Genomic DNA, 57,671 nt, shown 5'->3' on the forward strand with positions numbered 1-57,671 from the left:
CCGGTGGCGAAGTAGACCGCGCTGCCGTCGGGCGTCGCGAACGGCATCGAGTTCTCGGTGGCCGGCGCCGTGTTGGTGATGTCCACGACCGACGTGAAGATCGGGCCCGTGCTGGTGTATGACAGCGTGGCCTGCATGACGTCGCCGCTCTGCTTGAAGAACAGCGATTTGCCGTCGGCGCTGAACTTGGGGTCTTCGTTGCGGGTCTGGCCGGTGCTGTTGGTCATGTTGACCGGCAGGCTGCTCGAGCCGACCTGCCACAGGAACACGTTCCACGCGTTGTTGGTGATGCCCATGAAGGCGAGCCACTTGCCGTCCGGGCTGAACACGGCGTTCATCGGGTCCTGGATGCCCCAGGCGCTCTTCGATACCTGCGTCAGCGTGCGGGCGGCGAAGTCGTAGATGAAGAGCTGGCTGGTGCCGTCGCCGTAGCTCACGTAGCTGTGGTACGCGAGCTTGCCGGTAAGGCCGGCGGGAAACGATGCGTTGGACTGCGTCGGCGGATTCGCGACGCAGTTGGCGAAAGCGGAGGTGCCGAGCGCGGCGAGGGCGGCACCGGCGGCGAAACGGGTAATGGCAAAGGGCAGACGCATGACCTGAGTTCCTGTACGAGTGATCCATCGACCCGAGGTGGATCGATGCAGTACGCCCACGTCACAACGCCGGATTTCAGGCAAAGCTCCGCCATCCCGGCCGGGCCGGGTGATAGCGGGACCACAATCGTGGCAATGAGACGAGGCAGCGGAGACACGCCCCAGATGAAGACCCCCCCGGTCGCTTCGTATCGTCGTGCTTGTTGTTGCTGGGGCCGTCGCCGAATCAGGGAAGGCGATCTCGGGGCGAGACTGTACGGGGTTCTCGCTTCATCCGATAGCACGAGCAGCGGGCGGCTTTTCCGCTTCCATACGTATGCGTGTCGCGGTGTCCACCTGTGCTGATCAACATGGCGCACAAATGTCGGCGACGGTCCCTATCGACCTGCACGGGGCACCACTTTTTCATGCGGCGAAATGCCGCGCGGTATGGCATGAAAGATGCTGGGGCAATGCGCTCAGCGCGCGCGATGGCGCACGCGTTTCGGCCGCTGTGGCGGCATGATTTTTCATCGTCGGCAGCCGCATCCGTCGGATGCCTGATCCACCGTGAGGACGACCCGGCATGCGCGTGCGTGCGCTTCGGGCTGCCCGCGTTGGTGATCCCTTCTGCTGTTCGGGCGGCCTGGTCGCAAGCCGGGTCGAGGGGATGAACGATGCGATGCGCGGCCGCGCTCAGGTGGCGGGCGCGAGCGGCGGCGGCCAGGCGAACTAGGCGAAGTGGCCGGTGCGCGTCCCGGCGGGCGGCATGGTTTCGAAGTGGAAGCCGTGGTCGCTCTGCTTGGCGCGCCGCTTGGCGAGCGCGGCGGCGGCGCCGATGTCGTCGCTGCTGCTGGCGGCGCCGGGACGCACCTGTAGCGCGCCGACGGCCATCGCCACGCAGCGGAAGAAGGCCGGCAGGCCCTTGCGGTCTTCCGCGTGGATGCCGCCGGCGGCGCGGTCGGCCGGAGTGTACTTGGCGAGCGCGCTGCTGTTGAACGCGGCCATGGCGCGCTGGATGCGGGTGCGCCAGTCCGCGCTCTGGAACAGCACCAGGAAATCGTCGCCGCCCACGTGGCCGAGAAAATCCCGCGTCGGCTCGCAGGCGGCGGCCAGCACCGCGGCCGCCATCTTCAGCATCTCGTCGCCCTGCCAGTAGCCGTACTGATCATTGAAGGGCTTGAAGTGGTTCAGGTCCACGTAGCAGGCGACGAACTCGGCCCGGGCTTCCAGCAGCCGTTCGATATGCGGGTTGAGCGGGATGTTGCTCGGGCGTTGGCGATTGCGCCACGCGCATTTCCGAGCCGGCAGGTGCTGCCGACGGTTTCCGCACCTGATAACCGCGCGGCCGAGCGCGAAGGCACCTGCGAGGCGGTGCGCGGGAATGGCGTGACGGATCGGAAGGCGGCACGCGCTCTCGCCCAGTGTCCTGCGCCCCGCGCGCGATGGCTCCGGCGAGGCCCGGCGCGGCCTCGATTCGCGGCTGCCCACAATGACAAACGCCCGGCTGGGCCGGGCGTTTGCGCGATCAGTTCGATCGGTCCGATCGGAGCGAAGGGTCAGACCCCTTGCGGTACCCCGCCCGGCACCCGTTCGCCGGCAGGCGCGACGGCGTCTTCGTGCACGTACTCGACTTCATCCAGATAGCGCGTATGCCAGCCGCTGGCCACGCCCCAGTAGTAGAAAAACAGCGAGACCGCCGACACGATGACCATGTCCCAGCCGTAGGGGAGCAGGCCCAGGCCGCCGAACTCGGTGCTACCGAAGTACGACAGTGCGGCGATGGCGGGCAGGTAGCCGATCATCCACCAGGCGCCCTTGAGTTCGCGCTTGAAGTCGGGCCAACCGGCCTTGGCCTGGTAGTAGAAGTACACCGGCAGGGCGACCAGCATCAGCACGATGATTTCGCCCGTCAGCGGCCACTTGGCCCAGTACAGGATCAGCGAGGCGCAGACGAAGGCGAACGGTGCGATCAGCGACAGGCCCGGCAGGCGCAGCGGGCGATGCAGCCCCGGCGAGCTCTTGCGCAGCGACATCACGCTGGTCGGGCCGGTCAGGTACGAGATCACGGTGGCCACCGAGATGACCGCCGCCAGCGCACCCCAGCCGCGGAAGAAGAACAGGAAGATGAACGACACCGCCAGGTTGAACCACATGGCCGAACGCGACACGCCGAAGATCGGGTGCACGCGGCCGAACATGGCCGGCATGGTGTTGTTGCGCTCCATCGCGTAGATCATGCGCGTGGTGGTCGCCATGTAGGTGCTGCCGGTGCCCGACGGGCTCACGAAGGCGTCGAGGTACAGCACGATGGCCAGCCAGTTCAGGTTCAGCGCGATGGCCAGCTGGGCGAACGGCGAGTGGAAGTCGATGCCGTGCCAGCCCTTGACCAGCGATTCCGCGGGCACCGCGCCCAGGAAGGCGATCTGCAGCGCCACGTAGATGATGGCGGCCAGCACGATCGAGCCGATCACCGCCAGCGGCACGTTGCGGCCGGGGTTACGCGCCTCGCCGGCCAGGTTGATCGGGCTCTGGAAGCCGTTGAAGCTGAACACGATGCCGCAGGTGGCGATCGCGGTCAGCACCGACGACCAGCCGTACGGCGCGAAGCTCGCGGCGTCCGTGCCGCCGAAGTTCGACGGATGGAAGCCGGCGCCGATCAGCGCCACGGCGGTCAGCCCGGGAATGACGAACTTGAAGACGGTGATCGTGGTGTTGGCCTTGGCAAACACCTTGACGCCCCAGTAGTTGAGCAGGAAGTAGATGATCACCAGCACGGCGGAGAGCGCCAGCCCCAGCGGCGTCAGTTCGCCGTGCTGGAACAGGCCCTGCGCCCAGGGCCATGGCCACGAGCTCATGTACTGGATCGAGGCCTCGGCCTCGATGGGAATGACGGTGACGATGGCGATCCAGTTGGCCCAGGCGGCCACGAAGCCCACCAGCGAGCCGTGCGAATAGCGCGCGTAGCGCACCATGCCGCCCGATTCCGGGAACATGGCGCCCAGCTCCGCGTAGGTCAGCGCGATGGCCAGGATGACGACCGCGCCGATGACCCAGGTAAAGATGGCGGCAGGGCCTGCCACCTTTGCCGCGTGGCCGGCGCCGAACAGCCAGCCGGAACCGATGATCGAGCCCAGGCCCGTGAGCATCAGGGGCCAGGCGCCGAGGTTGCGTTGTACGTGTTTTTCCAAGGGGTGTCTCCTTCCCGGCCAGTCCGAAGCTGGACCAGGTATCGCGGCTTGACAGACCGCTTCCTTCGAACGGGGCGCCGCCGGTTCGGCTTCACCCCACCGTCCCGCTGGCGGTTGTCGCTTGCGGGACATGCGCGTGCGGTCTGTCGTAGGATCGACCACACTTGGCCCGATCGCGAATGAAACCAGGCACAAGGTCAGGTTCCGGGGGAGATTCGCGAGATAGTCAGCGGTACTGTGCTTTGTACTGCACTTCTACCGCGTATCGAGCGCTGCAATGGGCCGCAATGATAACCAAATCGGTGCAGGTTGCACTTTTTTTTCCACCTTGTTGAGTATTTTTATCTTCGATGGAGCACTCGTCCGCCATTCCGGTCGCACCCGGCCGGCCCATGCAGTGGCACCGGCGCGTGCTCGCGCTGGCGTTTCCGATCGTGCTGGCCAATCTGACCCAGCCGCTGCTGTCGGCGGTCGATACGGCGGTCGCGGGGCATTTGCCTGGGCCGGAATACCTGGGCGGCGTGGCGCTCGGGGGCGTGTTCTTCAATTTTGTGTTCTGGGGGTTCGGCTTCCTGCGCATGGGCACCACCGGCCTGGTGGCGCAGGCGCACGGCGCGGGCGATGCGCGGGGGCTGCGGGCCAACGTCGCGCGTGCGCTGCTGCTGGCGCTGGGCATCGGCCTGGCCCTGCTGGTGCTGCAGGGGCCGGCCATCCGCTTCACCCTGGCGCTGCTCGGGGCCAGCGATGCCGTGACGCGCATGGCCGGGATCTATTGCCATGCGCGCATCTGGTCGGCGCCGTTCGCGCTGGCCAACTATGTGGTGCTGGGCACGCTGCTGGGGCGCCAGCAGGTGCGGCTTGCCCTGCTGCTGCAGGTGTTCATCAATCTGGTCAACATGGTGGCGGTGCTCGGGCTCGTGCTGGGGGCCGGCATGGGCGTGGGCGGGATCGGCGCGGCGACGGCCGTCGCCGACATCCTGGGCTTCGCGCTCGGCATGGCGCTGCTGCGGCTGCTGAGCCGTGACGGCATGCGCGGCCTGCCGCCGATGACGCGCGCCGAACTGCTGGCGCGCGATGCCTGGCGCCGGCTGATGGGGCTGAACGCCGATATCTTCCTGCGCACGGCTTGCCTGCTGGCCGCCTTCGGCTGGTTTGCCCACGCGGGCGCGCAGCAGGGCGACGTCATCCTCGCGGCCAATGCGCTGCTGCTCAATTTCCTGACCTTCATGGCCTACGGGCTCGATGGCTTTGCCCATGCGGCCGAGGCGCTGGTGGGGGCGGCGCTGGGCGCGCGCGACGGCCGCGCGCTGCGCTCGGCGATCCGGGTGTCGACGCTGTGGTCGGTGCTGGGCGCGGCGCTGTTCTCGCTGGTGTATGCCGTAGCGGGCAGCGTCATCATCGGCTGGCTGACGGATCAGCCGGCCGTGCGGGAGGCCGCGCGCCACGCGCTGGTGTGGGCGGCCCTGCTGCCGGTGGTGTCGGTGTGGGGCTTCCAGTTCGACGGTGTGTTCATCGGCGCCACCCGCACGCGCGAACTGCTGCTGACGATGGCGTTTTCGGCCCTCGTGTTCGGGCTGCTGGCCGTCGCGCTGCTGCCGCGCTGGGGCAATCCGGGGCTGTGGTTCGCCATGCTGGCCTTCATGGCGCTGCGCGGCATGACGCTGGGCATGCTGCTGCCGCGTGTGCTGAACGCCGCGCCCGCGGCATCCCCGCAGGCCGCATGAAGGCCGCGGCGGGCCGCTGTGCACCGAATTGGCGGGGCCGCCGCGGACTGTTCGCGGTTTCGGCCGGATGCGTTGTGCCCAACAATGCGGCTTGTGCCTGACTCGCCCATTTCGCGCCATGCCCTGTCCGACGACGCCACCCGAGAGATCCACGCCGCCGGACACGCCGCCGCGCCACCGCGACGATCCGCCGCCGGCACGCCCGTGGTGGCTGCCCGTCGCGCGCATGTCGGCGGCGGCCGCATTCGTGGCGGCCATTCCCCATGCCGATGTTCCGCTGCCGTTCAAGGACGGCGCGTGGATGCTGCACATGGCGGCTGCGCTGATCTTCATGGTCGGCGCCATCGACAGCCTGTTTCTGTTCATTTCCGCGCGCCGCAAGCTGTGATCCGCACGGCACATCGAGGCGCGCCATGCCCGATGCCGGGCCGCGGGTGTGCCCTTCGGCGCCCGCCGGTACGCGGGGGGAACTGGATTCGGTAACTTTTCAAACTGGTTGTAATTCTTTTCAGTGCATTTCCGTCCATGCCATCGGCGTGGAGGATGCCGCGCGCGAACTCGTAACAGAAACGTGACAGAAGCGGGTGATCGCGTGGCATTGCAGCGAGCCGGCCTGCCGGCCGCGGAGCCACGGTTGCAACGGCTCTTGCCGGGGCCGGCGGCATGCCGCCTAGCGCGGCAAATGTAAGCGGATGTTGCACTGCACGCTCCTGGCCCGCCGCTTGCTCAATCTCGTGCGGTCAACCCGCTGACGCACGGCAATCCGTGCCGGATGCGGGACGCAGTCCTTCCACATAAGCGGCGCCCGCGATCGACGGGCCCGCACCACGCGCTCCCATCGTCCTGGATCGACGGCACGCGCACTCTCCCAGACGGACTCCGGGGTTGTTCGACGGTCGCATGCCGCGCGTGTGCGGGGCCTCCTTTTGCATGCGCGCTCGACCGGATCGCTTCATAAAAGAGACGAGGAAACCATGAAGGCTGTTCTGCTGGAGAATCATCCGCTGCTGCGCGCCGGGCTTGCGCAAGTGCTCGCGCATCCCACGCTGGGCCTGGAGGTCAGCGCGCCCGAGCAGCCCCATGCGCCGCTCGATCCCGCCGATCTGCTGGTGGTCGGCGTTCACGATGCGGACGTCCCGCTCGATGCCGCGCGGCTGCGTGATCTCATCGCGCAGAGCACGCCGCGCCACGTCGTGGTCCTGGCCGCGCAGGTGACGGCCGAGGAGGCGCATGCCGTCATGGCGTGCGGTGCCGACGCCTATGTCGCCAAGACGCAGCCGACCGGGGTGCTGCTGGCCACGCTGCAGCTCGTGCTGGCCGGCGGCCAGGCCTATCCCGCCTTGATGCCGCGCGCCGCGCAGGACGTCGCTGCCGGGCCGCCGGCCATGAATGCCGCCGAGGCCGCGCAGCGGCTCAATGTTTCGCAGCGCCAGTACGAGGTGCTGGTGTTGCTCTCGCGCGGGCACTCGGTCAAGGGCGTGGGCCGCCTGCTGGGCATTTCGGAAGCCACCGTCAAGACGCACGCCTGCACGCTCTACCGGCGCCTGAACGTGCGCAACAAGAGCGAGGCCGTGTACGCCGCCATGCGGCTGGGCATTCCGCTGGAGCTGCAAGGCAATCCGGCGATGGCCCCGGCCGGCGACCGCTTGCCCGAGGCGGTTGCGCGCGCAGACGTGCCGCCGCGCGTCGCTATCGAAGCGGTGGAAGCCGTGGAGGCGCCGGCGCGCGTGCCGTCCCGTCCCGCCGTCGGCGAGCATGCCGCCGAGACGCGCTGGGCGGCCATGACGCGCGCCTTCGGCTCGACGGCCGCGCCCAAGGGCGGGCGGATGCCGGTGCGTGTCGTCAATGGCGCGCATCGGCACGGCATGGGGTGACGGCCCGCTATCCGCGCTTCCCCCGCCGATTCCGCCGAGCACGATGCGGCGCCGCGCTGGCTGCTCCGGTTCGCTTGCCGACCGCTGTCCGGTGCCCGCACGCCACCCACCGCGCCGATCGCCCGCCAGACGCGATCGCCGCTGACTGGAGACGACAACAATGACTGTTCCCGTGCCTGTCCCCCCGCTCATGCGCACCGGCCGCCCTGATCCGGCCGGCCCGCGCGATTCCCGCCGATGCGCCGTCGCTGCCGCGACGGTGGTGCTGGTCGGCGCCGCGCCGCTGGCCGCGCATGCCGCGCGCCCGTCCGCCGGCAGCCAGGACGATGCCGCCAGTGCCGCCACGCGGCGCCTGATCGATGCCGAGCTCGCCGAGCTGAACGACGGCACCGCCGCCCCGGCCGCCGCCATCGCGCCGTCCGATGCCGGCGGCTTGCCCGCATCGCCCGCGCGGACCCTGCTGGTGGCCCAGCAGACGGTGCCGGCCGCCGCGCCGCCGCAGCCTGCCCAGGTGCCCACGCCGGCCCCGGCCACGGAGATGGCGCCCGCGAGTCCGCCGGAGGAAGCGAGTCCGCCGTCGCCCACGGTGATCCTGCCGCCGGGCCCGCCGCCGCCGGCACCTGCGGCGGTTGCGCCGGCAGGGCCGTCGTTGCAGGGCCCGGCGCCGGGGGCGCTGACGCCGCTGCCGACGGCGCCAGCGGTGCCCGGCGCCGAGGCTGCCGGCCCGCCGCAGCCCACGCCCACCGCCCCGATGCCGACCGCGCGCGACGCGTATCGCGCCGAGGTGCTGCGCGAATCCCGCGAAGGCGCGCCCACGCTGGCGCTGGATCATCTGCGCGAGCACCCCGACTGGTTTACCGACAGCGAGTCCTGGCAGGTCGAGCATGCCGCGGCGGCCCAGCGCATCCGCTGGGGCCGTCAGCAGCTCAAGTCGCTGAGCGGGCCGGAGCGCTTCGTCATCATCGACCAGGCCGTCGCGCAGACCGAGGCGCTGCTCAAGAAGGTGCCCGAGACGCCGGAGAACGCCGCCTTCCGCCAGGAGATCGTCGCCGACGAAGTGGTGGCGCTGGCCTCGCGCGGGCGCATGAAGGATGCCGTGCAGCGCTACGAGGCGATGTCGCAGGCGGGCAAGGTGCCGGCTTACACGCGCGTGTCGGCGGGCGACGCCTATTCGTATCTCGAGAAGCCCGACCGCGCGGCCGCTGCCTACGCGCAGGCCCTGAAGGACGCCGGCCCCGGCGAGATCGAGACCGGCGACGTGCAGGAGGGCCTGTTCTACGCCGATCTCGATACCGGCCGCTATGAAGAGGCGCGCGCGCTGCTCGACAAGATGAAGGCCGACAACCCCGAGTACGTGCGGCTGGCGCCCGAGGCCGGCACGCCCAATCCCGACTATTCGCGCGTCAAGCGGCTCGAAGCGCAATACCTGGTGCTGACCGGCCGCACGCACGAGGGCATCGCCGCGCTCGACAAATGGCGGCACGAAGCGCCGTTCGCGGCCTCGTTCGTGAGCGCGCGCGCCGACGGCGCCATGGTGCAGGCCGAGCCGTACACGGCGCGCGCCATGTACAAGGCCGCGCTGTCCGAGCACCCCGACGACCTGAGCGTGATGTCGGGCTACGGCCGCGCCTCGCTGGCGCTGGATGACCTGAAGACGGCCAAGGATGTGGCCGACGGGCTGGACGAGCGCTTCCCCGAGAACGGCTCGGTGCACGCGCTGCGCAAGGACCTCGACGTCTACCAGAGCCCGCAGCTCATCATCGAGGCCACCGGCGACAAGGGCAACGCGGTGTTCGCCGACCAGGAATTCGGCGTCAACACCCGGGCCTATTCCGGTCCGTTCGCCGATCACTACCGGCTGTTCGTGCACAACTTCACCGGCCGCGCGGACTTCCAGGGCGCGTCGCAGAGCCGTGTGCGCAACGGCGCCGGCGTGCAGTGGTTCGACACCGGCATCGAGGTGAACGGCGAGGTGCACCAGTCGGTCGGCGCGGCCGGCAAGACCGGCGGCACGCTGGACGCGGCGTGGATACCGTCCGACCACTGGAAGGTCTCCGGCCTGATCACCAACGATGACCTGGAGGTGCCCTACAAGGCGTACGCGGCCGGCGTGACCGGCAAGACCGCCACCGGCAACGTGCGCTACACCTGGGACGAGACGCGCTACGCGTCGCTGACGTACGGCCTGTCGCGCTACACCGACCACAACCTGCGCCAGCGCTGGGATGCCGGCTTCTACCAGCAGGTGTTCTCGTCGCCGCGGCATACGGTGGGCGTGCTGTTCGGCGCCGGCACCAGCAGCAGCACGATGAACAACGTGAGCTACTTCAGCCCCTCGCGCGACTACAGCGGGCAGGCCACCGCGATCTGGTCATGGACGCCCTGGCGCTACGCCGACAAGTCGTTCACCCAGCGCGTCTACCTGACCGGCGGGGTCTACAACCAGCAGTCGTTCGGCACGAGCCCGATGCTCGAGGCGCGGCTGGAGCACGTCTGGCAGATCAACCGCAAGACCCAGGTCTCCTACGGCGTGGGCCTGGGCCGGCACCGCTACGACGGCCAGCCCGAGACCCGCAAGTTCATCTACCTGAATCTCAACATTCCGCTGTGATGCCCATGCAAGCCTCCCGATACCCGTCTCTGCGACGATGCTTCGCCTGGATGGCCGTGCTGGCCATGGCGCTGCTCGCCTTTGCGCGGCCGGCCGCCGCCCTGCAGGTGGATTTCCTGCCCAAGCCCGACCCGGTGGACGGCAAGACCTTCCGCGTGCTGTGCTTCCACGACATCCGCGACAACCTGCGCGCCAGCTTCGAGACGCTGCCCGATCCGTTCGCCATCGATACCAAGATGCTGACCAACATGTTCAGCTGGCTGCAGGCCAACGGCTACCACCCGGTCACGCTCGACCAGATCGGCGAGGCGCGACGGGGCGGCAAGCCGCTGCCCAGCCGGCCCATCCTGCTGACCTTCGATGACGGCTACGAGAGCCACTACACCCGGGTGTTTCCGCTGCTCAAGCAGTTCCGCTTCCCGGCGGTCTTCGCGCTGGTGACGCAGTGGACCGACGCGCCGCAGGGGGCCAAGGTCAAGCTGTCGGACAAGCAGATCGTGGGGCGCGACTTCTTCATGAACTGGGACCAGATCCGCGAGATCCAGTCCTCCGGCCTGGTGGAGTTCGCCACGCACACGCACGACATGCACCACGGCATGCTGGGCAACCCGCAGGGCAACGAGATGCCGGCCGCCAGCACGCACGGCTACCTGCCCAAGCTCGGCCGCTACGAGACCGACGACGAATACCGCAAGCGCGTGCGCGGCGACCTGCAGCGCAGCATCGACATCATCCAGAAGTACACCGGCGCCAAGGTGCAGAGCGTGGTGTGGCCCTATGGCGCGCACAATCTGACGCTCGACCAGGAAGCCGCCAACGTCGGCCTGAAGTACATGCTGACGCTGGAGCCCGGCCCCAACACACCGGACGCGCCGCTTACCGCCATCCGCCGCAGCCTGATGGGCTACGACACCGACACCGGCAGCCTGGAGCGCTCGCTGCGCGAGCCGCTCACGCATCACGGCGAGATCAACCCCGTGCAGCGCGTGGTGCAGGTCGACATGGACTACATCTACGACGCCGATCCGCGCCAGCAGGAAGCCAACCTCGGCCGGCTGATCGAGCGCATCAAGGACCTCGCGCCCAAGGTGGTCTACCTGCAGGCCTTCGCCGATCCGAAGGGCGACGGCGCGGTCGATTCGGTGTACTTCCCCAACCGCCACATGCCGATGCGCGCCGACCTCTTCTCGCGCGTGGCGTGGCAGCTGAAGACGCGCGCCAAGGTGGAGGTGTATGCGTGGCTGCCGGTGCTGGCGTTCAAGCTGCCGGAGAAGAACCCGGCGTCCACGCACCTTGTGCAGGCGGTGCCGGGCGCGCCCGAGAAGCAGAAGGCCGGCAAGCCGCCGCGGCTGTCGCCGTTCGACCCCGAGGCGCGCCGGATGATCCGCGACATCTATGAAGACCTGGCCAAGTACGCCATCTTCGACGGCATCCTGTTCCACGACGACGCCGTGCTCGACGACTACGAAGACGCCAGCCCGGCCGCCCTCAAGGCCTACGAGGCCATGGGCCTGCCCGGCGACATCAATGCGATCCGCCGCTCGCCCGAGCTGATGCAGAAGTGGACGCGCGGCAAGACCGCCGCGCTGATCGCCTTCACCCACGAGCTGATCGGCGTGGTGCAGGGCTACCAGAACGGCCGCGACATGCTGACCGCGCGCAACATCTTCGCCAGCCCCATCCTCGACCCCGACGCCGAGAAGTGGACCGCGCAGAACTACGACGATTTCCTGCAGGCCTACGACTACGTGGCGCTCGAAGCCATGCCCTACATGGAGAACGCCCGCGATCCGAAGGACTGGATGGCCAAGCTGGTGGCCGCGGTCGGCAAGCACCGGGACGGCCTGCGCAAGACCATCTTCGAGCTGCAGGCGGTGGACTGGCGCGAGCGCGACAAGCCGGTCCCGACGCCGGAGCTGCGCGACCAGATGCGGCGCCTGCGGGCCGCCGGGGCGCTCAACTACGGCTACTACCCCGACGACTTCATCGCCGGCCGGCCCGACACCGAGGTGCTGCGCGACGTGATGTCGATGAAGACCACCATCGAGACGCGCCGCGTGCCGAGCCGCGCCGAGGAGCTCAAGTCGATTCCGCCCACCACGGCGCCGGGCGCGGCCAACGCAGAACAGCACAACCCGGTCGCCGGGGCCGGCGGCCAGGCAACCGGGGCGGGAGGCTGACGCATGGATCCGCTACTGGTCAAGCGCTGGATTTCCGGCTTCGTCTTCTACTACCCGTTCTTCATGTCGTATTTCTGGATGATCGGCGGGCTGCTGCATTTCTTCCTGCTGGAGCGGGGCACGCAGGGCGTGCGGTATCCGCTCGCGCTGCTCGGACTGCGGGACTACCCCAAGGTGTCGATCATCGTGCCGTGCTACAACGAGGAGGCCAACGTGCGGGAGGTGATCAGCCACCTGGCCCGCATGCGCTACCCCAACTACGACATCATCGCCGTCAACGACGGCAGCAGCGACCGTACCGGCGAGTGCCTGAACGCGCTGGCCGCGCGGCACCCGCAACTGGTGGTGATCCACCAGTCGTCCAACCAGGGCAAGGCGATCGGCCTGACCACCGCCGCCCAGGTGACCGATGCCGAGTACCTGATGTGCATCGACGGCGATTCGATCCTCGACGTGGATGCCATCGCCTGGATGATCCGCCACCTGCTGGAGAACCCGACCATCGGCGCGGTGACGGGCAACCCGCGCATCCGCACGCGCTCCACGCTGCTGGGGCGCATGCAGGTGGGCGAGTTCTCGTCCATCGTCGGCCTCATCAAGCGCACCCAGCAGGTGTACGGCCGGCTGCTGACGGTGTCGGGCGTGGTGGTGATGTTCCGCAAGCACGCGCTGGAAGAGGTGGGCTACTGGAGCAACGACATGCTCACCGAGGACATCGACATCAGCTGGAAGCTGCAGGTGGGCGGCTGGATCATCCGCTACGAGCCGCGCGCGCTGTCGTGGATCCTGATGCCCGAGACCTTCCGCGGCCTCTACAAGCAGCGGCTGCGCTGGGCCAAGGGCGGCATCCAGGCGCTGATCAAGTACGCGCCGGCCATGCTGTCGCTGCGCCAGTCGATGATGTGGCCGATCTTCTTCGAATACGCGCTGTCGGTGGTGTGGGCGTACAACATGCTGTTCGTCATCGCCTGGTCAGTGCTGGGCTTCTTCGTCGAGATGCCGCCGGCGTGGCGCTTCGAAGCCTTCCCGCGCTGGCACGGCACGCTGCTGTTCATCACCTGCGTGCTGCAGCTGGCGGTGGGCTGCTTCATCGACCGCCGCTACGACGACGGCATCCTGCGCTACTTCATCGACACCGTCTGGTATCCCGTGGCGTTCTGGATTCTCAATCTCATCACCACGGTGGTCGGGTTTCCGGCCGTCGCCTTCCAGCGCGAGCGTGCACGCGCCCGCTGGACCAGCCCCGACCGGGGCATACAACAGGGGAATTCACCATGACCATGCTAGTCATCGACGTGTCGCGCAACTCGATCCGGCAGTCGTTTTCCGACAAGGGCATTGTCGGCACGGTGCAGCACGTGCTGTGGTTCCGCATCTTCCGGCCGCTGCTGGTGATCTCGATCTGGGGCCTGCTGGGGCTGTACGTGGGGTATTCCATCAGCAGCGTCGGCCCGAGCGGCCTGCCGTTCGAGCAGCTGCGCCTGTACGGCAACATCATCGCCGGCATGGGCGCGGTGCTGCTGGTGTGGATGATCCTGTCGCGGCTGGATCGCGCCATCCGCCGCAAGATGGCGCGCGCGCCGGCCGCATCGGCATCGCGCTCCACGGCGTCGCGCGCGGCATTGCGCACCGACGGCGCGCCGCCGTGGCAGCGCCCGCGCAATACGCGCCTGCTGGTGGTGGACCACGACGAGGACGGCGGCATCACCCGCGTGCGCAGCTGGCATGAATGGGCCGGCCGTCCGGCCCCCGCCGGCACGGCGACGCCGCCCGTGCCGTTCATGCGCGGCGCTGAATACGATCCGCAAGAGCCCACGCTGTCCGGCAGCGGGATCATCCTGGTCGAGCACATGGACCGCACCGAACCCGCGCTCGCGCGGCCCCTGCCGCTGGTGACGCAGGCACGGACGGTCAGCGAGGTGGCGTCCGTCACGGACGTGGAAGCGGAGGTGGTCACCGCCGATGCGGCCGGCTTCCACCGGTTCGGCTATCGCGGCAAGATCGGCCGCACCGACTGGCAGGACCCGGTGCCGGTGGGCTTCGGCCTGCATGCCGGCATGTCGCGCTACTACGGCGGTGTCCGTGCCGTGGCGCATGGCCGGCCGGTGATCGTCGCCACGCGGCCCGCCGCGCGCAACCCGCATGCGTTCGGCGCGCACGCGCAACTGGTGGATCCGTATGCGGAGATGCACCTGGAGGCCGCGCGCATCGATCCGCTGCATGGGTTTGGGCGGCGGGGCGATGTGGTGGCCGAGGATGCGTGACGCGCGCCGCCGCCCACGCAGGCGGCATCGCGCTGCCCGGCCTGTCAGCGGACCAGCGGATTGTCCAGCCGCTCCCGCCCCAGCACCCCGGCGGTGGCCATCAGCCGCAGCCGCGCGGCGCGCCACTCGGACAGGCACCGCACGCGCTCCTGCATCGCGTCCATCAGGGCGGACTGCGTCGACAGCAGCTCCAGCACATCCGCGGCTCCTTTGGCGTAGCGCTTCTCCGATGACACCATCGACGCCTGGGCCGACCGGATCAGCACGTCCGAGGCGCGCAGGTTGTCGACGGCCGCCACGGCATCGGCGTGCACCTTGATCACGTCCGACAGGATCTGGTTCTTCGTGTCTTCGTACTGCGCCTCGCTTTGTTCGGCCTGGGCCTCGGCGCCGCGGATCTTGTAGGTGCGGGCGAAGCCTTCGAACAGCGGGATCGTCAGGGTGAGGCCGACCGTGCTCACGTTGTTGCGCGTGCTCTGCAGGCCCTGGTTCGGGTAGCCGTTCTGATAGAAGTTGGCGGTGAGGTCGATGGTCGGCAGGCCTTCGGCGCGTGTCTTGGCAACCCGGGCGTTGGCCGCGTCCCACTGGGCGCGCGCCGAGGCAATGCCGGGATGCCGGGCCGCGGCTTCATCCAGCCAGCGCGCCAGTTCGCCGACGGACTGGCTGTCGGTCGCGTCGTTCAGCTCGGCCAGCTGGAACGCCGTGCCCGGCCGCAAGCCCAGGGCGTAGGCGAGCGCCGACAGCGCCTTGCGGAAATCCGCCACGGCGCGCTGTTCGGCCAGCTGCGCCTTGGCGAACGCGGTGCGCGCCTGCAGGGTGTCGCTCTGTCCGGCGGCGCCGCGGCGCTCGCGCCGCTCGGTCGCTTCAACGGTGTCCCGCGCCAGGCGGGTCGCCTCGGTGCGGGCCTGCATGGCGGCCTGCTGGGTCAGCGCATCGAAGTACGCGCCGACGACCGAGGCCAGCACCTTCTGCAGGGCGGCGTCGTGCCCGGAGATGGCTGCCGCGAGCAGCAGGTTGGCGGCTTCGCGGTTCGCGCTGCGGGCACCGAAATCGAACAGCCGCCAACTGAGGCCGAGATAGACGGTATGTCCGTTGGAGGTCGAGTTCGCTTCCGGCCGATCGGGAAACTCGTTGCGCGTGTGCATGGCCGACAGCGACCCCGTCAGCGTCGGCAGATAGGCCGCCCGGGCTTCGCCGACCGCGCCGGCCTGGATCTTGATGGCGGCCCACGCCGCCTTGACCTGCGGGTTGTTGCACAGCCCCAGGTCCACCGCTTCGCTCAGGGATAGCGGGTGCGCCAGGTCGCCGGAAGCCGGGCAGGGGATCGGCTGGGCGTCGGACGGCAGCACGGCGCCCGTGTCGAGCACCGGCGGCCGCGCGAACAGCGGGTCGTCCACCAGGTCGCCGAGGCTGCGTCCCCATGCCTGGGTGGAGCCCCCCCCGCAGCAGAGGCTGCCCAGCAGCAGCCACCACCGCGCGCGTTCAATCCATGGGTTCGGCTTACCGCTCACGCAGACTCTCCCGTGCATGCTGGATGAGCGGAGACAGCACGTATTCGATGACACGGCGCGTCCCCGTCTTGATCTCGACGGTCGTGCTCATGCCGGGCGACAGCTTGATCTTGCGCCCATCCACATCGATCGACGTCTTGTCCAGCGTCACCATGACCGAGTAGATCAGCCCCTTCTTCTCGTCCTCGATCGCATCGCGCGAGACGTGCGTCACACGCGCGGGGATCGTGCCGTACTTGGTGTATTCGAACGTGTCGATCTTCACCTGCGCGTCCTGGCCTTCCTGCACGAAGCCGACGTCCTTGTTTTCCAGGAAGGCTTCGACTTCCACCACGCTCTGCTCGGGAACGATCTGCATCAGCGGCTGCGCCACCGGCACCGCGGTGCCGACGGTGTGCACCGTCAGCTGCTGGACCGTGCCGCTCACCGGCGCCACGAGCCTAAGCTGTTCGCTGTGGACGCTCGCGCGGCGCGCATCCTCGGACGATTCGCCCAGGACCTTCTTGGCGTCGGTCAGGCTGTCCTGTGCGACGCGGCGGGTCTCCGCCGTCAGCGCGGCCTTCTGGTCCCGGGCATCCCGGAGCTGCCCTTCGATGTCGATGCGCGCCTGCTCCTTCTCGAGATAGGCGTGCTGCGAGACGTCGTGGTCTTTCGCCAGGTCGGCGTAGTCGCGCGCGCGCTGCGTGGCGAGCGGCAGCGCTTCGGCATAGCGGCGGATTTCGCCGTCCAGCCGGTTGAGCTTGGCGGTGTAGTCGCGCCACTGGTCGGCCAGGTGCTGCTCGGCCTCGTGCAAGCGCTCGGGCGGAATGCCTTCGAGCGGCGGCAGGTGCGGCGTCCCGCCCTGGTCGAGGGCGCCGATCAGGGCGCGCGAGCGCGCCGCCTGCAGGCGCGCCAGCTGTTCGTTGCCGACGGCCTTGTCGCGTTCGCTGTCGCTGGCGCGCGCGTCCAGCTCGATCAGCACATCGCCCGCCTTGACGACCTGTCCTTCCTCGACATGCAGCTTGCGCACGGTGGCCACTTCCACGGCGGCAATGGTCTTGGTCCGCTCGGACGGGATGATCTTGCCCGTCGCGTTGACGATGATGTCCACCTTGCCCAGGATCGACCACAGCAGCAGCACCACGATCAGCAGCATCAGGATGCGGGCCACCCATCGCCCCGCGGGCGAGACGGGCTGCGCCTGCAGCGACAGCGCCGCGGGCAGGAACTCCGCCTCGTGTACCTCGAAGCGGGGCAGGCTCAGCGCGTCGCGCTGCTTCCAGTAGTGGCGGAAGACATCCCGGTAGCGCTGCCACAGCTCGCTCCAGGCTTCCCAGCGGTGCCGCAGGCTCATGCCGCACCTCCCTGCTGCAGGGCGTACAGATGCGCGTAGATGCCCTGCGGATGTTTCAGCAACTGGTCATGGCTGCCCATTTCCGCGATCTGGCCGCGCTCCATGACGATGATGCGGTTGGCCTCGCGCACCGCCGACAGCCGGTGCGCAATGATCAGCACGGTGCGCCCCTGGCAGATGCGCCGCATGTTGTCCTGGATGATCTTCTCCGACTCGTAGTCCAGCGCGCTGGTCGCCTCGTCGAAGATGAGGATGCGCGGATTCGTCAGCAGCGCGCGCGCAATCGCGATGCGCTGGCGCTGCCCGCCCGACAGGCCGGTGCCGTGCTCGCCGACGATCGTGTCGTAGCCTTCCGGCAGCTCGCAGATGAACTCGTGCGCGCCGGCCAGCCTGGCCGCCTCGATGATGGCCTCCAGCGGCGCCGCCGGATTCGTCAGGGCGATGTTGTCGCGGATGGAGCGGCTGAACAGCGTGTTCTCCTGCAGCACCACGCCGATCTGCTGCCGCAGCGAAGTCGTATCGACAATGGCGATGTCCTGCCCGTCGATCAGCACGCGCCCGCGCTCCGGCACGTACAGGCGCTGCACCAGCTTGGTCAGCGTGCTCTTGCCCGATCCCGAGCGGCCGACGATGCCGATCACCTCGCCCGGCGCGATCGCGAGCGAAATCCCCCGGATGACATCGGGCGCATCGGGCCGGTAGCGGAAGGCCACCTGGTCGAACGCAATCGCGCCGGCCAGTTTCGGCAGGCGCGATTTCTGGCCGGCGACCTCGGTGCGCGCGTTCAGGATGTCCCCCAGCCGGCTCATCGAAATCCCCACCTGCTGGAAATCGTTCCACAGCTGGGCCAGCCGCAGGATGGGCGACGACACCTGCCCGGCCAGCATGTTGAAGGCCACCAGCTCGCCCACGGTCATCTTGTGGTCGATCACCAGCGTCGCCCCGAGCCACATGATGGCCGCCGTCACCAGCTTGCTGACCAGCGTGACGCCGCCGCTGGCGACCGTCGCCACGTTGGTCACCGCCAGCCCGGCGGTGACGTACGCGGCGAGCTGCTGATCCCACTTGTGCGTCCAGCGCGGCTCCACGGCCATCGCCTTGACGGTATCGATGCCGCTGATGGTCTCCACCAGGAACGACTGGTTCTCGGCATTGCGGTTGAACTTCACGTCCAGCCGCGCGCGGATGATGGGCGTGAACACCGCCGACAGCCCGATATACAGCGGAATCGACACCACCACGATCAGTGTCAGCCACACGCTGTACCACAGCATCACCGCCAGGAACACGAACGAGAACAGCAGGTCCAGCACCACCGTCATGGCGTTGCCGGTCAGGAAGCTGCGGATGTTCTCCAGCTCGCGCACCCGCGCCACCGAATCGCCCACGCGCCGCGACTGGAAATACGCCAGCGGCAGGCTCAGCAGATGCCGGAACAGCCGCGCGCCGAGTTCCACGTCGATCTTGCTGCTGGTATGCGCGAACACCCAGGTGCGGATGCTGGTGAGCGTCACCTCGAACAGGATCGCGCAGATCAGGCCGACGGCGATCACGTTCAGCGTCTTCATGGCGTGATTGACCAGCACCTTGTCCATCACCACCTGGAAGAACATCGGCGTCACCAGCCCGATGATCTGCAGCGTGAGCGACACCAGCAGGACTTCGCCCAGCAGCTTCCGATACTTGATGACGGCGGGAATGAACCAGGTGAAGTCGAACTTCGCCATGTCTCCGGCGAAGTTTGCCTTGCTGGTGCACAGGATCAGCTCACCCGACCACGCCGCGAGAAAGTCCTGCAGCGTCAGCACGCTCGGCGGCTGGCCGGGCCGCTGGACCAGCAGCTTGGGCTCGTCGGCATTGGACGCGTCGTACTTGGCCAGGATGAAGTGCTGGCCGGACCGGTCGATGGCGATAGCCGGCAGCGGCGCCCGGTGCAGCCGCTCCGCCGGCTGGCGCACCACCTTGGCCGACAGGCCAAGATGCTTGGCGGCCAGCAGCGCCGTCTGCGTCTCGAACGCGCGGTGGCCGAACTCATGGCGCAACTGGGCTTCCTCCGCGGCGATGCCGTGCAGGCGGGCCATCATCAGGATGCAGGCCAGGGCGGTGTCGATCTTCTCCGCGCGCGTGGGGTCGGGCCCTGGTGTGGCAGGGGTGTCGATGGAGGTGCTGGTCATGTGCTGGTGTGCCGCGGCTGTCGTGGGTGCGGCGCTTCAAAGCGCGGTTGTTGTCGTCGCAAACATCAACGGAGGGACTGGTGCCGGAAGGAGGGAACAGGAGGCAAGCGCAGCGTTTCAGTGAAAGGAAGCCGAGCGGGAAATCTCAATTTTTTTGTGAGCGCGGCTGGCATCCTCTTGTCGCTCGTCCAATCCCCCAAAAGATTGGCCAATCGAGGCACCGAATTATACGAGATCCTCTGTCACTTGAGGAATGCTGTCTGTTGCAGCAAAGCTGGCCAGCATGTGGGCGGGATGATGTTTCTGTTCCTGAGCGTCCATTGCCTTATGGGGGCTTCCGATTTATGGTGGGGTGGTTTGTTTCCTTTCTTTTTGCTTAGTTTTGCGGTCGATTTAATTTGTGTTATTCGTCTAATAATGCGCTTAAGTATAGTGGGTTCGCTATGTTTAATCGCTAATTGAGATTGATGTGGGTTTGTCGTAGGGGGGTAATTCTATAGGAAATGTCAAAGGAGTGAATTTATGAGTTTACCGACTGCGGAGCAAGTGACAAATAGGTACCTCTACGGTGCGGATAAAAGGCCGGGCGACATGTTGGATCCTTCTATCCTGAATCATCGAGGTAGTGCGTCAGAAAATTCTATTCCGATTGATGCGGTTGAGTACATGAAGAGTGGAGGTGGAAGATTTGTCAATTCTGCAAATTTTGACTGGATTGAGAAATTCTTTAACAAGGATATTTCTATTGAGCCGGGGGTGTACGATCTAACCCGGATCTTTGAGATGGTTGGTTCTGTCGATGCCCAGTCTGGAGAGAAAAAGAGTTATGCCGGCTACGCCGTCAATCAAATTTACTTGGGCACGAGTGATCCGGATTATGCGGAGCGAGCCTATATATGGGGTACGACAAAATTCAAGATTGCCGACGGTGCCGAGTTTGTTGTTAACCCGGATGGGTCGCGAGAGATCCGGAACTTTGCTATTGTTCCTGACGGCGACGAGAATTTTGATTTCAATGGTGGCCCCGACTCTGCCATCGGTAATGCAGCGCTCCAGCCGGTAATCGATCCGTCCAATGTTGGTCGTACGGTACGTTTGGTATTTGATGGAATTGGTGAAATTCCAAGAACAACGCTGACTGAATCAAATTTCGCGAGCGATCGGAGAAATGTCATTTCGATTGGGGTGATCGATAAGGCGGCGGTCGGTTTGACGGCATTAAATGCGATTGAGGGCCTGAAGAATGGGCTCTTTTCGTCTGGTGATCAGCCGGTACGTTTTCTTGATCCTCAGGGTCGGCCAATCATTTATGGATCAAATTCCGGCGATTCGATTGAGGGATTTGTCACGCCTGGTGGGGTTGATTTAAATAAGGATAAGTACAATCTGGACGGTTGGCTTCTGGGTGAGGTGTTGGATCTCGGTTTGAATAGCAATGTGTACGCCTATTTGCAAAACGGAGTGGCTTATGTCGCGGGGGGCGGCAACGATAAGATCGTCGGCACAGACCGAAATGATGCGTTGTATGGAGGTGATGGCGATGACACGCTCATCGGCGGCGCGGGCAACGATACGCTCGTCGGCGGAAAAGGCTTCGACGCCTACGTCATCGACGCGCAATCCGGAAGCGACGCGATGATCGATGAAGACGGATCGGGCCGGATCGTCTTCGGCGGTCTGCAGCTCACAGGAGTGGGTCGCCTGCTGGCTCAAACGGCATCGTCCACTACCTGGAGCGAAACCCTGTCCTCCGGACAGCAAGTGCAGTACGACTACGACCTCCGTACCAAAGAGCTGTCGATCGGCATCGGTGCCGCTCACGTCACGGTGCAACGTTTCGAACCCGGCAGCCTGGGCATCGCTGCGCCCCAAACACCTGCTTCCGCATCCACTGGCCCGAGCGCCGTGGTGAACCCGTTCATTCGAGAGGGGGTGCAGGCCGACCTGCACCTGGCCGCGACTCAGGATGTCCGTGCCGAAAACGCCGGACATGCCAAGTACGGTGGAACGCCCATCCCGGGCCGGAACGGCGACGACGTGATCGCCGGTGGAGACAATCCGTCTCCCCGGCTGGCCGCGCTCGACGGCGGCAGCCGCAACACCATCCGGGCCGGCAACGGCGCCACGCACGCCCCCCTTGTGCCAGGCGACGGGCACCAACTGATCGACAGCCAGGTCGCGTCGCTGGTGCAGGCGATGGCGCAGTTTGCGCCGCCGGCTGCGGGGCAGACGTCGCTGTCACCCGAGTCGCGCGAGCGCCTGATGCCGGTGATCGCGTCGAGCTGGAAGTGAGGTGAGAAAGAGAAGGTTGGCCATCCGATGGGATCGCCGGCCTTTTTTCTTGGGCGCGGGCAGGGGCCGTCGTAGGAATTTTTCATCACACGCGGCGCGCTCCATTGATTCGAAATCTCTTAAAATCATGGCGGTTTTTCAATTGATCAATCCATCAAAAAGGAGGTTATCTGCTTATCGGAATGTATTGACAGCAGCTGGAAAAATATCGAATAAACGAGAGAACGGGGCTGTCACCATGCCAACGGCCGAGCGGGCGCTCAGCCGGCATCCTGGTCAGGGCCCCTGATTAACATCGATAAAAAAGGAAGTTATGGCAATAGGAACTGATCAATTCGCAGGGACCGGTCGCTCCAATTTCGGCCCGGGGTTTCCGGGCGGGCGTGATCGCCATCCGCCCGGAGCGACAACCGTGCTCCCTCCCGGTCTGTACACGATCGATGCGCTGCTCGATTTCTACGGCATCCCCGAAGACACGCGCACGCAGGCGGTTCGGCAGTACTACCAGGGCATCTTCGGTGTCCTTCCCGGTCAGCGCACCCAGGTCTCGGGCTTTCGCACCGTCGTGATCGACGCGGCGGGCGAACGGTCGATCCACAGCGTCACGCAGGATGCGCGCGGCGACCGGATCGAAACGACCTACCAGGCAAGCGGCAGCTGGCAGACGGCCGTCCAGGACCGGGCCGGCAACCGGACCACGACGTACTACTCCGCGGGCGGCGTGCTTGTCCGCGACGAGTGGAGCAAGGTCAACGGCGCGCACGGCACCGATGCGTTCTTCGCGGACGGCTCCAGCATCCGCACCAGCGATTCGAACGCGACCGGCCATACCGTCGTCAAGGATGACGGGCAGGGCCATGTCACGCACATCTACCAGTCGACCGGCAGGAATCAGCGCCTGGTGGGCAGCGGCGCGAACGATACGTTCATCGTCGATCATGATGGTGTCACGATCGAAGAGCCGGTCGGCGGGTCCAATGCGCTGGTGCAGACCTCGCTCGAGTTCTTCCGGGTGCCGGACCATGTCGACCAGATCGTCCTGACCGGCAACCGCGAGCAGCACGTGGTGGGCAACAGCGCGGACGATTCGTTCGCGGTGAACGGTGCGGCGGGTTCGTACGCCGAGCTGTACCTGGGCAACGGCAACAACACCGTGTCGAGCGGGGACGGCGATGTCACCGTCCACGTGGGCGCGGGCAACAATGACCTGATCCTGGGCAACGGCCACAACGTCGTGGATGCCAACCGCTTCCTGCGCGGCCCGGCGGCTGGCGACGGCAACAACCAGGCCTACCTCGGCAACGGCGACAACGAGGTGACCCTGGGCGACGGCAACAACATCGTGGGCGTCGGCACCGGCGACAACACGATCACGGTCGGCAACGGCAGCAACACGCTCTACGCCGGACACGGCGCCGGCACCAACACCATCACCTTCGGCGACGGCGCCAACCTGGTGACGGTGGGCGACGGCGACAACTCGGTGTTCGGCGGCAACGGCAACAGCACGATCTGGGGCGGCCAGGGCGCCAACTATGTCACCGTCGGCAGCGGCGACGACACGATCGGCCTGGGCAACGGCGACAACACGGTGATGGCGGGCAACGGCGCCAACAGTGTGTCGGTCGGCAACGGCGACAACCAGATCACGCTGGGCGGCGGCCACAACACGGTCAACACCGGTTCGGGCGCCAACACCGTGATTGCCGGCGACGGCGGCAATGCCGTCTACGCGGGCGACGGCGCCAACACGATCAGGCTGGGCGGCGGCGACGACACCATCGGCGTTGGCGCGGGCAACAACACGATCGATGCCGGCGGTGGCGACAACACCATCTACGCCGGCCGTGGCGCCGGCAGAAATGCGATCACGGCGGGCGACGGCCGCAATGTCGTGACCGTCGGAGACGGCGCCAGCTCCGTGCATCTGGGCAACGGCAACAGCGCGGTGTATGTCGGCAACGGCAACAACCAGATCGCATTGGGCGGTGGCGACAACGCCGTGAACGGCGGCAACGGCACCAACGTGCTTGCCGCCGGCAACGGCAACAACACCGTCTGGATGGGCTCGGGCAGCAACCTGATCGTGGTCGGCAACGGCAACAACAGCATCGGCGTGGGCAGCGCGATCGGCAGCAGCAACACGATCCAGGTCGGCAACGGCGCCAATGCCATCGAGGTTGGGGCGGGCACCAACGACATCTATGTCGGCAACGGCGCGGATACGGTGAAGACCGGCAACGGCATCAACTCGCTCCACCTGGGCACAGGCCAGGTCACGCTCACCAACTACGGCGGGCAGGACACGGTGTACCTGTCGTCGTCGGTGGAGGAAGACCAGCTGTGGTTCGCGCAGGACGGCAACGACCTGCTGGTGACGGTGGATGGCACATCGTCGAATCTGCGGCTCACCGACTGGTTCAACGGCGCCACGCATGCCACGCTGGTGGCGAGCGACGGGCACCAGCTGATCGACAGCCAGGTCGCGTCGCTGGTGCAGGCGATGGCGCAGTTCTCGCCGCCGCCGGCGGGGCAGACGTCGCTGTCGCCCGAGCAGCGCGAGAGCCTGATGCCGGTGATCGCATCGAGCTGGAAGTGATGTTGATGTAGAGGACGGTGCCGGCTATCCGATGGGCATGGCCGGCACCGCACGCCACGGCGACGGATCACGGCGCCCTGGCATGGCTGACCCCATCCCCATCCTGTATCGCCTGCGCATCGGCCTCTGCGCGACGGCGCGTGGGCAAGCCGCACCGGCCCGTCCGTGCCGGCGTACCGGGTCACTACGCATCCTGGTAGAGGTCGAACGGGATCAGGGTTTCGATACCTTGCGGGCGCTCGACCAGGGCTGCGGCGTCACGCATTTTCTTCAGGCGCCGCTCGCGTTCCGCGTTGAAGTCAAGGCCGGCTTCGTCGCCGTCGGTGCGCGCGTCGGCGGGCGGCAATTCCCGGACTTTCTCGTAATCCCTGTGCATCTTGAGCTTGGTGCTCAGGCTGTGGGCCGTATGGAACTGGATCTCGAAGTCTCCGGGGGCGCTGGCGTCGGCAAGGCGCAAGTTGACATTGAGGCCGGCGTAGGTCGTGTCGGGCCGCATGAACGCGTTTTTCAGGCGCATCGCTTTCAGGCCATGCCTGCCGAGCGTTTTGAGGATCGTGTCGACGGCCTTGCCGAATCCTTCGGCGGGCAGGATGACTTCGTACCGCAGGGTATCCCGGACCCGCGCAGCGGCGTGCTCCGGCGTCAGGTGTTCGTTGGCGCGCTGGCGCAGCGCGATCTTGCGCGCGATGGAGCGGTCTTTCTTGAAGATGAACTGGCGCCAGTTGCCCGGCTTGTCTTCGCGCAGCTTCCCGCCATGCTTCTGCACCAGCGGCTGCAGCTTCGGCGAGACCCGCGCTTCCATGCGGTGGGCTTGCGTGCCGAGCTCGCGCACCAGCGGCCGCAGATAGGCTGCGATCGGCTGCGCACTCTGCACTTCGCGCACCGGATGGGACGGCGGCGCTGTATCGACCGACTCCTGCTGCCAGTCGTCGATCTCCTCGCATCCGGCCGGCACGGGCACCGCCCGGAAGTCTTGCCACGCCGGCCGAAGCAGCGCGCGGATGGCGTCGGACGATGCGCCCTGATGCCGCTCTTGCTGCGCCTGCTTGTACAGGTTGTGGTGGCGCGCCTTCAATTCGAAGGTCTGCTCCGTGTGGAACTGGATTTCCCACAGGAAGTCGCCGCTCGGGGCCTGCAGGGTCACGCTCAGCGCCCCGAACGCGGTGCCCGGTTGGCTGAAATGGTTGATTCGCGCGGTCATCGCATGCCCATGCTTTTCGAGGCCCGCGAGGATGCGGCGAGACGCCGCCACGAACGTGTCCGGCGGCAGCACGATGCTGTAGCGCAGCGCATCGTTGACCCGCGAGAGGGAGTCCTGCAGATCCGGCAACTGCTTCGCGGCGATCATGTAGCCCAGCTTGTCCTTCAGCGAGCCCGCCGATTTGACGGCGTGCTCGAGTCCGGCAAGGCGCGCGACGTCGGCGCCTAGGTCGGCCCCGATCCACGCGCGCAGGTTCGTCTGCAGCAGTGGCGTGATCTGCGCCGAGGCCGTGTGCGCCCGCTCGTTGAGCACCATGGCGGCGCGATCCATCGCCTCGGGCGACACCGTTCGCAGCCGCTCCGCCGGCGCGGGCCGCGCGACCAGCAGGCCCGCCTGCTGAAGCGAGCTGACGGCATCCTGCATGACCCCCGCCGCGAGGGTGGGAATGCGCTCCAGCGTCGCCACGGCCCGTTCGGGATCGAAGCGCTCGTTGCGAAACTCGCGCGCGGTCTGCTTGGTATGCGGCACGTACCGCACTCGGCCGGGAAACGACCGTTCGACGGCCTCGCACTTCTGGATCAGTGTCGTGAACAGTTCCGTGCCGGTATCCGATTTCAGCGCATCGGTGCCGACCTTCACCGCCAGGGTGAAGAGGTTGCGCATCGTCAGTTCCGGCTGTCCCTTCACGTATCCGGGCTGTCCCTTGGGAAACTGCTCGTGCGACAGGCGGCACACCGGGTAGTGATCCAGGATCGCATGGATGCGCGCAGGCGTGTCCGCCGCCGCCGACCAGGCCTCGGCGAGCGGGCTGAACCGCTGCGCCACGTCCGCGGCGAGCTGAGGCACCGGTTGGGCTTCGGCCGCCCCCAGCTGGGTCGTCAGCGTGTGCAGCAGCACCGCAACCGCGTGGGCTTCGGGCAGATGCGCACGGGCGATGGCCTGGTGTGCGAGCGCCTGCAGCTCCTGCAGTGCCGGGGCCGGCTCGCGGCCCTCGAGCAGCGCACGCAGCCCATTGCGCAGGCGCCGCTCGATGCCGTCGTAGGTGCCGAACATCATGCTCGTCGCCATTTCCTCGCGCAGTTCGTCCGGCTGCGACAGGAAGCGCGTGGCGGCATTGCTGGCCACACCGACCAGTTGGCCGCCACGCTGCTCCGCGAGGATCTCGCGGGCGCGCCCGGCCCGGTATTGGCCCTGCGCGTCGAACGCCGGGTTCGCGGTTTTCGGCGGCTTGAATGAGTGTTCGGCTCCGCGCCGATCGCTGCGGTCGTCCATGACGCGCCGGATGTGCGCCGCCAGCTTGGGATAGCCGGCATAGACGAACGCATCGTCGCCGTCCGTATCCATGTTGCGCTTGCGCAGTTCCGGAATCGGCAGCGCGCCGAGGCGTCCCGGCAGCAGGATGTCCTTGACGCGCAGGCTGCCGGTGCTGAGCATCCTTGCCGGCACACTGTCGCGGTCGCGTCCCTGCTTCCAGCGCGACAGCACCTTGAGGTCTTCCGTGGAGCAGGCGAGGTCCATGTGCCCGTGCGCGGCCGACCAGTACCCCAGCGGCGGGATGATCAGCATGCCCTTGCTGTGCAGCATGTCGGCGGCCAGGCCGGAACCGTCGTCAAAGCCGGTGTAGCTGTACTGGATGGCGAAGCACTGGTCAAGGAAGCGGCCGGTTGCGTCGCCATGCACGGCCGTGGCCACCCGTTCGGGGCCGATCGGCAGCAGGTTCTCCTTGTCGTAGGGGGGCTTGCCGACCAGCAGGTCGCCCGCCGGGCGCGCGAAGCCGTCCATCGGGATGGTCGGCAGATACAGCTTGTCGTCGGCTGATGGCACCGCACGGATCCGCCGTCCCTGGTAGCCGCCGCTGGTGGCCATCTGGTACAGCGTCAGGAGGTCCACCGCGTCCGGCGAAAGCGCGCCGGCCTCTGCCTCCAGCTTCGAGGCGGGGGCGCCGCGGCCCTGGACTTCGGCGCGCAGCTTGTCCAGCCTGTGCTGCAGCGCTTCGTGGGCCTCCACCAGCACCGCCTCGTCACGCGGGAAATGCATCAGCGCTTGCGGCGGCATCGTGTTGAAACCCGGCGCCTGATCGGCAATGCGCTGCTGCTGGGCGTCCGTGGCCCTTCCTCTGCGCACCGCGTGCCAGGCCTCGATCTGCTCGCGCACGGCGGGAATCTGCATGGCCATCTCCCATTTCAGGAAGCCGCAGCCGTCGTTGGGGCACAGCGCGATGCGTGGCCGCCGGGGCCCGTGAGCTTGAACGGATGCTGCGGGCCGGAGACGTCCTTGAACCAGCCGATTCGCATCGTGCCTTCCACGACATGATCGTGGGGCACCATTTCCAGCAGCGCGCGCTGCATGCGCGACCAGTCCTCGCGCTGAGGGGCCAGCTTGTGCGTCAAGGCCATGAATGCGCTGCCCGGCGCGCTGTCGGCATACCGTATGGCCGGCAGCACGGAGGGGAGCGGGCGATCGCCCGCCAGGATGGAGACCACCCGGTTGCTGCGACCGCGCGTGAGCCGGCTGCCGCCGAACAGGTCGAAGCGCCAGGGCTCGCCCTGGTACTGGAAGGTGCGCGCCAGCATGAAGGTGCTCAGCTTGCCCGGCAGCCGGACTTCGACAAGCGGCTGTCCGGTCAGGCGGGCATAGAGCGAATAGGGCGGATGGATCCCGTCGTCCACCTTGAGCTCGCGCCCCTGCAGGTCGACCGTGACATGGCGGGTATCGCCCACGCCTGCCGTGACGGGCCTGACCCTCCCCGGCGCAGTGCCCATGCGCGTGTGCGCGCCGGCCAGGTCGAAGCGGGTCGGCGGATGGCGCTGCGTGATGTGCTCCAGGTCCTTGCCGATGCGCAGGTCCAATGCATTGAGCACGTCGTCGCCCGCCTCGATCTGGGCGATGAGGTTCCAGCTCTTTTCCTGCAGATCGGCTTCGATCACGCTCCGCGTGCGCGCCAGCGTGTCGTTGACCCATTGCTGGAGGGCGGCTTGCCGGTCGTGGACCGTCTGGCGCGCATCCTGGATATAGCGCCGCTTCCATTGGCGGGCGACGAGCGTGTAGGCCTTGAGGATCTGATAGAAGGTCAGGGCCGGGCCGCGCGTGCCGCAGGCTTCCTGCCCATCCGTCACGAGCAGGGCGGCTCCGGTTGTCGCACGCTCGCCTTGCCGAAGATAGCTGTCGATCTTGCGCGCCACGATGGGCTGCAGGGCATCGAAGGCCCGCAATGCCGAGGCGCGATGCCGGACGAGCTCAGGGCTGCGGGCCAGCGGCAGCAGTCCGAGGCACAGATTGCCGATGGTCTCGAGCGGTTCGTCGCGCAACTGCGTCTCGCGGCACAGCGTCATCACCCGGTTCAGCACCGGCCTGCTCAGCGGCCGCAGCGACGGCAAGATCCTCAGATTGGCGAACGACTTGAATAGCACACCGATATGGCCGACGCTGGAGCGCTCGAAGCATTCGGGGTGCAGCTCGAGATGGACGGCGAGGTGCTGGAGGATACCCCGGGCCCGCTCGAGGTCCTCTCCGTCGTCCTGGAGCAGGCGCGCGAATGCGTTGCTGATCTGCGCCATATCCACGAGGTTGAAGGTGCGCCACGGATGGCTGGCTCGCCCCGGCAGGGTGGACAGTTGCCAGAGTGCCCGCATGGCTTCCGGCTCGTTCGGCCATTTCGCCAGCGCGTTCAGGCTGTGCGCCAGCGCTTGCGCATCGAACGCCATCCGCAGCTTCTCGTCCGCGAGGATCCGGCCGGCGAGTTCGCGGGTGGCGAGCCGCGTCTGGTTTTCGTCGGGCCACTTCGAGAGCGCGCTCAGGGCGTTGCTCACGCTTTGCGGGTCCGCGCTGTTCCACGCCAGCGGTTCTGTGGCAATGCGTTCGGCCAGTGGCATGGCGGCCTGCCTGGCCCAGCTTTCATCGGGCCACCGGCTCAGTGCGATCAGCGCATTGGAGAGGTTGCGCGCGTCCAGGGTGGCCCATCGTCCGGTGGACGCCGCCGTCAGCCGCTGCGCGGCGAGCGTGGCCCGTGGCTCGCCGGGCCATTTGCTCAGCGCACTCAGTGTGTTGATCGTCTCCTGTGTATCCATGGCCTTCAGCAGGCTCGGCTCGGACGCGACGCGGTCGGCCAGCAGCAGGGCGCCTTGCTTTGCCAGGTCGTGCTGCGGCCACTTGCTCAGCGCGTTCAGGATGTTGGCGACGCCCTGCGCCTCCAGTGACTGCCGCAGGCGGGGCTCGTCAACCAGGCGCTTGACCAGCAGCAGCGCCGTCCGGCTCGCCTGTTCTTCGTCGGGCCACTTGCTCAGTGCGCCCAGGGTGTTGGAAACGTGCTGGTCATTCATCGCGTTGCGCAGCTGCGGTTCCGCTTCGAGCCGCTTGGCCAGCAGCAGCACCGCCTGTTTCGACACGTCGGCGCCCGGCCATTTGCAGAGCGCGTTCATCGCGTTGGCGATGTCCCGCTCCCGCATCGCCGCGCGCAGCGCGGGCTCTGTCGTGATGCGCTCGGCGAGCAGCAGGGCCGCCTGCTTGATCGTGTCTTCGTGCTGCCATTTGCTCAGCGCATTCAGCGTACTGGTGAACTCCTGCGGCTTCAGTGCGCGCCGCAGCCCCGGGTTTGAGACCAGGCAGTCCGCCAGCAGGCGTGCCGCCCGGATCGCCCGCTCGTCCGCGGGCCACTTGCTCAGCGCATTGAGTGCGTTGGCAACAGCCTGCGCGTCGATCTTTTGCAGCAAGCGGGGTTCGATTGCGATGCTGTGCGCCAACTGCAGGGCGGCTTCCTTCGCCTGGCGCTCGCCGGACAGCTTGCTCAGCGCGTTCAGCCCGCTGGACAGCAGCGACGCATTGAGCTGGCGACGCAGTTGCGGCTCGGTCGCCAGGCGGTCTGCCAGTTGCAGGATCGCCTGCTTTGCCGGTTCGCAGTGTGCCCATTTGCTCAATGCATTCAGCGAATTGGCCAGTTCTTGCCCCCGCAGCGAAAGCCGCAGGTCGGGCTCCGCCGTCAAGCGGCCGGCCAGCTGCATGACCACGTTCTCCGCCCACGGTTCGGTCGACCACTTGCTCAGCGCGTTGAGGCAATTGCCGATGCCTTGCCTGTCCAGCGCTTCGCGCAACCGAGGTTTCGACGCCAGCAGATCGGCCACCTGCAATGCGAGGGACGTCGCGCCGTCATGGGTCGCCCATTTGCTCAGGGCGTTCAGCAGCGTGGGAACCCGAATGGCATCCAGCCGGGCGCGCACCGCGCTGTTTTCGAGCAGCCAATGGACAATGCGCTGCACGGCGTCTCTGCATGCCTCGCTTCGCGTGTTCTTCGCGAGTCCGCTCACGAACTGCGAGGCCTTTCTGTCGCCCATCGGTTGCAGGTTCCGCGCCTGCAAGGCCTGCCTGGCGATCCAGTCCAGCGCCTCCATGCAGGGGCGGCTGTCCGGGAACTTGCTGAACTTGCTCGCCGGATACGCATACGACGCAGCGGGCGCACCTTCGAACCACGAGGTGTGCAGCAGGTAATGCGCACACAGTTCGGCGCATGCACGAATCCTGCCGCTCAGGGCCGGTTCGACCCGGCCATGTTCGCAATCGCCCAGTTTGGCGAGATAGTCGCCCAGCAGGGTGAGGTTCGTGTCGCTGTCGCCTCCCGGAAAGAGGAATACCAGCGCCCATCCATGGCCGTTGCTTTCGGCCAGGACATTGTTGCGGGCCATGTCGATGCATCGCGCCGGAAAGTCGATGCCGCTCTTGTGCCCGAGCTCGTTTTGTTGCTGGCTGCGCTCGTTTTCGAGTCTCGTGCGCCGTTCGCCGGCAAGGTTGTATTCACAATAGTTCAGCGATCTCGACAGCGCTTCGCCGGGCGCCGAAGACGGTATCCGAGCCGTCCGCGCCGCGCCCCTGGACGAACCCGGCAGGTCCTGCGGTCTGGCACGCGGCGCGCGCGAGGCTTGCGATCCGGCCGGAGCCGGGGCATGGCCCCTTGCCGTGTGACCGACATGAGCGGGAGGGAGGTTGCGGTGAGTGCGATTGAACTTCATGGTCTACGGATGCGTTGCAACAATGGAAACGTGCGGGCATCCCGTGCCTGGGTCTGCGAGGGGATGTCCCGGGGGCCGCCGGGGAGGGGCCGTGCAACGTACGGAAATGGGCTGCCGGGGGCGTCCGTGCGTGCAGTCGGGATGGCTTGCCATTCATGCGCCTTTGGGTCGGGCGTGGCGCGCGGATGGCCGATGTGCATGTCATCCGATGGCGCAATCAAAAAAGGCTCCCGTTCGCCGTGTCGGCATTGCGCAAGGCGGCCACCGGCGAATTGCAGTGGCGGATGGCTCGGGGTGCGCGCATCTGACCTGACCGCGGGTGCGCGTGGCAGAGCGACTGCGATGACGTGTCAGTATAGGGATGGGTGATGCGCTACCTGCCCGCGAACAGGCGAAGTGCCGGTTCCATGGGCGAAAAAACGGCTGCATTTTTCATGCCGCCTTGTCGATCGCAAGCCGGTCGTCAGGGTCGGATGCTTCGCGCGCGCGGCAAGGTGCCGCCAATCCGGTCAAGCGTGGCGCCATTGAGGAAGCGCCGTTTCCGGAAGAGCAGGCAGGCTCGACCTTGCCGTCTGCATTTCGATCGCCCCTTGATTCGGGCAGGTTGAGCGTGATGGTTCTATTGTTGATTGACGATAAATGAAAATCTTTATTCCATCATTTTTGCAATAGGCATGGGCGTTTGATATAGGGTGGCGAATGCCTTTCAAACATCGCCGGAGCGGATCTGTACGCCGCCATCCGGTGGAATGGCATGCGGATACATAAAAAGGCGCGATGTCCGGAATCAACCCGGGCCGCGTCGCGGTGTTTGGTTGACGAAAGGGAGAAGAGATGGCTGTTGCCACGATTTCGGGCTTGCCCGCACTGACGCTGATGGCGGGATTTGTCGTCGCAGCCACGGTGCCGGTCTGGATGGGCGCGCAGGTGGTGGGCGCGCAAAGCGCGACGATCCTGCGTTCCGCGCTGGCCCTGGGGCTTGCGGTGCTTGGCAGTTTTCTCGCCATGTTCGTGGTCGGCTCGGCGGTTGTTGTCGTGGCGCCGATTGTCTGCATGGTGGTGTTCAAATACGTTCTGGACAGTTCGTTCCTGGGGGCGTTCGTTTTGACGGTGATTTCGGCGACGGGGCTCTGGCTGGCAGGCAAGCTGTTCGGGGCCGGTCTTTCCGTGGCAGCCTGATCCGGCCTGAAGCATGGTGCAGATCCGCCCCTTCCGATCCGGCGACGAGCTCGCGCTCCACGCCGTCTTCTATTCCGCCGTCCACCAGTTGGCGGCGGCCCACTACACGGCGGCGCAGCTGGCCGCCTGGGCGCCCGCTGACCACGACACCGCCCAATGGGCCGAGCGCATGCGCCGCATCCAGCCCTTTGTCGCGGAAATCGGCGGCAGCCCGGTCGGCTATGCCGATCTGCAGCCGTCCGGCTATATCGACCACTTTTTCGTCTGCGGCGCCCATGCGCGGCAAGGGGTGGGCCAGACCCTGATGAACCACCTGCTCGGGCAGGCTGAGGTGCGCGACATCCGCGCGCTGTCGGTGCTGGTGAGCCGCAATGCCGAGCCCTTTTTCGTGCGCAACGGATTCACCGTCGCGGCGCGGCAGCAGGTTGCCGTGCGCGGGGTCGTCATGCCGAATGCCTTGATGACGCGCATGCTGGCCTGATCCCGCCCGCCCGGGTCGCGCCCCGGAGCGACGGCATGTGACGCATCCGCCAGGTCCTATGTATTCAATGACGCTAAAGGTGTGGCGGCATTTGTCGTTAGTTCTGCTTATATCGACGTCTCTCCCACGTCGGCAAAAGCATTCTCCTCTGCAGTGGCGCGACACACATGAAAACGCTCTCGATCAAGGCCAGGCTGGCCCTGGTGCTCTTCGTTCTGGCTGTCTTCCTCGCGGGCGTGGGCGCGCTCGGGCTGGTCGGCAATCTGCGCTCCAACGCGGCGCTGAAAGAAACCTATTCCAACAACCTGGCGTCCACGCGCGCGCTCGGCCTGGCCGAGGCCAAGCTGGCCCAGGCGCGCACGGCGCTGGACCGCGCCATCTTCGAAACCGATCCCGCCAAGACCACCGATGCCATCAGCCGCATCCAGGCGCAGATCGGCAACAGCGAGAAGGCCTGGGCGGAATACCTGAACCTGCCGTTCTCCACGCCCGAAGAGGAGAAGGTGGCCGGCGAGGCCAAGAAGCAGCGCGACCTCATCATCAAGGACAACATGGCCGCCGCCGTCGAGGCGCTCAAGCGTGGCGACAAGGACGCGGCACGCCAGCTGGCGGTGGAGCAGATTCCCTATAACTTCCGCACCTATGCGTCGCAGTCCGACCGGCTCAACGCGATCCAGACGGAAGTGTCGGCCGCCTTGTACGAGGCGTCGCAGTCGTTCTTCAAGGGGCTGGTCTGGACCTTCGTGATCGTCATCGCCGCGGGGCTGGCGCTGGCGGCGGGCTGCTACCTGATCCTGTCGCGTGCCATCTCGCTGCCGCTGGCCGAGATGCTGGTGCACTTCCGCGAGATCGCCTCGGGCAACCTGACGACCGACGTGCGCGTGCGCTCGCGCGACGAAATGGGCGTACTGATGGAAGGCCTGCAGCAGATGCAGGACAAGCTGAAGGCGACCGTGCTGACGGTGCGCCACGGCAGCGAGTCGATTGCTTCGGCCACGCAGCAGATCGCCGCGGGCAATACCAACCTGTCGCAGCGCACGGAAGAGCAGGCCAGCTCGCTGGAGGAAACCGCGTCGAGCATGGAAGAGCTGACTTCCATCGTCAAGCAGAACGCCGACAACGCCCGCCAGGCCAGCACGCTGGCCGAGAACGCCTCCGGCATCGCCATGCAGGGCGGCGCGGTGGTGCAGGACGTGGTGACGACGATGGCGCAGATCAGCGAATCGTCGCGCAAGATCACCGACATCATCGCCGTGATCGAAGGCATCGCCTTCCAGACCAACATCCTGGCGCTGAACGCCGCGGTGGAAGCGGCGCGGGCCGGCGAGCAGGGGCGCGGCTTCGCGGTGGTGGCCGGCGAAGTGCGCACGCTGGCGCAGCGCAGCGCGGGCGCGGCCAAGGAAATCAAATCGCTGATCGAGGATTCCGCCACCCGTGTGGAATCGGGGTCGTCGCTGGTGGCGCGTGCCGGCAAGACGATGGACGAGATCGTCGTGGCCGTGAAGCGCGTGACCGACATCATGGGCGAGATCAGCGCCGGCTCGGCCGAGCAAAGCACCGGCATCGAGCAGATCAATGAAGCCGTCACGCAGATGGACGACGTGACGCAGCAGAACGCCGCGCTGGTCGAGCAGGCCGCTGCCGCGGCCCAGGCGCTGGAAGAGCAGGCCGACGAGCTGCGCCGCGCGGTGTCGGTGTTCCGCGTGGCGGCCTGAGCGGCCCCCTCCTGCCCATCGGCGCAGCCCCCGTCGGGAGGCTGCGCGCGTCATGCATCAGACGCGGTCGTAGTCGATCGACTCGTAGGCAATGCGCTGCGACAGCGGTGGCGAGCTGTCTTTCTTGAGCATGCTCATCACCTTCTCCGGCGGCGCATCCATCGTTGCACTCATGCCGTTGAGGATGGCGCGGCCCCCAAGGGTGAGGCCGTCCCACTGGTGGAAGATCTTGTGCACTTCTCCATCCTGGAGCGGCTTGCCGAGGGCCGCTTCCTGGAGGATGCGGCCGACGGTCTGTGCATGCTTCGTGGCATCCGAACTCATCAGTCCGGGGATGTCGATCTTGGAGGTCAGCACCAGGGCGTTCATCCCGATGGATTCGATCGGGTTGAAGATCGTGCTGCGCACGATGCGCAGCGCGCTCTCGGCCACCAGGTTGGTGACCTTGTTGCCCAGGATGAGCGGGATCAGGCCGACCATGGTCGCGAATGCCAGCGATTTCTGCGCGATGCCGTCACCCGGCGACATGTCCAGCGCGCGCTGGGTCAGCGCCTGCACGTGTTTCTCGACGATCTCGGTGTACTGCTCGGGCGACATGTGCGGCTCGCGCGGCGGTACCGCCAACAGGCCGTCGCGGAGCTTCTCCACGATGGCCGCCTGCAGGTTGGCTTCGTTTTTCTTGACTTCACCCGGGACACCGGACGCGGCGGCGAGGATGGCGACCTCGGTCGTCACCGAGTTCAGCGCGAGATCGGCGGCGTACGAACCCGTGCTCATGTATTGCAGGAGGTTGTTGGGGTAAGACCCCACCGCGGACTTGAGGCCGGCCACGGCCGCGGCCGGCAGCGCGTCCCAGACTCTGCGCAGGAATGATGCGGTCGCGCGGTTCATCGACTGGACGGCGCTCAGGACGATGGCGGAGTCCGAGGTTTCGATGCCGATTGCCGACGACGAGTCAATGCCGGCTGCCGCCAGGATGTACTCCTTGGCCGTAAGGCCCATGTGTTTAAGCCCCCCCTTGATCCCCTCCGCCGCAACCAGTTCCCAAGCGGTGCCGAGTCCTGAGCTGACCGCCAAGCTCATTCCCAGCTCCTTGAGGGCGAACGTCTTGTGGGTTTCCATCTGCAACAGGGTTGCCGCGCCGAGCTTGGCGTTGGCCTGGGTATTCGCGCTGAGCTTGCTGTTGAACGCCAGTTGCAGGTCCGGGTCGTTGACTTCCACGCGCGGTGCCAGGGCGGCCAGGAGCGCATGCACCGGCACTTCCTGGCCGCCGAGCTTGATGCGGTCGTTGGTCCCGAATGCTGCGGGGCCGCTTTCGATCACGCTCGTCAGCAGCGGCATCAGCACGTTGCCTTCGATGTTTTCCGTGTGGCTCGGGGGCGGGGTTTGCCGCAGTGGCTGCCGCAGGGGATCCTTGGACGGTTTGCGGCGCGGCGGCTTGTCGGCATGGACGAGGGCCGTTTCGACGCTGCAATATTCCTTCAGGGCTTCGTGCCCGGCAGTGGCGTAGGGATTGGGCCGGATCGTCACCTGCATACCGTTGAGATTCGCTTGGTTGGCAAACTTATCGGCGGCCGCGCCGAGATAATGGATCAGGCTGCGGATCGTTTCGTTATTCGAGGTGAGTTGGCCATTCTTGATCTGCAGGTTGCCGGAAATGGGCACGGCCCCTAATTTTTCGGGTGTTTCGCCGGATTCCGATGGTGGCAGAAGCGATGTCAGCTGGAGCGGAGCGGGGCTGCTGAGCGGGAGTTCGGCCGACACGGTCCGCGAAGGGCCGGTGGTCGCTTTGGGGGACGACGGCTGGGCGCTCACTTGGGGCAGTTTGCCGGTACCCTTGGTCGGCAGGTCGGCCAGGGCCTGGGGTGGGGACGCGACGCGTGTCAGTTTCGGGGTGGGTGGCTGTGAGCCAGGCGAGTCCGGTGAGACGTCCGATAGCAGCGCATATGGAGCAGAGCTCGCTTTAATCTGTAAATTTCCCATTATTAAAAAATCAATCCATTAATCGAGGCGCAATAATAGGTTGTCGATTAATCGGCCGATTTAGGTTGGGCGAAACAATGTTGGGGATTGCGAATCGTGCCCGAGGGGTTGCGGCATATCGGCGCACCCCGCGCGAGCTTCCGGCCGATGGGCGCGTGCACTGTACTGCCGGGCGGCATCCCGGCCGGCGGCCGCTGTCATGCAGCCGTACCGCTTCGGCGAGCCGCCGCTCGAACCTGCCATTGCCGCGCCAGCCCGCGTGCGGCGGCGCGGCTGTCCTGCCCGCGTTCCTCAGACGAAGCCGCCGTCGGTCAGCAGCGTGCGGCCGGTGATCCAGCGGCTGTCGTCGCAGGCCAGGAAGGCGACCGCATCGGCAATGTCCTCCGGCTCGGCCAGGCGGCCCAGCGGCGTGGCGTCGCGCAGGCGGGCCTTGAGTGCGTCGGGCAGCGGCGCGGTCATGTCGGTGCGCGTCATGGCGGGCGCCACCGCGTTGACGGTGATGTTGCGCGGCCCCAGCTCCAGCGCGAAGGCCTGCGTGAGCGCGCTCACCGCCGCCTTGCTCGCCGCATAGACCGCCAGCCCCGCCCGCGGCCGGAACACCAGGCTGGACGACACGTTGACGATGCGGCCGCCCCGCGCCGGCATCTGCGGCAGCACGGCCTGCGACACCAGGATCGCCGAAAACGCATTGATGCGGAACTGCCGGTCGAACGCGGCCTGGTCGATGCTGCCCACCGGCTGGCTCGCCAGGATGCCCGCGTTGTTGACGAGGATGTCGATTGCGCCGAAGGCCCGCTGCACCGTGTCCACCATGGCGCGGACCGACGCCGCATCGCTGACGTCCGCCTGCACGGCGATGGCTTCGGCGCCCGTGTCGCGGATGGCGCGGACGACGGCATCGGCTTCGTCGTGGTGGCTGCGGTAGACCACGGCCACGCGCGCGCCGTCCGCGGCGAGGCGGCGCGCGATGGCCGCGCCGATGCCGCGCGAGCCCCCGGTGACGATGGCGGCGCGCCCGGCCAGGCGCGGGTTGGACGACGTGGATGGGGCGTGCGGCATGGTGTGCTCCTGAAGCGCATTGGCGGTAAGGGTTTCGGGAGACACAGGTTACGGAGCGTCGCTGCACGGCGCAGCCGCCGCGCCGGCGACGCGGCGTTCCACGCGCGCAACGCCGGCCGGATCAGCCTTGCTGGCGCAGCCGGTATGCCGCCACCTTGTGGCGGTTGCCGCAGGCGGCCATGCTGCACCAGCGCCGCCGGCGCGACCGGGTGCGGTCGTAGAACCACAGCGTGCAGCCGGGGTGCTCGCACACGCGGATCCGCTGGAAGTCGCCGTCGGCCAGCAGCTGCGCGGCGCTCTCGGCCAGCGGGGCCAGGCATTGCTCGACCGAGTCAGCCGGACGCCGGCGCTCCAGGCGCGGTGGCGCATCGCCCTGCCAGACCAACGCCGGGTGGCTGGGCGCCTGCCGCAAGAACACATTGAGCGCGTCCGGGTTGGCGCGCTTGCCGGCCTTGCGTGCCTGCACCAGCGTGCGGATCACTTCGCGCAAATGCCGCGCCACCGCCAGCAATGCGCCGGGCGGGTAGCGGCCGGCCAGCGTTTCGTCCACCCAGCCGGCCTGCATCAGCCAGGCGGAGACATCCTCGTCGGCCTGCCAGAAATCGTGCGGCTGGCCGTTCACGTTGGCCACGGTGTTGAGCATGTCGAGCACCGGGTGATCGGCGATCGACGCAGGCATCGGGTTGGCGGTGGGCATGAGAGGAAGGCGTGACGAGGGCATTGGGCAATGGTAACCGCGTAACCTGATTATTGTGTTGAAAGTGGTTACTTGAAGGTCGGGTCATCCGGTGGTCGCGGTCTGGCCGGCTGCTCCGGTATTACCATCGGGCCATCCCAACTTCCTGCCGGAGACAATCATGGGCACATGGCCGGATACCCGCCTGCTCGCGCTGTTCCAGATCGATGTGCCCATCGTGCTGGCGCCCCTCGCGGGGGTCGGCGGCGTGGAGCTGGCGGTGGCCGTCGCGCGTGCCGGCGGGCTCGGCTCGCTGCCGTGCGCGATGCTCAATGCCGACCAGATCCGCGAACAGGTCGGGCAGTTCCGGGCGGCGGTGCGCGCGCCCATCAACCTGAACTTCTTCTGTCATGTGCCGCCGCAGCCCGACCCCGAGCGGGAAGCGCGATGGCGCGCGCACCTGGCGCCGTACTACGCCGAATTCGGCATCGATCCCGCCGCCACCGCACCGTTCGTCAATCGCGCGCCGTTCGATGCGGCGGCCTGCGCGGTGGTCGAATCGCTCAGGCCCGAGGTGGTGAGCTTCCACTTCGGCCTGCCGGAGGCCGGGCTGCTGGCGCGCGTGCGCGCGGCCGGCGCCAGAATCCTCGCCTCGGCCACCACCGTGGAAGAAGCGCGCTGGCTGGAGGCGAACGGCTGCGACGCCGTGATTGCCCAGGGTGCCGAGGCGGGCGGGCACCGCGGCATGTTCCTGGCCACGGCCGTCGAGTCGCAGGTCGGCACGTTCGCGCTGGTGCCGCAGGTGGCCGATGCGGTGCGCGTGCCGGTGATCGCCACGGGCGGCGTGGCCGATGCGCGGGGCATGGCGGCGGCCTTCACGCTGGGCGCCGCGGGTGTGCAGATCGGCACGGCCTACATGCTGTCGCCGGAAGCGAAGACCTCCGCCATCCACCGCGCGGCGCTCAAGCGCGCCGCCGACGGCGATACCGCGCTGACCAACCTGTTCACCGGCCGCCCCGCGCGCGGCATCGTCAACCGGCTGATGCGCGAGATCGGTCCGATGAGCTCCTTCGCGCCCGCTTTCCCGACCGCCGGTGGCGCGCTCGCGCCGCTGCGCGCCAAGACCGAGCCGGCCGGTTCGGGCGATTTCATCAACCTGTGGTCGGGCCAGGCGCCCCGGCTGGCGACGGAGGACAGCGCCGAAGCCATCACCCGCCGTATCGCCGCGCAGGCCCTGGCGCGGCTGGCCCCGGCGACCCGTCTCGCCTGAACCGTCTTGCGCCGCGGCCTCCCGCGCGGGCGGGACGGCTCCGTCGCCGCATCTCGCACGGAGATGCGGGCGATGGGAAAATTTCATGTCACCTGAAAAACTGATATTCAGCGGTTTCAACCGGAGCCCGCCAAAAGGGACGGCAACCCGCTGCGCGCGCCGATGCCAGCCCTGATCGCGTTCGCCGATGGCTCAGGCCGTCGCCCGCATGGTCGGCTCCGCGGCGAAGCACTCCCGGAGGAACGACACCAGCGCCCGCACCGAAGGCGGCACACCCGCGCGCGAGGGGTAGAGCGCGTGCAGGTCGGCGGGCTCGGGTGTCCAGGCGCGCAGCACGGTCCGCAGGCGGCCTTCGCTCAAGGCCGCATGGCAGCAGTGCAGCGGCAGCACGGTAAAGCCCAGCCCGGCGATGGCCGCTTCGCGCAGCGCGATCAGGTTGTCGGCGGCCATGCGCGGCCGGATGGGCATGACATGGCGCTGGCCCCGCGCGTCGAGCAGGACCCAATCGCGGCTACGCATCAGCGTGCCCTGGCCGAGGCACGGCAGCGCATCCAGCTCGGCGGGCGCGTCGGGCTCGCCCACGCGCGCAATCAGCGCCGGACTGCCCACCAGCACGCGCGGCGATGCGGCCAGGTGCCGCGCCACCACATCGCGCGAGGGCAACGGCCCGGTGGCCGCGCGGATGGCCACGTCGATGCGCTGCTCGATCAGGTCGACATGGGTGTTGGACACGTCCAGCTCGATGCGCAGCTTGGGATTGGCTTGCGCGAACGCGGCCAGCCAGCCCGACACCAGCGTCTCGGCCAGCAGCGGCGAGGTGCCCACGCGCAGCACGCCCGCCGGCTCGCTGCGCGCCGCGCCGGCCAGCGCCTCGATGGCGGCGGAGGCATCGGCCATCTCGCGCGCGTGCCGGTACACGGCCTCGCCCACCGGCGTGACCGACACGCGGTGGCTGGAGCGCTGCAGCAGGCGCGTGCCGAGCTGTGTCTCCAGCGCCGCGATGCGCCGGCTCAGGCGCGACTTGGGAATGCCGGTGGCGCGCTCGGCGGCGGAGAAGCCGCCGGCCTCCACCACGCGCGTAAAGAGGTACAGATCGTCGAAGCGTTGCATGCGGAAAGCGGGCCATCAGGAACCGGTACGGATTGAAGCACACATGCCCGTGACACGGCCCACTGCACCGGCGTGCAGTGGGCGCCGGGGGCGTGTCTGGCTATACTGAGTCGATTGTTGCTTGCTATTACTTATGTCGATCCAACACGCCCTGCTTACTTCCCTGCTTGAAAAACCGTCGTCCGGCTACGAACTCGCCCGCCGCTTCGACAAATCGATGGGTTATTTCTGGAGTGCTACCCACCAGCAGATCTACCGCGAACTCGGCCGCATGGCCGAAGTCGGCTGGGTCAGCGTGGAAGAAGAGGAAGACGGCCGCAAGAAGACCTACACCGTGCTGCCGTCGGGCCGTGAAGAACTGATCCGCTGGGCGCTGGAGCCGACCGTGTCGTCGGACAACCGCGAGGAGCTGCTCGTCAAGCTGCGCGCCGAAGCGGTGATCGGCCCGATCGGCCTGGCCGACGAGATGCAGCGCCTGATCGAGCAGCACCGCGCGCGCCTGGCCACCTACCGCGAGATCGAGCAGCGCGATTTCTCCGGCACCGGACTGACGCGCGTGCAGCGCCTGCAGCATACTGTGCTCAGGCGCGGCATCGTCTACGAAGAAGGCTGGCTCGTGTGGGCAGGCGAGGTGCTGCCGCTGCTGGAGCCGGCCTCCGTTCCGGCCTGAGCGGCCGGAGCCCGTCTGGGCATTCGGGGATGAGTGCTTTTGCCGCGTCGCAGAGCGCTCATCTCGGGATGCAGCATCGGTTGGGGGCGTCCGCGCGCGGTTCGCAGTTGCGTACGTGTTGGCGCGGACGAACCGTTCGTCCGAAGGTGCGCTCGACGATTCGGCGGTGAGGCAGGAAGGTCGCCGCGCATGCCGATGCAACATCTCCGTCGCGAAGCCGAGGGGCGCGTCTTGTCCATCGGTGCCGTGCCGGTCGCATGCGCCGCCGTCTACATGAGTTGGGCGGTCGGGCCCCCAACGATACCGATCCGGATGCGGATTGAATCTCCGCTGTCTCGACGTCAGTCCGTTCTTGCCTCGGACCTTGAGGGTCGCCTGTCCAAACGCATCAATGACGGCGACAGGAATCCGGCCAGGCTCGCCGCTGCGCCGAGCAGGCCGGCGATCGCGAAGAGCGCACGCACACCGATCACTTCACCCAGCGGGGTGAAGAGCGCCAGGCCCACGGGCGCGGCCAGGCCCATGGTGGTGTTCAACAGCGACAGCACGCGTCCCTGCAGGTGATTCGGCACGATGGTCTGAAGCAGCGCGGTCAGCGGAGCGTTGCCGAACACGAAGGTGATGCCGCTGATGACCCACCAGGCGACGGCCACGCCAAACAGGCTGCCCGGCGCCAGCGCAGTCAGCGCCAGCGCGACACAAGACATTGCAAAGCCACACAGAATCCAGGCCACCTGCCTGCGTGGGGCCATCGCAGCCACGAGCAGGCCACCCGCCACCATGCCGATACCCGACAGCCCTTCCATGAGGGCTACCTGGGCGGCGGCGCCACCGAAATGCGTCTTCACCAGCAGCGGCACCAGCGTGAAGGTCGGCATGATGGCCAGTACCACCGCGCCAAGCAAGACATAGAGCCAGCGCAGGCCGGGTGTCTTCCAGACCAGGTCCACGCCTTCCCGGAACGCGGGCCACAGGCCGGTCTTTTGGCCGCTGGACACGCAAGCCTGTGGAATGCGGCAGCACAGCAGCGGCGCGATGCCGAGCAAGGCCGTGGCGACGTCAATGCCCAGCGCCCAGCCGATCGGCATCACGCCGATGGCGAGCGCGCCCAGGGGTGCCGCGACAACCAGCGTGAGGCTTTGCAAGGACTGGTTCAGCCCCGCCGCGCGAACCAGGAAGCCGCCAGGCACCAGCATGGTCACACTGGCCGCCGCGGCCGGCGCCTGGAATGCCTGCGCGGCACTCCGGATCGCCATCATCACGTAGGCATGCCACAGCGCGATCCGGCCGGTCAGGAACAGCGCGATCAGCAGCAGCATGCACAAGGCGCTGATGCCGTCGGCCACGATCATCAGCAGCCGGCGGCTGTAGCGGTCCGCAAACGTGCCGCCGAGCGGGCTGAGCACGGCTTGGGGCAGCAGCGCCGCCAGGCCGGCCGTGGCCAGCGCCGATACGCTGCCCGTGGTATCGGTGATCCACCAGAGCAGGACAAATTGGGTCAGCGCCGAGCCGATCAGCGACAGCGCTTGCCCGCCGAAGATCGCCCAGAATCGCGCCCGCCAGCGAGGGCCCGGGTGCAACCCCGCGGCGGCGGCGTCGGGGATCCAGCACGGATTCGCCGGCTCGTGCGTCGTACTTGCATTCCGGAGCAGCGCCGCTTCGGCGCGGTCGGTGTTCTTGCGTGGCGCATTCATCGCAGGAGCAGTCTCGGCCAGTTTGCGTTGCTCACTCCCCGGCCGTGCGGTCGGCGGTTGCAACGTCCGTTTCCGCCAGGCCACCGCCCAACGCCTTGTAGAGCGCGACCGCGTTGCTGAACGCGCCTTGCCGCAGGTCCAGCAGCGCTTGCCGCGATGCGTACAGCTGCCGTTGGGAATCCAGCAGTTCCAACCGTCCTTCGACGCCCGCGCGATAGCGGAGGTTGGAGAGCTCGACGCGGCGCTCGGCGCTGGCGACCGCCCGGATCTGGGCTTCGATCTGGCGACCATAGGTCGCACGTCCGGCGAGGCCATCGGCGACTTCCCGGAACGCGGTCTGGATGGTGCGCTCGTATTCGGCGATGGCGCTGGACTTGCGCAGCTCGGCCAGGCGCAGTTCGGCGCGCAGCCTGCCGCCCTGGAACAGCGGCTGCGTGATCTGCGGCGAGAAGGACCAGACCCGATGCCCACCATCGAACAGGCTGCCCATGGCCGGGCTCGCGTAGCCCAGCGACGCGGTCAGCGACAGGCGCGGGAAGAACGCGGCGCGCGCGGCGCCGATGTCGGCATTGGCGGCCGCCAGGTTGTGCTCGGCCTGGCGGATGTCCGGCCGGCGGATCAGCAGCTCGGATGGCAAGCCTGCCGGCAGTTGGGTCACGACCGGCTGCGCTTCCAATGACAGCGGGGCCGGCAGATCCGTCGGCAACCCGGCGCCGACGAGGCGTTGCAGTGCATTGCCGGCTTGCGCCAGCGCGCGCGTGCGCGCCTCCAGATCGGCCTGCGCGTTGGCGACCTGGCCTTCGGCCTGGGCGACGTCCAGGTCGCTGTTCTGCTTGGCCGTCTTCAACCGGCGCGCCAAGTCGAGCGATTGCCGCCAATCGGCCAGGGTATGCTCGGCCAATTGCAGTTGCTCCTGCGCCAGCCGCTCGGCAAAGTAGGCGTCGGCCACCGCGCCGACCAGCGAGATCTGCGCGGCCCGGCGCCCTTGGTCGCTCGCCAGGTAGCGGGCGAACGCTGCATCGGACAACGATCGCACGCGGCCGAACAGGTCGATCTCGAATGCGTTCAGCCCGACGTTGACGCCGTACTGTTCCGAATTGGCCGCCAGGACGGCAGGACTGGCGCCGTCATTCGCGGCGGTGCGCTGGCGCGAGGCGCTGCCCGTGGCGTCGATGCCGGGCAGCCGCGCGGCGCGCTGGATGCTGTACTGGGCCCGGACCGCCTCGACGTTCAGTGCGGCCAGCCGCAGGTCGCGGTTGTTGGCCAGGGCGAGTCCGATCAGCCGCTGCAGGCGGCGGTCGCCGAACATCGTGCGCCAGCCCAGATCGGCCACATGCGCTTGTGTTTCAGGACCCGACTCCGCCGGGAAGGTCGCGGGCACCGGCAGCGCAGGCTTGATCAGCGCGGAGGTCAGCGAGCAGGCCGACAGTGCCAGGACGAGGGGAAGGATGCGCAGTCGCATGGAATCAGCCCTCTTGTGGTTGATGGGAAACCGGGGGAGGCGGTGCCTGGCGGGATGCCCGCCAGGCCTCGAAGCGTTCCTGCAGGCCCATCACGAACACGAAGAAAACGGGGACGAAGAAGATGGCCAGCACGGTCGCGCTGACCATGCCGCCGAACACGCCGGTGCCGATGGCGTGCTGGGTCTCGGCGCTGGCGCCCATGGCGATCATCAGCGGCACCACGCCCAGGCCGAAGGCCAGCGAGGTCATCAGGATCGGGCGCAGGCGCAGCCGGGCCGCGGTCACGGCCGACTCCACCAGCCCCTTGCCCTGCTCGCGCAACTGCTTGGCGAACTCGACAATCAGGATGGCGTTCTTGGCCGACAGGCCGATCACGGTGATCATGCCGACCTTGAAGAACACGTCGTTGGGCATGCCGCGCAGCAGCACCGCGAGCACCGCGCCGAGCAGGCCGAGGGGCACCACCAGCATGACCGACAGCGGAATGGCCCAGCTCTCGTACAGCGCGGCGAGCACCAGGAACACCACCAGCATCGACAGCGCCATCAGCATCGGCGCCTGCGCGGCTGACTGGCGCTCCTGCAGCGACTGGCCCGTCCAGGCAATGGCGAAGCCGGGCGGCAACTGCGCGGCCAGGCGCTCCATCTCGGCCATGGCCGCACCGCTGGAGGCGCCGGGCGCGGCGTTGCCGGAGATGCGCGCGGCCGGAAAACCCTGGAAGCGCACGAGCTGCAGCGGCGTCTCGCTCCAGACCGGTCTCACCACTTCGGACAACGGCACCATGCCGCCGCTGGCGTTGCGTACATACAGCTTGAGCACGTCGTCGATCTGCATGCGCGCCGGCGCGTCGGCCTGGATGATGACCTGCTGCATGCGCCCGGCATTGGGGAAGTCGTTGACGTACAGCGAACCGATCGCCGTGGACAGTGTCTCGCTGATGCTGGTGAACGCCACGCCCAGCGCTTCGGCCTTCTGCCGGTCGATGTCAAGGCGGATGCTGGTGCCGGCCGGCAGGCCGTCGGGGTAGACGCCGCTGACGATCCTGCTCTGCGCCGCCAGCTCGAGCAGTTTGGTCTCGGCCGCCTTGAGCGCGGCATCGCCCTGGTTGGCGCGATCCTGCAGGCGCAACGTGAAGCCCGAGCTGGTACCCAGTTCGTCGATGGCGGGCGGCAGCAGACTCATCACCGTGCCTTCCGTGGCGCCGGCCATGGCCTGCTGGGCCAGGCGCATTTCGTTCTGGGCCGTGGCGCCGTTGCGCGCGTCCCAGTCTTTCAGCATGGTGAAGGCCATCGCCGCGTTCGAGCCCGACCCCGAGAAGCCGAAGCCCACGATGGACATGTTGGACTGGATCGACGCACGGGAGGCCACATGCCGCTCGAATGCCTTGACCACGTCCAGCGTGCGTTCGGCCGTCGCGTCGGCGGGCAACTGGAAGGTGGTCATGAAGTAGCCCTGGTCCTCCTCCGGCAGGAAGGACGACGGCAGTTGCCTGAAGGCCAGGGCCAGGACCGCGGCGATTGCGCCGAACACCAGCATCACGCGGCCCGTGCGCGTCACCAGCTTCCCGACGCGCGCTGCATAGCCTTGCGTGATCCGGTCGAAACGGCGGTTGAACCAGCCGAAGACGCCGCGCTTCTCATGGTGGGCCGGATCGACCGGCTTGAGCAGCGTCGCGCACAGCGCCGGCGTCAGGGTGAGCGCGAGGAAGGCCGAGAACACGATGGATACCGCCATCGACAGCGTGAACTGCTGGTAGATCACGCCGACCGAGCCGCTGGCCAGGGCCATCGGAATGAACACCGCGGTCAGCACCAGGGTGATGCCGATCACCGCGCCGGTGATCTCCTTCATCGCCTTGATCGTGGCGTCCCTGGGCGACAGGCCCTCCTGGGCCATGAGGCGTTCGACGTTCTCCACCACCACGATGGCATCGTCCACGATGATGCCGATCGCCAGCACCATGCCGAACATGGTCAGCACGTTGATCGAGAAGCCCGAGGCCAGCATGATGGTGAACGTGCCGAGCAGCGCGATCGGCGCCACGATGGCCGGGATCAGCGTGTAGCGCACGTTCTGCAGGAACAGGTACATCACCAGGAACACCAGCACCATCGCTTCGATCAGCGTCTGGATGACCTTCTCGATCGAGATCTTGACGAAGGGGGCGGTGTTGAAGGGAATCGAGTAGCTCATGCCCGCCGGCATGGTCCTGCTCAGTTCCGCCATGCGCGCCTGCACGCCTTCGGCGGTGCGTACCGCGTTGGCGCCCGGCGCGAGTTGCACGGCAGCGGCGGTGGCGGCCTTGCCGTTCTCGCGGTTGATGAAGCCATAGGACTGCGCGCCGAGTTCGACCCGCGCGACGTCGCCCATGACGACCTTGGAGCCGTTGGCGTTGGCGCGCAGCACGATGGCGGCGAACTGCTCCGGCGTGGTCAGCTGTCCCTGCACCGTGAGCGGCACCGTCACGCGCTGGGCCGGCAGTGCCGGAGACGCGCCGACGCTGCCGGGCGCGATCTGTGCGTTCTGCTGGCTGATGGCCGCCGACAGGTCGTTCATCGACAGGCCATAGGCAATCAGCTTGGCCGGATCGACCCAGATGCGCATCGCCTGCTCGGCGCCGAACAACTGCACGCGGCCGACGCCTTCGATGCGCCGCAGTTCCTCGACGACGTTGCGCGCCATGTAGTCGCTCAACGCGGTTTCGTCGAAGCGGCCGTCATCGGATTGCAGGCCGATGATCATCAGGAAGCCGGACGATGCCGACTCCACGGTCAAGCCGTTCTGGCGCACCACCTGCGGCAGGCGCGGCTCGATGGCCTTGAGCTTGTTCTGCACGTCGACCTGCGCCATGGCCGGGTCCGTGCCCGGCTTGAAGGTGGCGACGATCGACGCCGAGCCCGACGTGTCGGACGAGGACTCGAAATACAGCAGGTTCTTGACGCTCGACAGCTCGCGTTCGATGAGGCTGATCACCCCGTCGTTCATGGTCTGCGGCGTGGCGCCGGGGTAGGTCGCGGAGAGATTGACGGTCGGCGGGGCGACCGAGGGGTAGCGCGCGATCGGCAGCTTCGGAATGGCGATCGCGCCCAGCAGGATGATGAACAGGGCGATGACCCAGGCGAAGACCGGGCGCCGGATGAAGAACTGTGGCATGGCAGGACGCTCTCCGTGGCTCAGCGCGCGGGGCCCGCGGGAACGGGCTCGGGAGACTTCCAGTCGTGCGCGGCGACCGCGGCGCCGTCGGAAAGACGCTCCATCCCCTCGACCACGATCTTCTGTCCGGCGCTGAGCCCCGCGCGGATGCGATAGCGGCGATCCGCCAGTTCGCCCAGCTCCACCGGCTTGAGGCGCGCGTGGCTGTTCGCGTCGAGCGTCCAGACCTGCGGTTGCCCGCCCACGCGCACCACCGCCTGCTGCGGCACCGTCAGCGCGTCGGTGTAGCGCGCATGCGGCACCCGCGCGCGCACGAACATGCCCGGGAGCAGTTGCCGCTGCGGATTGTTCACCAATACGCGCAGCAGGACGTCTCCGGTGCCGGCGTCGACGTTGATGCCGGAGAACAGGATGTGCCCCTTGGCCTCATACGGCTCGCCGTTGCTGCGCAGCACCGCCACCGGCAGGCCGTCGCCGGCGCCCGTCTTCTGCGTCGCCAGCGTCTGCCGCAGGGCCTCGAGCGAGGACGCCGGACGGCGCACGTCGACGTAGACCTGGTCGATCTGCTGGATGCGTGCCATCGGGTTGCTGTCGCCGCTGCTGACCAGCGCCCCCTCGGTGACCAGCGCCTGGTCGATGCGACCCGGGATCGGGGCCTCCACCGTGGCGAACTTCAGGTCGAGCTGTCGCCGCGCCAGCGTGGCGCGGGCCTGCTCCACATCGGCGGCGGTCTGGTCGCGCTGCGACACCGCGTCGTCGTAGGCCTGCTGGCTGACTGCATCGGCCTCGACCAGGGGCTGGAGCCGTGTCGTTTGCACCCGTGCGCGCGCCAGCGCGGCCTCGGCCCGCCGCAGGGCGGCGGCGGCCGTGTCCGCATCGGCCCGGAAGGGGGCCGGGTTGATCTGGAACAGCGGCTGGCCGGCGCGCACCTCGGTGCCTTGCTCGAACAGCCGGCGCTGCACGATGCCGCTGACCTGCGGCCGGATCTCGGCAACGCGCACCGCTGCCACGCGGCCGGGCAGGTCTTCAGTCAGTTCCAGGTGGGCAGGCGCCACGGTGGTGGTGGCAACCTCGGCCGCGGGCGGGGCGCTTTGCGGTTCGGATGGCCCGCAACCCGCCAGCATCGCCGCCAGCAGGACATGCACGCCGCCATGGCGGCGCAGTCGCTCGATCTTCATATGGATTCCTTCAGGCGCAGGCAGCCGGCTGCCGGCAAAGACAGCTGGCAGTCTGAATGTGCCCGATGGTGTTTCGGCTGAGCTAGTATGGAGATTCGATGGAGATACTGAATCAACGTGGAGCCGCCGCCGTGCCTGTCATGCCCCCACCGTCGGGCGCCGCCCAAAGCGCCCAGGCCTTGATCCTCATTGCCGAGGACGAGCCCGAGATCGCCGATATCCTCGCGGCGTATCTGGCACGCAGCGGCTTGCGCAGCGTGCACGCCGCCGACGGACGCGAGGCACTGGAACTGCACTTGTCCCTCAAGCCCGACCTTGTGCTGCTGGATGTGCAGATGCCCCACGTCGATGGCTGGAAAGCGCTTTCCGAGATCCGCCATCGGGGCGATACGCCCGTCATCATGCTGACGGCGCTGGACCAGGACATCGACAAGCTGATGGGGCTGCGCATCGGTGCGGATGACTATGTGGTCAAGCCCTTCAATCCGGCGGAAGTGGTGGCGCGCACGCAGGCGGTGCTGCGTCGGTCGATGTCCGGCACGGGTCGCCGCGATCAGCGCGTCTTGCGCGTGGCGCCGTTCCAGATCGACCTGGACAACCACGAAGCCACGGTGCAGCTTGGAAAGCAACGTCATGCCCTGGCATTGACGTTGACGTTGACCGAATTCAAGCTGCTGGCACAGTTGGCGCGTGCGCCCAAGCGGGTGTTCAGCCGCGCGGAACTGCTGGCCGCCTGCCTGCCGGAGGGCGACACCCTGGAGCGCACGGTGGACAGCCATATCAGCAAGCTGCGCAAGAAACTGGAAGACCTGGGCGTCAATGGCATGCCGGTCGGCGTTCGCGGTGTCGGCTACCGGCTCTGGAGCCTCGAATGAAACTGGCAGGGCTGAGCCGACAGATCGCGCTGTCGATGATGGCGATGGCGTTCGGCGTGACGTTGCTCGTCGTGCTGACGTCCTATGCGTTCTACTATCTGGCCATGACGTACTGGTCCCGCGACTTCTGCCAGGCGAGCTGGCTACCGACGGGGCCGGAGTGGGTGTGGCTGATCGCCACCACCCTGGCCGGTCTGGCGATGGCGATCGTCGTGGCGGTCAATCTGGCGCGCCGTATCCTGGTGCCGTTGAACTCGGTGGCCGACAGCCTTCGCCGGGTCGCCCGGGGCGATCTGGGCGTGCGTGCCATCGCGGGCGATCGCTCGTTGGGCGAGGCGGCCCTGCTCGCCGACGACTTCAACGCGCTGGCGGATCAGCTGCAACGCGTGACCGAAGAGCAGGTGTTCTGGAACGCTGCGATTGCCCACGAACTGCGCACGCCGGTCACCATACTGCGCGGACGCTTGCAGGGCCTGGCCGAAGGGGTCTTCACCCCCGATGAACCCCAGTTCCGCAGCCTGCTGACCCAGGTCGAAAGCCTGACCCGGTTGATCGAGGATCTGCGCGTGGTCAGCCTGGCGGAAAGCGGCCATCTGGACCTTCAGGTGCGGGAGTCCGACCTTGTCGCTGAAGTCAAAGCCGTCGTGGCGTTTTTTGGGGACGTGCTCCGCGCCGCGGGCCAGCACCCCGTCTTGGATCTGGAGGCGCGGCGCATGCGCTGCGATCCGGTCCGGATTCGGCAAGCGCTGCTGGCCCTGCTCGAAAACGTGCATCGGCATGCCGTGCCCGGTTCGATACGGATTCAGACGCGCATCGAACATGGAAGGTGCCATCTGCGTGTCGAGGACGATGGCCCGGGCATTCCCGCCGACTTCGCACCCCATGTCTTCGAGGCTTTCCGGCGCTCGGACGATGCGCGCTCGAGCGGAGGTGGGGGCAGCGGCCTGGGGCTGGCCGTGGTGGCTGCCATCGCGCATGCGCATGGTGGGCAGGCCATCTGCAGCCAGGCCGACGGCGGCGGCACGCTGTTCGAATTGCGCTGGCCCGAAGACTGCGGGCCAGCACCGCATCCGACCTGACCGCTGCCGGATCGCTCGCCGCGATCCGCGCGGATGCAACGGGTGGTCAGGCCGTCGTCGCCGAAGCGCCGGTCGGCGTGCGCAGCGCCTCGATATGGCCGAGGCGTCGGCGCGCCATCTCGAACTCCTTCGCGAAGCGCCTGACCAACTCCGCCGCCGGCACCACGCGCTTGACCGCGCCCACGCCCTGGCCGGCGCCCCAGATGTCCTTCCAGGCCTTGGCCTTGGCACCATCGCCCGAGCCGAAGTTCATCTTGCTCGGGTCCGACTCCGGTAGCGCGTCCGGGTCCAGGCCGGACGCCACGATGCTCTTGCGCAGGTAGTTGCCGTGCACGCCGGTGAACAGGTTGGTGTAGATGATGTCGCTGGCGGTGCTCTCCACGATGGCCTGCTTGTAGGCTTCGATCGCATTCGCCTCTTCGGTGGCGATGAAGGCCGAGCCCACGTAGGCCAGGTCCGCCCCGGCCGCCAGCGCCGCCAGGATGGCATTGCCGTTGGCGATGGCGCCCGACAGCAGCAGCGGGCCGTCGAACCACTCGCGGATCTCGTGGATCAGTGCGAACGGCGAGGTCGTGCCCGCATGGCCGCCCGCCCCGGCCGCCACCGCGATCAGCCCGTCCGCGCCCTTGTCGATCGCCTTCTTGGCGAAGGTGTTGTTGATGACGTCATGCAGCACGATGCCGCCATAGCTGTGCACCGCGTGGTTGACCTCCTCGCGCGCGCCCAGCGAGGTGATGACGATGGGCACCTTGTATTTCACGCACAGCGCCAGGTCGTGCTCGAGCCGGTCGTTGGACTTGTGCACGATCTGGTTGACGGCGAACGGTGCCGAGGGCTTGTCCGGATGCTGCGCATCGTATTCGGCCAGCGCCGTGGTGATGCGCTGCAGCCAGGTCTCCAGCAGCTCGGCCGGGCGCGCGTTCAGCGCCGGGAACGAGCCGACCACGCCGGCCTTGCACTGGGCGATCACGAGATCCGGATTGGAGATGATGAACAGCGGCGAGCCCACCACGGGCACGGACAGGCGGTTCCGCAGGATCGGCGGCAATGACATGGCACAAGTCTCCGTTGAGATCGATGGAATCGGGGCAGCGGGGCGGGCGCGCTCAGGCACCGGTCTTGAGCCGGCCGAGCTGGTCGCCCAGCTTCGCACCCATCGCGGCGCCGAGCGCTTGCAGGCCGGTGGCCGGGCGGACCATCACTTCGAACTCGATGATCTTGCCGTCGGCATCGAAGCGGATCATGTCGATGCCCTTGAGCGACTTGCCGGCAACGGCGGCGCTGAATTCGAGCACCACGCTCGCCCCGTCGTCGGTGGCGAAGCTGCGGTGGTAGCGGAACGCCTCGAAGACGGTGACGACGGTGCGCAGCACCAGCGCCGCGGCGTTGCGGCCGGGGTAAGGCGTGTGCGCCACCGGCGAGCGGAAGACGACGTCCTCGGCGAACAGCATGTCGAGCGCGTCCAGGTCGCCGCTCTCCAGCATGGCGTGCCAGGCGCCGAGCGTGGCTCGGGCAGGGGCGGCCAAACCGGCGGGAATCGGCTGGGTCAAGGTGTCTCCTTCGAACGGTTGATGCAACAGGTTGCATTCAATGTTAGGCAACATAGCATCCGGCAGCCCACTATGCAACTTGTTGCATAGTGGGCTGCTTCCAATTGAAAGGGACGGACCGGTCAGCCGTCGGCGTGGTCGGGGTGCTGTGCGCGCACCACGATGACGGTGCGGCGCGAGACCTTGACGGTGCGTTCGGCCACGCTGCCCAGCAGGATGCGCGCCAGGCCGCGCTTGCCCTGCGAGCCCACCACGATGGTGTCGGCCTGCCAGCGCACGGCCTCGTGCTCGAGCGCGCCGCCAATATCGTCGTCGCGATCGCCGAGCATCAGCACGCCGGTCTCGGCCGCGGTGCCGTCGGCATCGAACTTGCGCTGCAGTTCGGCCAGCGAGGCCGTGGCGGTACGGTGTTCTTCCTCGCGCAGTTGCTCGACGCTGTAAATACCGACACCTTCCGGCATGCGCGGCGAGCCGATCGCCCACACCACCCGCACGCGGCCGTCGAAGGCGCGGGCGAGGGCGGCGGCTTCGTCCACGGCCAGGCGGGCTTCGTGGCTGCCGTCGAAGGCGGCGAGGATGCGTTGGTGCATGGGGCGCTCCGGCGTAAGGGATGACGTCACTGTAGCAGGCCGTATCCGCGCTGCCGCGCGGGTGGGGGCCACGGTTTGCGTGCGGTCAACCCGGCGCGACGGCATGGGCGGGATGCGCCATCAGCCGGTCCAGCAGCGTCTGCGCCGCCACCCTGCACGCAGGCCTGCACCTTTCCCACAAGCCCGAGATTCGGCAACTTGCCGATCGTCGGAGCCAGCGCGTCCCAATTCCCCCTTCGCATGGCCAGTTCACGCCCGCTGACCGCGCCGATGTTGAGGCATTTCCTCGATGCGATGGAACGCCACTGGCGTCAGCGCGTGCGCGCGCCCCAGAGCAGATGCATCGATACGGTCGTTTTGCCTACCGGACATCGAAGGAATGATCTTTGCCATCCCCCAGGTTTCGTATCCAGAACGTGCGGGAAGCCTGGTGGGAGTGAAAATCCGCATCCACGAGCGGGGTGTTGCAGAGGTGATGGGCTTTCATTGTTGGCCGCGCATATGGCGAACTTCAACGATCACTTTGGTACTTGCCAGTTCATCAAGAACCACGTCGATTCCTGTCGCATTGCCCTGATCAAGATTGGCATCCCATTCGTCCAGCAGGATGTATTTGACATCCTCGATTGAGACGACCTCCTGCAGTGACGAGATCATTTGCTGCCCGGTTGAGAGTGCTTCATTGACACCTTCCCATGCCAAGCTGGCCTGGTTCGTGGGCATAAGGAAGCACCTGTTGCCAAACTGTTCTTTCAGCGCCAGCAGGGCGCTGGATTTTCCGCTGCCGTTCGGTCCGGTAATCCTGATGCGCCCATGTTCAACGTTGGAAACGTAATCAATGACCTGTGAGCTGCCTTGTACCTCGGAGCCATTGACATAGATCGTGCCGACGTGGTCCGCGCTGGCCGACCCGCTGTCGAGGGGCGTGTACACGGGAGCAAACAGGACTTCGAGCTTTGCTCGCATCGCAGAGAAGTCCAGCACCTTGTAGACCAGCGCACTCAGCGAGTTCAGTATGAGGAAGATACGGGTGAGGTTGACGACCACGGCGGCCACAACGGGCGCAGAGGCGCGCCCGTCGCGGAAGATCATGACGATCAAGAAGATCGTCGGCAACAGCGATGCACCGGCGAGAAGTAGGTTCCCTAGTTGCTTTCGTATTTGCAGCGCAATGGCGGCATTGTAGAAATTCCGTCCGGCCTCCTCCTTTCTGCGCCGCCAGATCGTCTCGTTATAGCTGTTCCCGAGCGCCACGTTATCCCATGCTTTATTGAGTGAATCCGTGTAAGTGAGATAGCGGATTTCGTAATCTGATGAGGATGCAGCGATCGTCTTCCTGAGTAGGAATATGAATCCAAGGCACAGCATGAAACTGGTGATATATCCCAGTGCCAGTTTGGATGGCAAAAGGAAAATGATGACGGCCATACTCAGTGAGCTGTTCAGTGTAAAGCTGACAAGATCATGTATGAACGTGATGTACTCTCTTAACACCGGCAGCGAGTTCCGCGCGAGGGTCGCGGTCACGCGTTCGCGTTGCGAAACGTTGCGATATTGAGCAACCTTTCCTCTGATTTGCTCGGAGAGCCGGCTCACAAATGCATGGTGCGCGTCGTTGATCCATCGCTGCAGGAAGACGAATGAGCCGCAGCCGGGAATGTAGGGCAGCGTCATGGCTGCCAGATAGAGGTATAGAAAGGGGAGGTAGTCCCCCCCGACTTGAAATCGTTCGATCGCCTGCGTCAAGAACACGGTTGAGGCCGCCACCAGGCTCTGATGCATGACGATCAGGGCGATGGAGATCCAGGCAACGCGGTGTCCGTAGATAACGGCCGGTCTGCTGGCGGTCGACCACTCCATGTGTCGCCTGCGATTGCCCTGCGGTTCTGACACCGGGGATGCCGGCCACTCTGCGTTTTGCATCTCAAGCCGTCGCCGCGGCGGATGTGCTCGCGCAGTCGTCATCCCTTTTTTCGCTGATGACAATCGCCTGTTGCTTGTCATCCCGCAACGAATCGTTGGAGAACAGGCCCCGCAATGCAACGACCATCCACGCGAGTTCGGTACTGTCAATGTCGACCGGGCGTTGGCCTAGCGTTGCGAGGAATGCACGATATCCCTTGCGCAGATGTTCGAGCGCGCTGTACTTCTTGCTGGCAGAAAATTGCAGGGTCCCTGTCAGGGGGAAAAGTGTCTCTATCTGTTGGGCCAGGCTGGTCTGCAAAACCATGATTGCTCCTATCCATGAAAGGGAGTCGGGATTAGATGAACTGCGTCCAGGCAAGTTGAGGGGTTAAAACCGAATCGGCGAGTGCCTGACCAACGTAGAGAGGTTGATGCCGAACGTCAAATATCGGATAAGACAATCAAAAGTTGAAAAATTTTCGGTGATTGAAAATCACATTATTTTGAATGGAATGATGTTATAAAAATAGAAAATTGGTTGATGGTGGACGTCGCCGTTGCTCCAGCGTCTGCTTTTCATGTCCACGCGCCCTCCGTCGCCCTCACGCTGCCTGGCAGCCGGCTCAGCCGACCGTGACCTCAAACAATTCAGGTGGGTTGCGGGGACAGAGGGCGGAAGCGGTCGCCTCGTCCGCCGGCAGGCTGCAAGCCCACACCGGATCGCGCGAAACGCTCGCCTTGCCACATATCCGGTGCAGGCGCTTGACCCTGAAGTTCCTTCAGGGTTTTGAATGACGGCAGACAACCCATCCTGCCTCTGCGATGACCTCTCACGACCACGCCCATGCCAAGCCCGCGCAGACCGGCTGCAGCGGTTGCTGCGGCCACGATCAACCGGCCGCGCGGGACACCGCTGTCCGCCCCGCGCCAGCGCCGCATCCCGGCCACGATCACGCGCACGATCCTCAGGCGGCCGCCGCCGCGGCCGATGCCGCCGCGCGGGCCCGCGCCTCCGGCCGCACCCGCCTGCGCATCGCGCAGATGGACTGCCCGACCGAGGAGCGGATGATCCGCGCCCGCCTCGGCAACGCCGAAGGCGTGGTCGCGCTGGATTTCAACCTGCTGGAGCGGCATCTCACCATCCACCACACCGTCGACGACGTCACGCCGTTCCTGGAAGCGCTGCGCGCCATCGGCATGGACGGCGAGGTGCTGGAGGCGCACGATCGCGCGGCGGCCGAGCCCGCGGCCGGGCCAGTAGGCGTGTCGCGCCGCGCCTGGCTGCTGGGGCTCGGCGGCGTGGCGGCGTTCGGCGCGGAGGCCATCGCCTGGTCGCTGGGCGATCATGCCTGGCCGGTGCTGGGGCTGGCGCTGGCCTCCATCGCGCTGGCGGGCGGCCAGACGCTGCGCAAGGGCTGGATCGCCCTGCGCGCGCTCGCGTTCAACATCCATTTCCTGATGGCCGTGGCCGTGATCGGCGCGCTGCTGATCGGCAAATGGGCCGAGGCCGCGATGGTGATCTTCCTGTTCGCCGTGGCCGAGGCCATCGAGGCGCGCGCGCTGGTCCGGGCCCGCGATGCCGTCCGCGCGCTGACGGCCATCGCGCCCGACACGGCGGAGGTGGCCGATGGGGCCGGCGGCTGGCGGGCGGCGGCGGTCGAGTCGGTCGCCATGGGCACGCGCCTGCGCGTGCGCACCGGCAGCCGCGTTCCGGTGGACGCGCGCATCGTCGCCGGCCGCGCCGCGCTGGACGAATCGCCCGTCACCGGCGAGAGCCTGCCGGTGGAAAAGGCCATCGGCGATAGCATCCTCGCCGGCACCATCGTCACCGATGGCGTGATCGAGGCCGAGGCCACGGCGGTCGCCGCCGATAGCACGCTCGCCCGCATCGCCGCGGCCATCCAGGAAGCGCAGGCGCAGCGCGCGCCGACCCAGCGCTTCGTCGACACGTTCGCGTCCCTCTACACGCCCGCGATGATGCTGCTCGCGCTGGCCGTCGCCGTGATCGGCCCGCAGGTGACGGCCGACGGCTGGTTCGCGTGGACCTATCGCGCGCTTGTGCTGCTGGTGATCGCCTGCCCGTGCGCGCTGGTGATCTCCACCCCGGTCACCGTGGTCAGCGGGCTGGCGGCGGCCGCGCGGCGCGGCATCGTCGTCAAGGGCGGCGTCTATCTGGAAAGCGGCCGGCGCCTGCGCGCGCTGGCGCTCGACAAGACCGGCACCCTGACCGCCGGCCGCCCGGTGCTGGATACGGTGGCGCTGCCCGACGGCACGCGCCGCGCGGTGACGGCACTGAATGCCGCGACCGATGCCGCCCAGCTGCGGGCGCTGGGCGTGGCCGCGGCGCTGGATGCCCATACCACGCACCCGATTGCCCTGGCGATCGTGCAGGCCGCCGCCGCGCACGGGGCGGCGCAGACGCGTGGCGTCGATGACCTGTCCGTGCTGCCCGGCCGCGGCGTCGCGGGCACGCTCGACGGCGTGCGCTGGCATCTGGGCAACGCCGCGCTCGTCGC

The 57,671-nt window shown here is 67.2% G+C and carries 37 protein-coding genes and 2 pseudogenes (2 of these 39 running past the window's edge); 18 read left to right on the forward strand and 21 right to left on the reverse strand.

Annotated elements, in window-relative coordinates:
• The 3 genes and pseudogenes from GO999_RS23400 to GO999_RS23410 all read right to left on the reverse strand — a co-directional run.
• Positions 1 to 593 carry the beginning of a TolB family protein gene (locus GO999_RS23400; protein WP_019719203.1) on the reverse strand. Its footprint begins 835 nt before the window's first position, so the window shows 593 of its 1,428 coding nt (coding positions 1-593); the start codon lies at positions 591 to 593; its stop codon lies beyond the left edge, outside the window.
• Positions 594 to 1,304: 711 nt separating this feature from the next.
• Positions 1,305 to 1,844, reverse strand: a pseudogene (locus tag GO999_RS23405) (GGDEF domain-containing protein); the annotation flags it as partial.
• Positions 1,845 to 2,131: 287 nt separating this feature from the next.
• Positions 2,132 to 3,763, reverse strand: coding sequence for an APC family permease (locus tag GO999_RS23410; RefSeq protein ID WP_011003596.1), 1,632 nt, complete (start codon positions 3,761 to 3,763; stop codon positions 2,132 to 2,134).
• Between the two features lie 350 nt (positions 3,764 to 4,113).
• Here GO999_RS23410 and GO999_RS23415 point away from each other — a divergent pair, with 350 nt between their 5' ends.
• The 7 genes from GO999_RS23415 (at position 4,114) to GO999_RS23445 (ending at position 14,416) form a co-directional block, all read left to right on the forward strand.
• Positions 4,114 to 5,487, forward strand: coding sequence for an MATE family efflux transporter (locus GO999_RS23415; protein WP_011003597.1), 1,374 nt, complete (start codon positions 4,114 to 4,116; stop codon positions 5,485 to 5,487).
• Positions 5,488 to 5,605: 118 nt separating this feature from the next.
• Positions 5,606 to 5,875 carry a hypothetical protein gene (locus GO999_RS23420; protein ID WP_049842276.1) on the forward strand — a complete coding sequence of 90 codons (270 nt, stop codon included), beginning with the start codon at positions 5,606 to 5,608 and terminating at the stop codon, positions 5,873 to 5,875.
• Between the two features lie 586 nt (positions 5,876 to 6,461).
• On the forward strand, positions 6,462 to 7,361 hold the full coding sequence (locus tag GO999_RS23425; RefSeq protein ID WP_011003599.1) for a LuxR C-terminal-related transcriptional regulator: 900 nt from the start codon (positions 6,462 to 6,464) through the stop codon (positions 7,359 to 7,361).
• A gap of 160 nt (positions 7,362 to 7,521) precedes the next feature.
• Positions 7,522 to 9,972 (forward strand): poly-beta-1,6 N-acetyl-D-glucosamine export porin PgaA, encoded by a 2,451-nt coding sequence (pgaA, locus tag GO999_RS23430; RefSeq protein ID WP_118888118.1) that lies wholly within the window; start codon positions 7,522 to 7,524, stop codon positions 9,970 to 9,972.
• A gap of 5 nt (positions 9,973 to 9,977) precedes the next feature.
• Positions 9,978 to 12,152 (forward strand): poly-beta-1,6-N-acetyl-D-glucosamine N-deacetylase PgaB, encoded by a 2,175-nt coding sequence (gene pgaB, locus GO999_RS23435; RefSeq protein ID WP_408004892.1) that lies wholly within the window; start codon positions 9,978 to 9,980, stop codon positions 12,150 to 12,152.
• A 3-nt stretch (positions 12,153 to 12,155) separates the two neighbouring features.
• Complete coding sequence (gene pgaC, locus GO999_RS23440) at positions 12,156 to 13,430, forward strand: poly-beta-1,6-N-acetyl-D-glucosamine synthase (protein WP_016724887.1); 1,275 nt, start codon at positions 12,156 to 12,158, stop codon at positions 13,428 to 13,430.
• Positions 13,427 to 14,416 carry a poly-beta-1,6-N-acetyl-D-glucosamine biosynthesis protein PgaD gene (locus GO999_RS23445; RefSeq protein WP_019719197.1) on the forward strand — a complete coding sequence of 330 codons (990 nt, stop codon included), beginning with the start codon at positions 13,427 to 13,429 and terminating at the stop codon, positions 14,414 to 14,416. The genes pgaC and GO999_RS23445 overlap by 4 nt, the downstream gene beginning before the upstream one ends.
• 44 nt (positions 14,417 to 14,460) lie before the next feature.
• On the opposite strand, the gene GO999_RS23450 is transcribed toward GO999_RS23445, so the two are convergent.
• Genes GO999_RS23450 through GO999_RS23460 form a run of 3 tightly spaced genes read right to left on the reverse strand, consistent with a single transcriptional unit; the run spans position 14,461 to position 19,434 of the window.
• Complete coding sequence (locus tag GO999_RS23450) at positions 14,461 to 15,945, reverse strand: TolC family protein (protein ID WP_029240466.1); 1,485 nt, start codon at positions 15,943 to 15,945, stop codon at positions 14,461 to 14,463.
• Entirely contained in the window at positions 15,917 to 17,260 is a 1,344-nt protein-coding gene (locus GO999_RS23455) for an HlyD family type I secretion periplasmic adaptor subunit (protein WP_016725314.1), read from the reverse strand. Before GO999_RS23455 ends, GO999_RS23450 begins: the two co-directional genes overlap by 29 nt.
• Positions 17,257 to 19,434 (reverse strand): type I secretion system permease/ATPase, encoded by a 2,178-nt coding sequence (locus GO999_RS23460; RefSeq protein ID WP_211906951.1) that lies wholly within the window; start codon positions 19,432 to 19,434, stop codon positions 17,257 to 17,259. Before GO999_RS23460 ends, GO999_RS23455 begins: the two co-directional genes overlap by 4 nt.
• Positions 19,435 to 19,956: 522 nt before the next feature.
• On the opposite strand from GO999_RS23460, the gene GO999_RS23465 reads away from it, so the two are divergent.
• On the forward strand, positions 19,957 to 21,726 hold the full coding sequence (locus GO999_RS23465; protein ID WP_211906952.1) for a calcium-binding protein: 1,770 nt from the start codon (positions 19,957 to 19,959) through the stop codon (positions 21,724 to 21,726).
• Positions 21,727 to 22,039: 313 nt separating this feature from the next.
• Entirely contained in the window at positions 22,040 to 24,325 is a 2,286-nt protein-coding gene (locus GO999_RS23470) for a calcium-binding protein (protein WP_049800476.1), read from the forward strand.
• Positions 24,326 to 24,509: 184 nt separating this feature from the next.
• Here the strand turns inward: GO999_RS23470 and xopAD are convergent.
• A pseudogene (gene xopAD / locus GO999_RS23475) lies at positions 24,510 to 31,525 on the reverse strand (XopAD/skwp family type III secretion system effector).
• Between the two features lie 361 nt (positions 31,526 to 31,886).
• Here xopAD and GO999_RS23480 point away from each other — a divergent pair.
• The 4 genes from GO999_RS23480 to GO999_RS23495 all read left to right on the forward strand — a co-directional run bounded on the left by GO999_RS23480 (position 31,887) and on the right by GO999_RS23495 (position 34,900).
• Complete coding sequence (locus GO999_RS23480) at positions 31,887 to 32,168, forward strand: hypothetical protein (protein ID WP_232111422.1); 282 nt, start codon at positions 31,887 to 31,889, stop codon at positions 32,166 to 32,168.
• Positions 32,169 to 32,359: 191 nt separating this feature from the next.
• Positions 32,360 to 32,704 (forward strand): hypothetical protein, encoded by a 345-nt coding sequence (locus GO999_RS23485; protein WP_028854046.1) that lies wholly within the window; start codon positions 32,360 to 32,362, stop codon positions 32,702 to 32,704.
• A gap of 13 nt (positions 32,705 to 32,717) precedes the next feature.
• A complete protein-coding gene (locus GO999_RS23490; RefSeq protein ID WP_019719191.1) occupies positions 32,718 to 33,185 on the forward strand; it encodes a GNAT family N-acetyltransferase in 468 nt (155 codons plus the stop codon).
• 167 nt (positions 33,186 to 33,352) lie between these two features.
• The gene (locus tag GO999_RS23495; protein WP_020829652.1) at positions 33,353 to 34,900 is read left to right on the forward strand and encodes a methyl-accepting chemotaxis protein; all 1,548 of its coding nucleotides are present in this window, start codon (positions 33,353 to 33,355) and stop codon (positions 34,898 to 34,900) included.
• A 57-nt stretch (positions 34,901 to 34,957) separates the two neighbouring features.
• Here GO999_RS23495 and xopB read toward each other — a convergent pair whose 3' ends face one another.
• The 3 genes from xopB to GO999_RS23510 all read right to left on the reverse strand — a co-directional run bounded on the left by xopB (position 34,958) and on the right by GO999_RS23510 (position 38,639).
• Entirely contained in the window at positions 34,958 to 36,883 is a 1,926-nt protein-coding gene (xopB, locus tag GO999_RS23500) for a XopB/HopD1 family type III secretion system effector (protein ID WP_029240464.1), read from the reverse strand.
• A gap of 291 nt (positions 36,884 to 37,174) precedes the next feature.
• Entirely contained in the window at positions 37,175 to 37,942 is a 768-nt protein-coding gene (locus tag GO999_RS23505) for an SDR family NAD(P)-dependent oxidoreductase (RefSeq protein ID WP_211906953.1), read from the reverse strand.
• 121 nt (positions 37,943 to 38,063) lie between these two features.
• Positions 38,064 to 38,639 (reverse strand): CGNR zinc finger domain-containing protein, encoded by a 576-nt coding sequence (locus GO999_RS23510; protein WP_021155584.1) that lies wholly within the window; start codon positions 38,637 to 38,639, stop codon positions 38,064 to 38,066.
• Positions 38,640 to 38,799: 160 nt separating this feature from the next.
• Between GO999_RS23510 and GO999_RS23515 the strand changes: the two genes are divergently transcribed.
• Positions 38,800 to 39,888 (forward strand): NAD(P)H-dependent flavin oxidoreductase, encoded by a 1,089-nt coding sequence (locus tag GO999_RS23515; RefSeq protein WP_211906954.1) that lies wholly within the window; start codon positions 38,800 to 38,802, stop codon positions 39,886 to 39,888.
• A 192-nt stretch (positions 39,889 to 40,080) separates the two neighbouring features.
• Here the strand turns inward: GO999_RS23515 and GO999_RS23520 are convergent, their stop codons facing one another.
• Entirely contained in the window at positions 40,081 to 40,998 is a 918-nt protein-coding gene (locus GO999_RS23520) for a LysR substrate-binding domain-containing protein (protein WP_019719185.1), read from the reverse strand.
• 133 nt (positions 40,999 to 41,131) lie between these two features.
• Between GO999_RS23520 and GO999_RS23525 the strand changes: the two genes are divergently transcribed.
• The gene (locus GO999_RS23525) at positions 41,132 to 41,668 is read left to right on the forward strand and encodes a PadR family transcriptional regulator (RefSeq protein ID WP_011003621.1); all 537 of its coding nucleotides are present in this window, start codon (positions 41,132 to 41,134) and stop codon (positions 41,666 to 41,668) included.
• A 341-nt stretch (positions 41,669 to 42,009) separates the two neighbouring features.
• Here GO999_RS23525 and GO999_RS23530 read toward each other — a convergent pair whose 3' ends face one another.
• The 4 genes from GO999_RS23530 to GO999_RS23545 are packed head-to-tail and all read right to left on the reverse strand — an operon-like array spanning position 42,010 to position 49,156.
• Positions 42,010 to 43,362, reverse strand: a complete 1,353-nt coding sequence (locus GO999_RS23530; RefSeq protein WP_211906955.1) for an MFS transporter — start codon at positions 43,360 to 43,362, stop codon at positions 42,010 to 42,012.
• 31 nt (positions 43,363 to 43,393) lie between these two features.
• Entirely contained in the window at positions 43,394 to 44,824 is a 1,431-nt protein-coding gene (locus GO999_RS23535; RefSeq protein WP_211906956.1) for an efflux transporter outer membrane subunit, read from the reverse strand.
• 4 nt (positions 44,825 to 44,828) lie between these two features.
• Positions 44,829 to 47,978, reverse strand: a complete 3,150-nt coding sequence (locus tag GO999_RS23540) for a multidrug efflux RND transporter permease subunit (RefSeq protein WP_211906957.1) — start codon at positions 47,976 to 47,978, stop codon at positions 44,829 to 44,831.
• A 20-nt stretch (positions 47,979 to 47,998) separates the two neighbouring features.
• Entirely contained in the window at positions 47,999 to 49,156 is a 1,158-nt protein-coding gene (locus tag GO999_RS23545; protein WP_071011809.1) for an efflux RND transporter periplasmic adaptor subunit, read from the reverse strand.
• A 98-nt stretch (positions 49,157 to 49,254) separates the two neighbouring features.
• Here GO999_RS23545 and GO999_RS23550 point away from each other — a divergent pair, with 98 nt between their 5' ends.
• Positions 49,255 to 50,031 (forward strand): response regulator, encoded by a 777-nt coding sequence (locus tag GO999_RS23550; protein WP_118872556.1) that lies wholly within the window; start codon positions 49,255 to 49,257, stop codon positions 50,029 to 50,031.
• On the forward strand, positions 50,028 to 51,110 hold the full coding sequence (locus GO999_RS23555) for an ATP-binding protein (protein WP_016724366.1): 1,083 nt from the start codon (positions 50,028 to 50,030) through the stop codon (positions 51,108 to 51,110). Before GO999_RS23550 ends, GO999_RS23555 begins: the two co-directional genes overlap by 4 nt.
• Positions 51,111 to 51,156: 46 nt before the next feature.
• Here the strand turns inward: GO999_RS23555 and GO999_RS23560 are convergent, their stop codons facing one another.
• The 6 genes from GO999_RS23560 to GO999_RS23585 form a co-directional block, all read right to left on the reverse strand.
• On the reverse strand, positions 51,157 to 52,164 hold the full coding sequence (locus GO999_RS23560) for an NAD(P)H-dependent flavin oxidoreductase (protein ID WP_028854055.1): 1,008 nt from the start codon (positions 52,162 to 52,164) through the stop codon (positions 51,157 to 51,159).
• Between the two features lie 52 nt (positions 52,165 to 52,216).
• Positions 52,217 to 52,660: a nuclear transport factor 2 family protein gene (locus tag GO999_RS23565; RefSeq protein ID WP_023470109.1), complete on the reverse strand. Its 444-nt coding sequence runs from the start codon at positions 52,658 to 52,660 to the stop codon at positions 52,217 to 52,219.
• Between the two features lie 122 nt (positions 52,661 to 52,782).
• Complete coding sequence (locus GO999_RS23570) at positions 52,783 to 53,250, reverse strand: universal stress protein (RefSeq protein ID WP_016724363.1); 468 nt, start codon at positions 53,248 to 53,250, stop codon at positions 52,783 to 52,785.
• Between the two features lie 249 nt (positions 53,251 to 53,499).
• The gene (locus GO999_RS24910; RefSeq protein WP_023470108.1) at positions 53,500 to 53,643 is read right to left on the reverse strand and encodes a hypothetical protein; all 144 of its coding nucleotides are present in this window, start codon (positions 53,641 to 53,643) and stop codon (positions 53,500 to 53,502) included.
• Between the two features lie 90 nt (positions 53,644 to 53,733).
• Positions 53,734 to 55,110, reverse strand: a complete 1,377-nt coding sequence (locus GO999_RS23580; RefSeq protein WP_232111423.1) for an ATP-binding cassette domain-containing protein — start codon at positions 55,108 to 55,110, stop codon at positions 53,734 to 53,736.
• Positions 55,111 to 55,174: 64 nt separating this feature from the next.
• Positions 55,175 to 55,480: a hypothetical protein gene (locus GO999_RS23585; RefSeq protein ID WP_211906958.1), complete on the reverse strand. Its 306-nt coding sequence runs from the start codon at positions 55,478 to 55,480 to the stop codon at positions 55,175 to 55,177.
• A 497-nt stretch (positions 55,481 to 55,977) separates the two neighbouring features.
• On the opposite strand from GO999_RS23585, the gene GO999_RS23590 reads away from it, so the two are divergent.
• On the forward strand, positions 55,978 to 57,671 hold the 5' portion of the coding sequence (locus tag GO999_RS23590; RefSeq protein ID WP_211906959.1) for a heavy metal translocating P-type ATPase. 655 nt of this gene lie beyond the right edge of the window; the window shows 1,694 of its 2,349 coding nt (coding positions 1-1,694); the start codon lies at positions 55,978 to 55,980; the stop codon falls past the right edge of the window.

This window comes from Ralstonia nicotianae, from assembly GCF_018243235.1.
In the GTDB taxonomy this organism is placed as follows: Bacteria; Pseudomonadota; Gammaproteobacteria; order Burkholderiales; family Burkholderiaceae; genus Ralstonia; species Ralstonia nicotianae.

What these genes read in the sequence shown, in the direction of transcription:
- GO999_RS23540 (WP_211906957.1), bottom strand. Translation starts at nt 47,978, where the DNA reads ATGCCACAGTTCTTCATCCGGCGCCCGGTCTTCGCCTGGGTCATCGCC.
- GO999_RS23460 (WP_211906951.1), bottom strand. Translation starts at nt 19,434, where the DNA reads ATGACCAGCACCTCCATCGACACCCCTGCCACACCAGGGCCCGACCCC.
- GO999_RS23515 (WP_211906954.1), top strand. Translation starts at nt 38,800, where the DNA reads ATGGGCACATGGCCGGATACCCGCCTGCTCGCGCTGTTCCAGATCGAT.
- GO999_RS23480 (WP_232111422.1), top strand. Translation starts at nt 31,887, where the DNA reads ATGGGTGATGCGCTACCTGCCCGCGAACAGGCGAAGTGCCGGTTCCAT.
- GO999_RS23450 (WP_029240466.1), bottom strand. Translation starts at nt 15,945, where the DNA reads ATGCACGGGAGAGTCTGCGTGAGCGGTAAGCCGAACCCATGGATTGAA.
- GO999_RS23490 (WP_019719191.1), top strand. Translation starts at nt 32,718, where the DNA reads ATGGTGCAGATCCGCCCCTTCCGATCCGGCGACGAGCTCGCGCTCCAC.
- GO999_RS23585 (WP_211906958.1), bottom strand. Translation starts at nt 55,480, where the DNA reads ATGGTTTTGCAGACCAGCCTGGCCCAACAGATAGAGACACTTTTCCCC.
- pgaA (WP_118888118.1), top strand. Translation starts at nt 7,522, where the DNA reads ATGACTGTTCCCGTGCCTGTCCCCCCGCTCATGCGCACCGGCCGCCCT.
- pgaC (WP_016724887.1), top strand. Translation starts at nt 12,156, where the DNA reads ATGGATCCGCTACTGGTCAAGCGCTGGATTTCCGGCTTCGTCTTCTAC.
- GO999_RS23445 (WP_019719197.1), top strand. Translation starts at nt 13,427, where the DNA reads ATGACCATGCTAGTCATCGACGTGTCGCGCAACTCGATCCGGCAGTCG.
- GO999_RS23470 (WP_049800476.1), top strand. Translation starts at nt 22,040, where the DNA reads ATGGCAATAGGAACTGATCAATTCGCAGGGACCGGTCGCTCCAATTTC.
- GO999_RS23495 (WP_020829652.1), top strand. Translation starts at nt 33,353, where the DNA reads ATGAAAACGCTCTCGATCAAGGCCAGGCTGGCCCTGGTGCTCTTCGTT.
- GO999_RS23415 (WP_011003597.1), top strand. Translation starts at nt 4,114, where the DNA reads ATGGAGCACTCGTCCGCCATTCCGGTCGCACCCGGCCGGCCCATGCAG.
- GO999_RS23505 (WP_211906953.1), bottom strand. Translation starts at nt 37,942, where the DNA reads ATGCCGCACGCCCCATCCACGTCGTCCAACCCGCGCCTGGCCGGGCGC.
- GO999_RS23485 (WP_028854046.1), top strand. Translation starts at nt 32,360, where the DNA reads ATGGCTGTTGCCACGATTTCGGGCTTGCCCGCACTGACGCTGATGGCG.
- GO999_RS23465 (WP_211906952.1), top strand. Translation starts at nt 19,957, where the DNA reads ATGAGTTTACCGACTGCGGAGCAAGTGACAAATAGGTACCTCTACGGT.
- GO999_RS23525 (WP_011003621.1), top strand. Translation starts at nt 41,132, where the DNA reads ATGTCGATCCAACACGCCCTGCTTACTTCCCTGCTTGAAAAACCGTCG.
- GO999_RS23550 (WP_118872556.1), top strand. Translation starts at nt 49,255, where the DNA reads ATGGAGATACTGAATCAACGTGGAGCCGCCGCCGTGCCTGTCATGCCC.
- GO999_RS23420 (WP_049842276.1), top strand. Translation starts at nt 5,606, where the DNA reads ATGCCCTGTCCGACGACGCCACCCGAGAGATCCACGCCGCCGGACACG.
- GO999_RS23455 (WP_016725314.1), bottom strand. Translation starts at nt 17,260, where the DNA reads ATGAGCCTGCGGCACCGCTGGGAAGCCTGGAGCGAGCTGTGGCAGCGC.
- xopB (WP_029240464.1), bottom strand. Translation starts at nt 36,883, where the DNA reads ATGGGAAATTTACAGATTAAAGCGAGCTCTGCTCCATATGCGCTGCTA.
- GO999_RS23535 (WP_211906956.1), bottom strand. Translation starts at nt 44,824, where the DNA reads ATGCGACTGCGCATCCTTCCCCTCGTCCTGGCACTGTCGGCCTGCTCG.
- GO999_RS23545 (WP_071011809.1), bottom strand. Translation starts at nt 49,156, where the DNA reads ATGAAGATCGAGCGACTGCGCCGCCATGGCGGCGTGCATGTCCTGCTG.
- GO999_RS23425 (WP_011003599.1), top strand. Translation starts at nt 6,462, where the DNA reads ATGAAGGCTGTTCTGCTGGAGAATCATCCGCTGCTGCGCGCCGGGCTT.
- GO999_RS24910 (WP_023470108.1), bottom strand. Translation starts at nt 53,643, where the DNA reads ATGGCAAAGATCATTCCTTCGATGTCCGGTAGGCAAAACGACCGTATC.
- GO999_RS23555 (WP_016724366.1), top strand. Translation starts at nt 50,028, where the DNA reads ATGAAACTGGCAGGGCTGAGCCGACAGATCGCGCTGTCGATGATGGCG.
- GO999_RS23560 (WP_028854055.1), bottom strand. Translation starts at nt 52,164, where the DNA reads ATGTCATTGCCGCCGATCCTGCGGAACCGCCTGTCCGTGCCCGTGGTG.
- GO999_RS23530 (WP_211906955.1), bottom strand. Translation starts at nt 43,362, where the DNA reads ATGAATGCGCCACGCAAGAACACCGACCGCGCCGAAGCGGCGCTGCTC.
- GO999_RS23570 (WP_016724363.1), bottom strand. Translation starts at nt 53,250, where the DNA reads ATGCACCAACGCATCCTCGCCGCCTTCGACGGCAGCCACGAAGCCCGC.
- GO999_RS23580 (WP_232111423.1), bottom strand. Translation starts at nt 55,110, where the DNA reads ATGGAGTGGTCGACCGCCAGCAGACCGGCCGTTATCTACGGACACCGC.
- GO999_RS23510 (WP_021155584.1), bottom strand. Translation starts at nt 38,639, where the DNA reads ATGCCCACCGCCAACCCGATGCCTGCGTCGATCGCCGATCACCCGGTG.
- GO999_RS23520 (WP_019719185.1), bottom strand. Translation starts at nt 40,998, where the DNA reads ATGCAACGCTTCGACGATCTGTACCTCTTTACGCGCGTGGTGGAGGCC.
- pgaB (WP_408004892.1), top strand. Translation starts at nt 9,978, where the DNA reads ATGCAAGCCTCCCGATACCCGTCTCTGCGACGATGCTTCGCCTGGATG.